Annotated in this window: 53 protein-coding genes (2 of these 53 running past the window's edge); 22 read left to right on the forward strand and 31 right to left on the reverse strand. The window is 68.2% G+C overall.

The window, feature by feature from the left end; genetic code table 11:
* A protein-coding gene (gene pbpC / locus ABNK63_RS00980) for a penicillin-binding protein 1C (RefSeq protein ID WP_350016426.1) crosses the window boundary here: on the forward strand, positions 1 to 1297 show its 3' portion. 1121 nt of this gene lie to the left of the window's left edge; only the last 1297 of its 2418 coding nucleotides appear in the window; the start codon falls outside the window, past its left edge; it ends in the stop codon at positions 1295 to 1297.
* Positions 1298 to 1326: 29 nt separating this feature from the next.
* Here the strand turns inward: pbpC and ABNK63_RS00985 are convergent, their stop codons facing one another.
* From ABNK63_RS00985 to ABNK63_RS00995, 3 genes are all read right to left on the reverse strand, one after another.
* Positions 1327 to 2193: a hypothetical protein gene (locus ABNK63_RS00985; protein WP_350016427.1), complete on the reverse strand. Its 867-nt coding sequence runs from the start codon at positions 2191 to 2193 to the stop codon at positions 1327 to 1329.
* A gap of 3 nt (positions 2194 to 2196) precedes the next feature.
* Positions 2197 to 3435, reverse strand: coding sequence for a hypothetical protein (locus tag ABNK63_RS00990; RefSeq protein WP_350016428.1), 1239 nt, complete (start codon positions 3433 to 3435; stop codon positions 2197 to 2199).
* Between the two features lie 255 nt (positions 3436 to 3690).
* Complete coding sequence (locus ABNK63_RS00995) at positions 3691 to 4533, reverse strand: autotransporter outer membrane beta-barrel domain-containing protein (protein WP_007808587.1); 843 nt, start codon at positions 4531 to 4533, stop codon at positions 3691 to 3693.
* Between the two features lie 511 nt (positions 4534 to 5044).
* Here ABNK63_RS00995 and ABNK63_RS01000 point away from each other — a divergent pair.
* From ABNK63_RS01000 to mnhG, 6 genes are read left to right on the forward strand one after another with little or no spacing between them, the layout of a single operon-like run.
* Positions 5045 to 7942, forward strand: a complete 2898-nt coding sequence (locus tag ABNK63_RS01000) for a monovalent cation/H+ antiporter subunit A (RefSeq protein WP_350016429.1) — start codon at positions 5045 to 5047, stop codon at positions 7940 to 7942.
* Positions 7942 to 8277 carry a Na+/H+ antiporter subunit C gene (locus ABNK63_RS01005; RefSeq protein WP_007808590.1) on the forward strand — a complete coding sequence of 112 codons (336 nt, stop codon included), beginning with the start codon at positions 7942 to 7944 and terminating at the stop codon, positions 8275 to 8277. Before ABNK63_RS01000 ends, ABNK63_RS01005 begins: the two co-directional genes overlap by 1 nt.
* A complete protein-coding gene (locus tag ABNK63_RS01010; protein ID WP_350016430.1) occupies positions 8274 to 9872 on the forward strand; it encodes a monovalent cation/H+ antiporter subunit D in 1599 nt (532 codons plus the stop codon). The genes ABNK63_RS01005 and ABNK63_RS01010 overlap by 4 nt, the downstream gene beginning before the upstream one ends.
* On the forward strand, positions 9869 to 10357 hold the full coding sequence (locus tag ABNK63_RS01015; protein ID WP_007808594.1) for a Na+/H+ antiporter subunit E: 489 nt from the start codon (positions 9869 to 9871) through the stop codon (positions 10355 to 10357). Before ABNK63_RS01010 ends, ABNK63_RS01015 begins: the two co-directional genes overlap by 4 nt.
* Positions 10354 to 10635, forward strand: coding sequence for a K+/H+ antiporter subunit F (locus ABNK63_RS01020; RefSeq protein ID WP_350016431.1), 282 nt, complete (start codon positions 10354 to 10356; stop codon positions 10633 to 10635). The genes ABNK63_RS01015 and ABNK63_RS01020 overlap by 4 nt, the downstream gene beginning before the upstream one ends.
* Positions 10632 to 10985 (forward strand): monovalent cation/H(+) antiporter subunit G, encoded by a 354-nt coding sequence (gene mnhG, locus ABNK63_RS01025; protein WP_350016432.1) that lies wholly within the window; start codon positions 10632 to 10634, stop codon positions 10983 to 10985. Before ABNK63_RS01020 ends, mnhG begins: the two co-directional genes overlap by 4 nt.
* Before the next feature lie 52 nt (positions 10986 to 11037).
* Here the strand turns inward: mnhG and ABNK63_RS01030 are convergent, their stop codons facing one another.
* A complete protein-coding gene (locus ABNK63_RS01030) occupies positions 11038 to 11235 on the reverse strand; it encodes a CsbD family protein (RefSeq protein ID WP_350016433.1) in 198 nt (65 codons plus the stop codon).
* Positions 11236 to 11490: 255 nt separating this feature from the next.
* Entirely contained in the window at positions 11491 to 12255 is a 765-nt protein-coding gene (locus tag ABNK63_RS01035; protein ID WP_350016434.1) for a DUF899 domain-containing protein, read from the reverse strand.
* 129 nt (positions 12256 to 12384) lie between these two features.
* Here ABNK63_RS01035 and ABNK63_RS01040 point away from each other — a divergent pair, with 129 nt between their 5' ends.
* Together ABNK63_RS01040 and ABNK63_RS01045 are read left to right on the forward strand one after the other, a co-directional pair.
* Positions 12385 to 13605: a helix-turn-helix domain-containing protein gene (locus ABNK63_RS01040; RefSeq protein ID WP_350016435.1), complete on the forward strand. Its 1221-nt coding sequence runs from the start codon at positions 12385 to 12387 to the stop codon at positions 13603 to 13605.
* A gap of 210 nt (positions 13606 to 13815) precedes the next feature.
* Entirely contained in the window at positions 13816 to 14448 is a 633-nt protein-coding gene (locus ABNK63_RS01045) for a glutamine cyclotransferase (RefSeq protein ID WP_350016436.1), read from the forward strand.
* 11 nt (positions 14449 to 14459) lie between these two features.
* Here ABNK63_RS01045 and ABNK63_RS01050 read toward each other — a convergent pair whose 3' ends face one another.
* The 11 genes from ABNK63_RS01050 to ABNK63_RS01100 form a co-directional block, all read right to left on the reverse strand.
* Positions 14460 to 15089: a cytochrome b gene (locus tag ABNK63_RS01050; protein WP_350016437.1), complete on the reverse strand. Its 630-nt coding sequence runs from the start codon at positions 15087 to 15089 to the stop codon at positions 14460 to 14462.
* The gene (locus ABNK63_RS01055) at positions 15086 to 16195 is read right to left on the reverse strand and encodes a catalase family peroxidase (protein ID WP_350016438.1); all 1110 of its coding nucleotides are present in this window, start codon (positions 16193 to 16195) and stop codon (positions 15086 to 15088) included. The genes ABNK63_RS01050 and ABNK63_RS01055 overlap by 4 nt, the downstream gene beginning before the upstream one ends.
* A 150-nt stretch (positions 16196 to 16345) precedes the next feature.
* A complete protein-coding gene (locus tag ABNK63_RS01060) occupies positions 16346 to 16897 on the reverse strand; it encodes a lipocalin family protein (protein WP_350016439.1) in 552 nt (183 codons plus the stop codon).
* Positions 16894 to 18009 (reverse strand): cyclopropane-fatty-acyl-phospholipid synthase family protein, encoded by a 1116-nt coding sequence (locus ABNK63_RS01065; protein WP_350016440.1) that lies wholly within the window; start codon positions 18007 to 18009, stop codon positions 16894 to 16896. The genes ABNK63_RS01060 and ABNK63_RS01065 overlap by 4 nt, the downstream gene beginning before the upstream one ends.
* Positions 18006 to 18788, reverse strand: coding sequence for a DUF1295 domain-containing protein (locus tag ABNK63_RS01070; protein WP_350016441.1), 783 nt, complete (start codon positions 18786 to 18788; stop codon positions 18006 to 18008). The genes ABNK63_RS01065 and ABNK63_RS01070 overlap by 4 nt, the downstream gene beginning before the upstream one ends.
* Positions 18785 to 19336 (reverse strand): DUF2878 domain-containing protein, encoded by a 552-nt coding sequence (locus tag ABNK63_RS01075; RefSeq protein ID WP_350016442.1) that lies wholly within the window; start codon positions 19334 to 19336, stop codon positions 18785 to 18787. Before ABNK63_RS01075 ends, ABNK63_RS01070 begins: the two co-directional genes overlap by 4 nt.
* Positions 19333 to 20610, reverse strand: a complete 1278-nt coding sequence (locus ABNK63_RS01080) for a cyclopropane-fatty-acyl-phospholipid synthase family protein (protein WP_350016443.1) — start codon at positions 20608 to 20610, stop codon at positions 19333 to 19335. Before ABNK63_RS01080 ends, ABNK63_RS01075 begins: the two co-directional genes overlap by 4 nt.
* 22 nt (positions 20611 to 20632) lie before the next feature.
* Positions 20633 to 21433 (reverse strand): DUF1365 domain-containing protein, encoded by an 801-nt coding sequence (locus tag ABNK63_RS01085; RefSeq protein ID WP_350016444.1) that lies wholly within the window; start codon positions 21431 to 21433, stop codon positions 20633 to 20635.
* Positions 21430 to 22728, reverse strand: a complete 1299-nt coding sequence (locus ABNK63_RS01090) for an FAD-dependent oxidoreductase (RefSeq protein ID WP_350016445.1) — start codon at positions 22726 to 22728, stop codon at positions 21430 to 21432. The genes ABNK63_RS01085 and ABNK63_RS01090 overlap by 4 nt, the downstream gene beginning before the upstream one ends.
* A 3-nt stretch (positions 22729 to 22731) precedes the next feature.
* Entirely contained in the window at positions 22732 to 23670 is a 939-nt protein-coding gene (locus ABNK63_RS01095) for an acyl-CoA desaturase (RefSeq protein ID WP_350017172.1), read from the reverse strand.
* 239 nt (positions 23671 to 23909) lie between these two features.
* The gene (locus tag ABNK63_RS01100; protein ID WP_350016446.1) at positions 23910 to 24638 is read right to left on the reverse strand and encodes a M90 family metallopeptidase; all 729 of its coding nucleotides are present in this window, start codon (positions 24636 to 24638) and stop codon (positions 23910 to 23912) included.
* Positions 24639 to 24904: 266 nt separating this feature from the next.
* Here ABNK63_RS01100 and ABNK63_RS01105 point away from each other — a divergent pair, with 266 nt between their 5' ends.
* Positions 24905 to 25393, forward strand: coding sequence for a TspO/MBR family protein (locus ABNK63_RS01105; RefSeq protein ID WP_350016447.1), 489 nt, complete (start codon positions 24905 to 24907; stop codon positions 25391 to 25393).
* Between the two features lie 20 nt (positions 25394 to 25413).
* Here ABNK63_RS01105 and ABNK63_RS01110 read toward each other — a convergent pair whose 3' ends face one another.
* Genes ABNK63_RS01110 through ABNK63_RS01120 form a run of 3 tightly spaced genes read right to left on the reverse strand, consistent with a single transcriptional unit; the run spans position 25414 to position 27996 of the window.
* Positions 25414 to 26823: a deoxyribodipyrimidine photo-lyase gene (locus ABNK63_RS01110; protein ID WP_350016448.1), complete on the reverse strand. Its 1410-nt coding sequence runs from the start codon at positions 26821 to 26823 to the stop codon at positions 25414 to 25416.
* 28 nt (positions 26824 to 26851) lie between these two features.
* Entirely contained in the window at positions 26852 to 27514 is a 663-nt protein-coding gene (locus ABNK63_RS01115; RefSeq protein WP_350016449.1) for a ChrR family anti-sigma-E factor, read from the reverse strand.
* On the reverse strand, positions 27511 to 27996 hold the full coding sequence (locus ABNK63_RS01120; RefSeq protein WP_350016450.1) for a sigma-70 family RNA polymerase sigma factor: 486 nt from the start codon (positions 27994 to 27996) through the stop codon (positions 27511 to 27513). Before ABNK63_RS01120 ends, ABNK63_RS01115 begins: the two co-directional genes overlap by 4 nt.
* A 677-nt stretch (positions 27997 to 28673) precedes the next feature.
* Between ABNK63_RS01120 and ABNK63_RS01125 the strand changes: the two genes are divergently transcribed.
* Positions 28674 to 29093: a hypothetical protein gene (locus ABNK63_RS01125; RefSeq protein ID WP_157582207.1), complete on the forward strand. Its 420-nt coding sequence runs from the start codon at positions 28674 to 28676 to the stop codon at positions 29091 to 29093.
* Positions 29094 to 29120: 27 nt separating this feature from the next.
* On the opposite strand, the gene rpoD is transcribed toward ABNK63_RS01125, so the two are convergent.
* The gene (gene rpoD, locus ABNK63_RS01130) at positions 29121 to 31001 is read right to left on the reverse strand and encodes an RNA polymerase sigma factor RpoD (RefSeq protein ID WP_007808635.1); all 1881 of its coding nucleotides are present in this window, start codon (positions 30999 to 31001) and stop codon (positions 29121 to 29123) included.
* Between the two features lie 321 nt (positions 31002 to 31322).
* Positions 31323 to 31763 carry a D-aminoacyl-tRNA deacylase gene (gene dtd / locus ABNK63_RS01135; protein WP_350016451.1) on the reverse strand — a complete coding sequence of 147 codons (441 nt, stop codon included), beginning with the start codon at positions 31761 to 31763 and terminating at the stop codon, positions 31323 to 31325.
* Between the two features lie 85 nt (positions 31764 to 31848).
* On the opposite strand from dtd, the gene ABNK63_RS01140 reads away from it, so the two are divergent.
* On the forward strand, positions 31849 to 32742 hold the full coding sequence (locus tag ABNK63_RS01140) for a lipid A biosynthesis acyltransferase (protein WP_350016452.1): 894 nt from the start codon (positions 31849 to 31851) through the stop codon (positions 32740 to 32742).
* Positions 32743 to 32774: 32 nt separating this feature from the next.
* Here the strand turns inward: ABNK63_RS01140 and ABNK63_RS01145 are convergent, their stop codons facing one another.
* The 4 genes from ABNK63_RS01145 to ABNK63_RS01160 all read right to left on the reverse strand — a co-directional run bounded on the left by ABNK63_RS01145 (position 32775) and on the right by ABNK63_RS01160 (position 36884).
* On the reverse strand, positions 32775 to 33089 hold the full coding sequence (locus tag ABNK63_RS01145; RefSeq protein WP_007808640.1) for a tetratricopeptide repeat protein: 315 nt from the start codon (positions 33087 to 33089) through the stop codon (positions 32775 to 32777).
* On the reverse strand, positions 33086 to 34828 hold the full coding sequence (locus ABNK63_RS01150) for a glycosyltransferase family 39 protein (protein WP_350016453.1): 1743 nt from the start codon (positions 34826 to 34828) through the stop codon (positions 33086 to 33088). The genes ABNK63_RS01145 and ABNK63_RS01150 overlap by 4 nt, the downstream gene beginning before the upstream one ends.
* A gap of 77 nt (positions 34829 to 34905) precedes the next feature.
* Positions 34906 to 35937, reverse strand: coding sequence for a CDP-glycerol glycerophosphotransferase family protein (locus tag ABNK63_RS01155; protein WP_350016454.1), 1032 nt, complete (start codon positions 35935 to 35937; stop codon positions 34906 to 34908).
* A gap of 131 nt (positions 35938 to 36068) precedes the next feature.
* Positions 36069 to 36884, reverse strand: a complete 816-nt coding sequence (locus ABNK63_RS01160; RefSeq protein ID WP_350016455.1) for a glycosyltransferase family 2 protein — start codon at positions 36882 to 36884, stop codon at positions 36069 to 36071.
* A gap of 177 nt (positions 36885 to 37061) precedes the next feature.
* On the opposite strand from ABNK63_RS01160, the gene ABNK63_RS01165 reads away from it, so the two are divergent.
* The 3 genes from ABNK63_RS01165 to ABNK63_RS01175 are packed head-to-tail and all read left to right on the forward strand — an operon-like array spanning position 37062 to position 39783.
* A complete protein-coding gene (locus ABNK63_RS01165; protein ID WP_007808649.1) occupies positions 37062 to 38012 on the forward strand; it encodes a UDP-glucuronic acid decarboxylase family protein in 951 nt (316 codons plus the stop codon).
* Complete coding sequence (locus tag ABNK63_RS01170; RefSeq protein WP_007808650.1) at positions 38009 to 38947, forward strand: glycosyltransferase family 2 protein; 939 nt, start codon at positions 38009 to 38011, stop codon at positions 38945 to 38947. The genes ABNK63_RS01165 and ABNK63_RS01170 overlap by 4 nt, the downstream gene beginning before the upstream one ends.
* An 11-nt stretch (positions 38948 to 38958) precedes the next feature.
* Entirely contained in the window at positions 38959 to 39783 is an 825-nt protein-coding gene (locus tag ABNK63_RS01175; protein ID WP_050981454.1) for a glycosyltransferase family 2 protein, read from the forward strand.
* Positions 39784 to 39809: 26 nt separating this feature from the next.
* Here ABNK63_RS01175 and ABNK63_RS01180 read toward each other — a convergent pair whose 3' ends face one another.
* The 6 genes from ABNK63_RS01180 to def form a co-directional block, all read right to left on the reverse strand.
* Positions 39810 to 40811 (reverse strand): glycosyltransferase, encoded by a 1002-nt coding sequence (locus tag ABNK63_RS01180; protein WP_007808652.1) that lies wholly within the window; start codon positions 40809 to 40811, stop codon positions 39810 to 39812.
* An 11-nt stretch (positions 40812 to 40822) separates the two neighbouring features.
* Positions 40823 to 41971 (reverse strand): O-antigen ligase family protein, encoded by a 1149-nt coding sequence (locus tag ABNK63_RS01185; RefSeq protein WP_007808653.1) that lies wholly within the window; start codon positions 41969 to 41971, stop codon positions 40823 to 40825.
* Positions 41972 to 42224: 253 nt separating this feature from the next.
* Complete coding sequence (locus ABNK63_RS01190; protein ID WP_350016456.1) at positions 42225 to 43946, reverse strand: glycosyltransferase family 39 protein; 1722 nt, start codon at positions 43944 to 43946, stop codon at positions 42225 to 42227.
* An 80-nt stretch (positions 43947 to 44026) separates the two neighbouring features.
* Entirely contained in the window at positions 44027 to 45328 is a 1302-nt protein-coding gene (gene rsmB / locus ABNK63_RS01195) for a 16S rRNA (cytosine(967)-C(5))-methyltransferase RsmB (protein WP_350016457.1), read from the reverse strand.
* A complete protein-coding gene (gene fmt, locus ABNK63_RS01200) occupies positions 45325 to 46251 on the reverse strand; it encodes a methionyl-tRNA formyltransferase (protein WP_157582224.1) in 927 nt (308 codons plus the stop codon). The genes rsmB and fmt overlap by 4 nt, the downstream gene beginning before the upstream one ends.
* Positions 46252 to 46277: 26 nt before the next feature.
* Entirely contained in the window at positions 46278 to 46787 is a 510-nt protein-coding gene (def, locus tag ABNK63_RS01205; protein WP_350016458.1) for a peptide deformylase, read from the reverse strand.
* Between the two features lie 189 nt (positions 46788 to 46976).
* Between def and ABNK63_RS01210 the strand changes: the two genes are divergently transcribed.
* The 7 genes from ABNK63_RS01210 to ABNK63_RS01240 all read left to right on the forward strand — a co-directional run.
* Positions 46977 to 48098, forward strand: coding sequence for a LysM domain-containing protein (locus ABNK63_RS01210; RefSeq protein WP_007808658.1), 1122 nt, complete (start codon positions 46977 to 46979; stop codon positions 48096 to 48098).
* 79 nt (positions 48099 to 48177) lie between these two features.
* Positions 48178 to 49344, forward strand: a complete 1167-nt coding sequence (gene dprA, locus ABNK63_RS01215) for a DNA-processing protein DprA (protein WP_350016459.1) — start codon at positions 48178 to 48180, stop codon at positions 49342 to 49344.
* A gap of 121 nt (positions 49345 to 49465) precedes the next feature.
* Complete coding sequence (locus ABNK63_RS01220; protein WP_350016460.1) at positions 49466 to 51979, forward strand: DNA topoisomerase I; 2514 nt, start codon at positions 49466 to 49468, stop codon at positions 51977 to 51979.
* Positions 51980 to 52552: a Sua5/YciO/YrdC/YwlC family protein gene (locus ABNK63_RS01225; protein WP_007808661.1), complete on the forward strand. Its 573-nt coding sequence runs from the start codon at positions 51980 to 51982 to the stop codon at positions 52550 to 52552. It abuts the gene before it with no gap.
* A 133-nt stretch (positions 52553 to 52685) separates the two neighbouring features.
* On the forward strand, positions 52686 to 54059 hold the full coding sequence (locus ABNK63_RS01230) for an AMP-binding protein (protein WP_350016461.1): 1374 nt from the start codon (positions 52686 to 52688) through the stop codon (positions 54057 to 54059).
* An 80-nt stretch (positions 54060 to 54139) separates the two neighbouring features.
* The gene (gene purD / locus ABNK63_RS01235; protein ID WP_007808663.1) at positions 54140 to 55423 is read left to right on the forward strand and encodes a phosphoribosylamine--glycine ligase; all 1284 of its coding nucleotides are present in this window, start codon (positions 54140 to 54142) and stop codon (positions 55421 to 55423) included.
* Positions 55424 to 55584: 161 nt separating this feature from the next.
* Positions 55585 to 55892, forward strand: partial view of a YbaY family lipoprotein gene (locus ABNK63_RS01240; protein ID WP_350016462.1) — the beginning only. It continues 574 nt past the right edge of the window; 308 of the gene's 882 nt are visible here — the first part of the coding sequence; the start codon lies at positions 55585 to 55587; its stop codon lies beyond the right edge, outside the window.

The raw sequence follows: 55892 nt of genomic DNA on the forward strand, positions 1-55892 counted from the left end.
CCTGATCCATTCCGAAAGCCTGCTGGTCGACGCGCCGCAGGATTTCGGTGGCTACAAGCCGGGCAATTTCGACGAGGCATTCTCCGGCCCGGTCAGCGCGGCCGAGGCCTTGCAGCGCTCGCTCAACGTGCCGGCGGTGGATGTGCTGGATCGGGTCGGGTCGAGCCGTTTCGTGGCCCGACTGGCCGCGGGCGGCGTCGACCTCGGACTGCCGGCGGGCGCGCAGCCAAACCTGTCGATCATCCTCGGCGGCGCGTCCACGCGGCTGGAAAACCTGGTGGGCGCCTATACCGCGTTCGCCAACGGCGGCATCGCCGGCACGCCGCGTTACACCGCCGACCAGCCCGCCCGCCCGCGACGGCTGCTGTCGCCGGGCGCGGCGTGGATCATCCGCGACATCCTTGCGCACAACCCCGCCGACGTCGAAGGCGCGCCGCTGGCCGGCGCGATCAACCGCCACGCCAGCGTGGCGTGGAAGACCGGCACCAGCTACGGCTATCGCGATGCGTGGTCGATCGGCGTCACCGACCGCTGGACCATCGGCGTATGGATCGGCCGTCCGGACGGTACGCCCTCGCCCGGCCAGTACGGCGCGGTGACTGCGCTGCCGCTGCTGTTCCAGATCGCCGACATGCTGCCGTCGCGGGGTGGTCATGTCGCGGCCCGACCGGCCAGCGTCAGCCAGCGCGAGATCTGCTGGCCACTGGGCGGCGCGCTGGAGTCCACCGCTCCGGCGCTGTGCCGTCAGCACCGCACCGCCTGGCTGCTGGACGATGCGTTGCCGCCCACCTTCGCCGAACGCGGCCTCGGCGCGTGGTCGGCGGGCCTGATCACGCTGCGTGTCGACGGCCGCGGACATCGGCTCAGCGGCGCCTGCCATGCGCCGCACGAGCAGGCCATCCAGCTGGCACGCTGGCCGGCGCTGGCCACGCCGTGGCTCAGTCGCGACGACCGGGAGAGTGCGGCATTGCCGCCACTGGCGCCGGGCTGCGCCGCCGACTCACTGGACAGCGCCAACCCGCTCCGCATCAGCGGACTCGGCGATGGCGTCACCCTGCGCCAGGCGCCGAACAGCGACCAGCCGCTGCGCATCAACCTGCGCGCGCTGGGCGCGCAAGGCCCGGTGCAATGGCTGCTCAACGGACGACTGCAAGGCCGCAGCGAAGCCGGCACCACGATATCGATCGACCTGCCGCAAGGTGGCGAGCAACGCGTCACGGCGCTGGCCGGCGACGGCGCCTTCGCCACGATCCGCTTCCAGGTGCTGGGAGCAGTCGGCGAATCGACGCGCCGCTGAGTCGTGAATCTCCCAACCTCTCAAGCCGGTCATTCCGACGCGGCCACACCGGCGTGCGGCAGCTCCTTGCGTTGACAGGTGATGGTCTTCACCAGGATCTCACAGTCCTCCATGAACAGGTCCCACCAGTCTTCCCAGGGTTCGGAGTTCATGCGCGTGATGTGGAAACACACCGTCAACAGCACGTCGGGTAGCAGAACCGTGGTGTAGTTGAGGGTATTCGGCATGCCTTGCATTGGATCCCAAAGGTAACGTAGCCAATGCATGTCATTGCTGATCAGTGGCTCATAGCTTGAAGGGGGGCTTTTCAAGTGGGCCGCAAGAATGTCGTCGATCTGGTATTGCGGCAACGGGGCGCCGCTGATCGTCTTGCCCTTGTACGTCTCATCGCGCAGCTTCCAGTTGGGACCGCCCTCGGATTCCAGGTAGGCGACGTAGTCATGGCGCAGGTAGTCCTCGAGCATCGCCATGTCATCGGGCTTGAGCTGGATGTCGTGTTTGACCCGTTCGAGTTGCCAATGAGTGGTGATGATGGCGTAGGGAGGATGCGGTACAGGAAAGATCCGCGAACTGTGCCAGCGCGGCAAGTGATAGATCCAGTTGCTGATCCCCAGCCAGATCGCTTGATGGTTGGCCCGCGCGTTGGGGGCTTCGGTCGGGGTAAAGGCGCCCGCATCCAGGTTCACTTCGTCGGGGTCGGGCGTGCCCATGCCCTCACCGAACGCGGCCGCGGGTTCGAGGAAGCTCAGGGTGAAGGGTCCGCAATCGATCCGCCTGGGTACGACGGGTGCAGCCGGCACACCACCGCGTGGAGCGTTGAAGGCCGCGGTAGCCCGTTTGTACCAAGGTAGTGGACGGCGCTTGAAGGGCGTACTCGGTGGCGGCGAGGTGTTCATGATTCAGGCCATCTCGGAAGGGTGAAACTGCTGCGCATAGCGTGCCAGTTCATGGTGGCCGGTGAACCTCAGTTGCTCCACATAGGTTTCCAGACCCAGATACGGCAAGGTGTGCGGACTGGCCAGCGGACCACCCTCCTTCACCAGACCGCGGAATTTCAAGGACCGTTCCAGCCCGCCGAGGCTCCAGTCGTTGGGGCCGCAGATATTGGGCACCAGGTCGAACGGGTTGTTGCGCACGCGCTCGATCGTGATGCCTGCGCGGGTGCAGACGAGCTCGGCCCGCCTGACGTAGCAACCGGTGCCGTGCAGGCAAACGCTGTGGTGATCGAGACGGATCCCGTCGTGCTTCAACGCAAATTCGACGGCGGTGATGAAGATGATGGCACCTTGGCTGTGCGCCACCCAGCGCGTGCGGTGTCCGCGCCGTTGCGCCTCCACCAGCACTGCCGCCAGATGCTGGCTGTTGTGACTGCACTCCATCAGGTTCTGCTTGTCGAAGCCACATTCGAAGAAGTCCCGACCCTCTCCCTCGGTGGGGTTGAAGAACAAGGTGTAATTATCGATGGGCACAGAGTTTTCCCCGTAGGCGGTTTCGAGGTGCGTGCCCATCAGCCAAGCCGCCTTGGCCAGGTTGTTCTGCATGCCGTTGACGGCGGCGTGGAGGGTGTCGATGCGATGTGTAGGCAAGGGACTGTCAGTCCCCCAACTGCCAGTCAGCGCTTTGATGACATCCCCTGGTTCCTTACCCAGTTGTTTGAACTCGGGCGTAAAGCGCGCCGTCCCCACCTTGCTTACTTGGTACAACGCGTTTCGTTGCACGGAATCCGGAAGTTTCGACCGCAGCAGGTCTTGGTCAAGAAAGATATCGACAATCACCACCGGTTTGCCCGGCACGATCGCATAGCGGATCTTGTAGTGGTAGCCCTTGAACGGGTAGCGACTGGGGAGCAGACGCTGAAACCAGTCCCCGCGGCCGGTGTCGGCGTCCAGTCGGTTTGGGTGGAGGGCGATATCCAGCAGTTCTTCCGCCACCTTGCGGCGATCGAAGTCGTTGAGTGCGCGCAATATGCAGAAGGCCTCGTCGCCGAGGACGAGCTTCTTGTCCAGCGTGCGGAACGTGGGGCTTCGGGGTTCGAACAGGGCCGCGATCTGTGGCGCCCCGGCTGCTGCTTCTTGCCACGTATGGCGCCGTGCGGCGCGCTGCTGCAACTGTTCGCGACTCAACGACTGTCGGCTCATCGGGGCACATCTCCTTGTGCGCGCGGCCAGCTGGAGTGGCCACGCAATCCTGGTGGCCATGGTATCTCCAAGGTATCCCCGCACTGCTGCGGCGATTCTGCCCTGTCGCTTGTAGGCAGTTCCGATCGGCCGGAGGGCAGCCGATCCGCGACGCAGCTTCGGGAGAGCTGCGCCGCGGGAATGCGTCGGCCGATGCAGACGTGGCGTGGTCACCAGGCGACCACGCCACGTCGAATCACTACGCGGCGAAAGTGCTCAGAAGCGAAAGCGCACGAACAGCGAGGGGCCGTCGAGCTTCATGTCGAGGTTGGCGTTGTAGTCGTGCTTGCGCTGATGCAGCACGACGCGGCTGTAGCCGTATTCGGCGCCGAAGCCCACGTTCTTCCACGGGAAATACTCCACGCCCAGCGCGGCGTTGACGATGTGTCCGTTGAGGTTGCCACCGTTCTTCTTGACGCCGGCGGCGTCGATGTACATGCGCCACTGGTCGTTGAACGCATGTCGCCAGCCCAGCTGCAGCATCGGCGCCCAGGCGCTGTCGGTGGTGCTGGACGAGGCCTGGCCCACGGGGTCGCCGTTGACGCTGGCCTCGCCGCTGATGCTGGCGTGCACGCGGTAGTAGGCGCCGCCCAAGCCGAGGCCGAACACGTCATTGCCGTGGCCGAACCACCAGCGCCAGGACGCGCTGCCGAAGTCGAAGTTGAGCTTGCCCTTCACCGTGGCCGCCGCGCTGTAGTCGTTGCCGGCGTAGCTGATGTCGCGCGCCAGCGACTTGCTGCGGGTGCGATTGACGCTGTAGTAGTCCAGCGAGAATCCCTGGCTGTCGCCGACCAGGAAGTCGAGCCGGGCACGAGGCACCGTCTTGCGGTCGGGAAAGCCCAGGTCCTTTTCCAGATTGAAGTCGCCGTGGTACTGGCCACTCTTGTCGCTGGCGCCGATGGTGGTATCGGCGTTGGCGTTGTAAGCGCCCAGCCAGACGCTGACGCGATCCAGCGCGGGTGACTGCTGCGCGCTGGCGACGTGGCAGGTGAGCAGCAGCGGGACGAAGGCGAGCATCCCGCCGGCACGGCGAAGCCGACGTGGCTGTCGATGATTCATGTTGTTTTCTCCGGGGTCGCGGAACGGATGGGAAGGCTTGGCCGGTCAGGCCATCCTGGGGATTCCCGCCTGCATGGTACGAAGCCCGGGCGTGCAGGCTGCGTGCACGCCGCATGGCAGTCTGCCCAGTCGTGCTTGCCTGCGGGACCGCGCACGAGAGGCATGATTCCATCCGGCCGTGTGCATCGGCGTATCGATCCGTGCAGCGTCGGCATGCTGCATCGGCGCGTCGCCGCGACCGCCCGCATTGCCGGCCATTCACGCCGGACGATAGACTGCGGGGGCAGCGGGCGGGACGCGCGCTGCGGCGAGTCCCGAACGATCCCGTCATGCCCGTTCGAGGGGCTGCGCCTGTCGAGCGCAGTGCCATGGCGGGGCCGAAACGTTGTCCGCGGCCAGCGCCGTCGCCGAGGTTTCAGCGAACGAAGTGCGCGGATGCTCTTGAAGTGCCAGGTTTCGCCGCCTGGGTTTCTTGCCGGAGACACCGACAAACCCCGGGAGCCCGTGACCGATGCCGCACCAATTGCCCAGCCTGATCCTCTGCTTGCCCTTCGTGGCCAGCGTGGTGGCGTGGCTGATGCGCGGCCGCGGCCACAACCGGGCGGCGTGGCTGATGACCGCCACCGCGCTGCTCGGCCTGCTGCTTTGCCTGTGGCTGGCCCCGCTGATCCTCGCCGGCGACGTGCTGCGCCAGGTGATTCCATGGGCACCGGGGCTGGGCCTGGACCTGGTGCTGCGGATCGACGGCTTCAGCTGGCTGATGATGCTGCTGATCTGCGGCATCGGCGCGCTGGTTGGCGTGTACGCGCGCTACTACATGTCGCCCGACGATCCGCTGGCGCGCTTCTTCGCCCTGCTGCTGGCCTTCATGGGCTCGATGCTGGGCATCGTGATGTCCGGCAACGTGATCCAGCTGGTGTTCTTCTGGGAGATGACCAGCCTGTTCTCGTTCCTGCTGATCGGCTACTGGCACCGCGGGCCTTCGGCGCGCGACGGCGCGCGAATGGCGCTGATCGTCACCTCCGGCGGCGGCCTGTGCCTGTTCGGCGGCATGCTGCTGCTGGGCCACATCGCGGGCAGTTACGAGCTGGACGCGATCCTCGCCGCGGGCGACACGGTGCGCGCGCATCCCTGGTACACGCCCACGCTGCTGCTGATCCTGCTGGGCGCGTTCACCAAGAGCGCGCAGTTCCCGTTCCACTTCTGGCTGCCGCAGGCGATGTCGGCGCCCACGCCGGCCTCGGCCTACCTGCATTCGGCGACGATGGTGAAGGCCGGCGTATTCCTGCTGGTGCGCTTCTGGCCGGTGCTGGGCGGCACCGCGGAGTGGTCGTGGATCGTCGGCGGCGTGGGCTTGGTCACGCTGATCCTGGGCGCGTACGCGGCGATGTTCGAGCAGGACCTGAAAGGCGTGCTGGCCTATTCGACGATCAGCCACCTGGGCCTGATCACCATGCTGGTGGGGCTGGGCAGCGCGCTGGGCGTGGTGGCGGCGATCTTCCACATCGTCAACCACGCCACCTTCAAGGCCTCGCTGTTCATGGCCGCCGGCGCGGTCGACCACGAGGCCGGCACGCGCGACCTGCGCAAGCTGGGCGGCCTGCGCCGCTTCATGCCGGTCACCGCCACGCTGGCGCTGGTCGCCGGCGCGGCGATGGCGGGTGTGCCGTTGTTGAACGGCTTCCTGTCCAAGGAAATGTTTTTCGCCGAGACGCTGGCCGCGCGGCAGGGGCCGCTGCTGGACGCGATCTCGGTGGTGATCGCGGTCGCCGCCAGTGCGTTCGGCGTGACCTATTCGATCCGCTTCGTGCGCGGCGTGTTCTTCGGCCGCACGCCGGCCGAGCTGCCGCGCCAGCCGCACGAGCCGCCGTTGTGGATGCGCTTCCCGATCGGCTTCCTGGCGCTGACCTGCCTGCTGGTGGGCGTGCTGCCCGCGCGGGTGATCGGGCCGACCCTGCAGGCGGCGGCCGCCTCGGTGCTGGGCAGCGACCTGCCGGTCTACAGCCTGGCGGTGTGGCACGGCGTGACCACGCCGCTGCTGATGAGCGTGTTTGCCTTTGTGGCCGGCTGCCTGCTGTTCGCGGGCTTGCGTCGGCGTTTCGCCGAGCGCGAGGGGGCGCCGTTGATCGGCCGGCTCGGCGGCAAGCGGATCTTCGAGCGGGTGATGGCGGTGCTGGCCGCCGACCTGCCGCAGCGGATCGAGCGGCGCTATCCGGGCCGGCGGCTGCAATCGCAACTGCTGCTGATCGTGCTGCTGGCCTTGCTGGCCGGCACCCTGGCCGCGGCGGGCGCATCGCTGGACATGGAGCTGCGCTGGTCCAGCGTCGACCCGGCGTTCGCGTTGCTGTGGCTGCTGGGCGCGGCCTGCGCGATCGGCGCGGCCAGCCAGGCGAAGTTCCATCGCCTCGCCGCGCTGGTCCTCACCGGTGGCGCAGGCCTGGTCTCGTGCGTGAGCTTCGTGTGGCTGTCGGCGCCGGACCTGGCGGCGACCCAGTTGCTGGTCGAGGTGGTCACCACGATCCTGATCCTGCTGGGCATGCGCTGGCTGCCCAAGCGGATCGAGGGGCTGTCGGTGGAAAGCCGCCGGCAGCGCTTCCGCCGCCGGCGCGACGTGGTGATCGCGATCGTGGCCGGCCTGGGCGTGGCCAGCCTGGCCTATGCCGCGATGACCCATCCGGTGGCCGATTCGATCTCGCGCTTCTTCCTCGAACGCGCGTACACCGAGGGCGGCGGCCACAATGTGGTCAACGTGATCCTGGTCGACTTCCGCAGCTTCGACACGCTGGGCGAGATCAGCGTGCTGGCGATCGTGGCCCTGACCGTGTTCGCCCTGCTGCGACGCTTCCGCCCCGCGGCCGAAAGCATCGGCACGCCGCTGCAGCAACGCCAGCAGACGGCACGGGACGCGGCCGCGCCCGATCGCGCTGCCGATCACTCGCTGACCGACTACCTGATGATCCCCGGCCTGATCATCCAGCTGATGTCGCCGGTGATCCTGCTGTTCGGCCTGCACCTGTTCCTGCGTGGCCACGACCTGCCCGGCGGCGGCTTCGTGGCCGGCATCACCGTGGCGGTGGCGCTGATCCTGCTGTACATGGCCCGCGGCGCGCGCTGGGTGGAGACGCGCCTGCGCGTGCTGCCGGTGCGCTGGCTCGGCGCGGGCCTGCTGCTGGCGGTGCTGACCGGACTGGGCTCGCTGGCGTTTGGACGTCCATTCATGACCACGTACTTCCAGTACCTCGACCTGCCGCTGCTGGGCCGCGTGCCGCTGGCCACCGCGCTGCTGTTCGACCTGGGCGTGTTCGCAGTGGTGGTGGGCACCACCATCCTGATGCTGGTCGCGCTGGCGCACCAGTCGCTGCGCCGGCCGCGCCAGGCGCCCGCGCCCGCCGCGGAAGGAGAGCGCTGATGGAACTGGTCCTGGCCGCCGCGATCGGCATTCTTGCCGCCTCCGGTGTGTGGCTGCTGCTGCGACCGCGCACCTTCCAGGTGATCATCGGGCTGACCCTGATCTCCTACGCGGTGAATCTTTTCATCTTCTCCATCGGCGGTCTGCGCACCGGCGCCGACCCGGTGCTGCATGGCGGCGATATCGCCCAGTACACCGACCCGCTGCCGCAGGCGCTGGTGCTCACCGCGATCGTGATCGGTTTTGCCACCACCGCGCTGTTCCTGGTGGTGCTGCTGACCTCGCGCGGGCTGACCGGCAACGACCACGTCGACGGCGAGGACGGTACGCCGTGAGCAACCACCTGATCATCGCGCCGATCCTGCTGCCGCTGCTGGTCGCCGCGCTGCAGTTGCTGGTCGGCGAGAAGCGGCGACGTACGGTGCTGGCGCTGAGCATCGTCTCGTGCCTGGCGCTGGTCGCCGGCGCCGCCGCGCTGACGTTCGCGGTGTCCGCCGACGGTGCGCTGGCGGCGGTCTACCGCATCGGCGACTGGCCGGCGCGCTTCGGCATCGTGCTGGTGGCCGACCGGCTGTCCGCCCTGATGGTGCTGCTCACCTGCGTGCTGGCGCTGGCCGTGCTGCCGTACGCGCTGGGCCGCTGGCAGCATCGCGGCGGCCACTTCCAGCCGCTGTTGCAGTTCCTGCTGATGGGCCTGAACGGGGCCTTCCTCACCGGTGACCTGTTCAACCTGTTCGTGTTCTTCGAGGTGCTGCTGGCCGCGTCGTACGGCCTGGCGCTGCACGGTTCGGGCGCGCGGCGGGTCAGCGCGGGGCTGCACTACATCGCGGTCAACCTGACCGCCTCGATGCTGTTCCTGCTCGGCGTCAGCCTGATCTTCGGCGTCACCGGCACCTTGAACATGGCCGCGCTGGCCGAGCTGATCCCGCACGTGCCCGAGCGCACCCGCGCCCTGCTGCACGCGGGCGCGGCGATCCTCGGCGTGGCGTTCCTGATCAAGACCGCGATGTTTCCGCTGGGCTTCTGGCTGCCGCGCACGTATGCCGCCGCCTCGCCGGCGGTGGCGGCGATGTTCGCGCTGATGACCAAGGTCGGCATCTACGTGCTGCTGCGCCTGGGCCTGCTGCTGTTCGGCGATGACGCGGGCCCGGTCTCCGCCCATTTCGGCAGCGACTGGATGCTGTGGGGCGGCGTCGCCACGGTGGTGGCCGGCATCGTCGGCATGCTGGGCGCGCGCGACCTGGCCAAGCTGGCCGGCTACAACGTGGTGATTTCCTCCGGCACCCTGCTCGGTGCGATCGGCCTGCAGCAACCGGCCGTGACCACCGGCGCGCTGGCCTACCTGGTGATCTCCAGCCTGGCGATCGCCGCGTTCTACCTGGTCGCCGGACTGCTCGCCTCCGACGGCGACGACGACACCGACGACACGCTGAGCCTGGAGCCGTACGAACAGGCGGGCGAGAGTGTGCCCAACGAAAGCCTGTACGCGCAGGAGGACGAGAGCCGGGTGGTGATCAGCGCCCCGATGGCGATGCTCGGGCTGAGCTTCTCCGCCTGCGCGGTGCTGCTGGCGGGCCTGCCGCCGCTGTCCGGCTTCCTGGCCAAGTTCGCGCTGCTGGCGCCGATGCTCGAACACGGCGCGCGCCCCGGCGCGGTCGCGCTGTTCGCGTTGATCATCGTGGCCGGCTTGTGCACGGTGATCGCGTTGTGCCGCGCCGGCATCCAGATCTTCTGGGTCGAGCCGGAGCGGATCTTCCCCGGGGTGCGCCTCACGGAAGCGACTTCCATCGCGATCCTGCTGGGGCTGTGCCTGCTGCTCACCGTGCTGGTCGAGTCGCCGCTGCGCTACCTGCGCGACACCGCCGTCCAGCTGCACGCGCCGGCCAGCTACATCCATGCGGTGTTGCCGCCGGCGGAGGCCGCGCCATGATCCGTCGCTGGTTGCCATACCCGATCCTGTCGGCGCTGCTGCTGGTGATCTGGCTGTTGCTCAACCAGAGCGTGGCGCCGGCCGCGATCCTGCTGGGCACGCTGCTCGGCATCGCGCTGGCAAAGGTCTTCGGCCGGTTGCGCCCGCCAAAGGCGCGCGTGCGCAACCCGCACCTGCTCGGCCTGCTGTTCGCGCGCGTGATGCTGGACATCTTCCGCTCCAACCTCGCCGTGGCGCGGATCGTCCTGCGCCGCGAACGGGGCATGCACTCCGGTTTCGTGGCGATCCCGCTGGCGCTGACCGATCGCCACGGCCTCGCCGTGCTCGCCTGCATCATCACTTCGACACCCGGCACGATCTGGGTGAACTACGACTCCACTGCCAACGTCCTGCTGATCCACGTGCTCGACCTGGTCGACGAGCAGGGCTGGATCGACACCATCAAGCAACGCTACGAACGCCCGCTGCTGGAGGTCTTCCAATGAGCCACGGCCTGCTCCACATCGCCATCATCGCGGCGCAATGGCTGTTCCTGCTGGCGATGAGCTTCTCGATCATCCGCATGGTCCGCGGCCCGCGCGCGCAGGACCGCGTGGTGGCGCTGGACGCGCTGTACGTCAACGCGATGCTCCTGCTGCTGACCATCGGCATCCGCAGCGGCAGCATGCTGTACGTCGAAGCCGGCCTGGTCATCGCCCTGCTCGGTTTCGCCGGCACCGTGGCGCTGTCGAAATTCCTGATGCGCGGGCAGGTGATCGAATGAGCCACCTCGACGCCCTGCCGCCGTGGGCGGCCATCACCGTCGCCGTGCTGGTGCTGCTCGGTGCGCTGTTCGCGTTCATCGGCTCGCTCGGCCTGCTGCGCCTGAAGAACTTCTACCAGCGCGTGCACGCGCCCACCTTGGGCACCACGCTGGGCACGTTCTTCATGCTGGCCGCCTCGATCACCTGCTTCTCGGTGCTGCACGGTCGCCCGATCTTCAACGAGATCCTGATCGGTGTCTTCCTCACCCTGACCACGCCGATCACCCTGATGCTGCTGGTACGCGCCGCGTTGTACCGCGATCGCGAGGAAGGCTCGCAGGACGTGCCGCAGGTGACGACGCCGGAATGAACGCGGCCGGGCCGGCAGAAGGCTGCCGGCCCGGCACCGGACGCGCTGGCGTTCACAGCGTACTTTCGAAGTCCCTGACCTGTCGGGCCGCCTCGTCCTTGGCGATGCCGTAACGCTCCTGGATCTTGCCCACCAGGTATTCGGTGTTGCCCTCGGCCTGGGTCAGGTCATCGTCGGTCAGGTCGCCCCACTGGGCCTTGATCTTCCCGGTGAGCTGTTTCCAGTTGCCCTGGATGCGGTCGTTGTTCATGAGTGTGACTCCATGGTTGGGAAGGTACGCGGCAGGCGCCGGTGGCGACCTGCGCGTGCCGACCACTCTCCGGAATCGGCGTGAGCGGCAGGTCGTCAAGACGTTCATGGAGGAAGTCTTCGTTCACGTTCGGCGCGACGGCGAAGCTCGACATGGCGGAGGATTCGCGTCGTCCAGCGGCACTCGCGACCAGGGACGCCCGGCGCGCGGGGAGGGCTGGCAATCCAAGCTGTGCGCTGCACTCCCGAGCAAGACTCACTCGCCAGCGTATTCGTCATGGCGACGCCACCACACGCCGGTTTCGTTGCGCCCCAGCGGCGCGCGATCGAGCCACTGATACATGCCCCACAGGCCGTCCAGGCCGCGCGCGTAGGTGGAGTAGGTGTGGTAGATCACGCCGTCCTCGCGCACGAAGGCGCTGAGGCCCGGACGGTCGCGCGTGTAGGTGGGCGCGTCGGTGCCGCAGCTGGCGGCCATCTGGATGACCGGCGCGGGGGCCGAGCTCGCGTCCATCGCGTGGCCATCGCGCCGGTAGTTGTATTCGATGTTTCCGGCGCGCTGCTGCGCTTCGGTGAACGAGACGTTGAAGTCGAAGTTGAAGTCGCCGTCGGACGAGGACGCCCAGGGGAAACGCCAGCCCATGCGCTGCCGGTACGCCTGCAGCTTCGCCAGTGGCGCCCGCGATACCGCCGACAGCGTCACGTCGTGATTCGCCAGGTGTACGGCGAAGCCGTCGAAGCCGTCGGCGATCGACGAACACGAGGGACATCCCGCGCGGTAATCGGCGCCGAACATGAAATGATAGACCAGCAGCTGTGAGCGACCCCGGAAGAGGTCGGCCAGGGTGGCACTGCCCTCGTCGGTATCGAAGCGATACGCCTTGTCGACCCTGACCCACGGCAACGCCTGGCGTAGCCGGGCCACTTCGTCGCTGCGCCGGGTCAGCTCCTTTTCCGCGTCGAGCAGGCCGAGTCGGGCGGCCAGCCATTCGTCGCGTGTTCCGGTCGTGTGCATGGTCATTGCGTTCTCCCGCTGGGTTCCGGCCTTCGTTCGGGGATCGATGCGACTTGCCGGTGGATCGTGGGCTAGATTAGAAACCGGACATCGGACGGTGGGAGTGACAAGCGTGGCGCGATGGGTTCCGCTCCGATGGACTTGCTGATCACGGCGGCGGCGCGTGCGCTGGCGGCGGGTGATCCGCTGGGCGCGCTGAACCGGATCGCCTTGCGCGACGATGCGCCCGCGCTGGCGCTGCGCGGCATCGCGATGGCGCAGCTCGGCGATTTCGTGCGGGCGAAAGCGCTGCTGCAGCGCGCGGCGCGGGCGTTCGGTGCCAGCGAGGCGGTGGCCCGCGCGAAGTGCGTCATCGCCGAAGCCGAGATCGCGCTCGCCTCGCGCGAGTTGGGCTGGCCGGTGAAGGCGCTGGATGCTGCGCGGGCGACCCTGGAGGCGCACGGCGATCCGGTGAACGCGGCGCATGCGCGCTATCTCGCGGCGCGGCGCCTGCTTCTGCTCGGTCGCCTCGACGAGGCCGAGCGGGCGCTGGCCGGATTCGATGCCGCGCCGCTGCCACTCGCCTCGCGCGCGGCCCGCGAGCTGGTCAACGCCGGCATCGCCCTGCGCCGCCTGCGCACGAAACCGGCGCGTGCGGCGCTGGCCCGGGCCAGCTACGCCGCGCGCCACGCCGGCATCCCGGCGCTGCTGGCGGAAATCGACGATGCTGCCCGCGTGCTCGACGCGCCCGCGGCGCGGCTGATCACGCATGGCGGTGAACGGCTGATCAGGCTGGAGGACGTCGAGGCGTTGCTGGCATCGAACGCCTTCGTCATCGACGCCTGTCGTCACGTCGTCTGCCAGTCCGGCACGCGGGCGGCGCTGGCGAAGCGGCCCGTGCTGTTCGCGATCGCCCGTCTGCTGGCCGGGGCATGGCCGGGCGACGTGTCGCGGGACACGCTCATCGCCGAAGTCTTCCGCACCGGGTACGCCGACGAATCGCATCGGGTGCGCCTGCGCGTCGAAATCGGCCGGCTGCGCACCGAACTGCAGGCACTGGCCGGCGTGGGCGCGACGAAGCGCGGTTTTGCGCTGGCGCCGCATCGGGCCGATCAGGTCGTCGTGCTGGCGCCGCCGTTCGATGAGCGCCACGCGGACGTGCTTGCCTTGCTGGCCGACGGCGAGTCGTGGTCGAGCTCGGCCCTGGCGCTGGCGCTGGGCACCAGTCAGCGCAGCGTGCAACGCGCGCTCGATGCGCTGGCGGCGACCGGCAAGGTGCAGTCGTTTGGCCGCGGGCGGGCGCGTCGCTGGCTGAGCCCGCCGGTGCCCGGATTCCCGACGAGCTTGTTACTCCCCGCGCCGGTGCAGGGCGGCTAGGCTGTCTGCATCGAGACACATCAGATGGACCGGCGCGCCGACCGCGAATCCCGAAACTCCCCCATGACGTCATTCCCGCGCAAGCGGGAATCCACCTTGATCTCCCACAACACGCCCTGGATGACCCGCTTCGCCCTTGATGCAGCACCTCCGGACTTTGCAGGGGTGACGGCGCGGAAGCAGGTTCCCGGGGCCCGATCAGGAAGCAGCATGAAACGATCAGCCGCCCGAATCGTCCGCGAACAAGGTCCGTTTGCAGGTGTCGACGGCGTGCATGGCGTCACCTACGACGGCCGGCACGTGTGGTTTGCCTCAGGCGACAAGTTGAACGCGATCGACCCGGCGAGCGGCAGGACGCTGCGTTCGATCGATGTGGTAGCGCATGCGGGAACGGCGTTCGACGGCCGGCACCTGTTCCAGCTTGCCGAGAACCGCATCCAGAAGATCGATCCGCACACCGGCCAGGTGCTCGCCACGATCCCCGCACCCGGTGGCGGCGCCGACTCGGGGCTGGCCTGGGCCGAAGGATCGTTGTGGGTGGGGCAGTACCGCGCGCGACAGATCCACCAAATCGATCCCGCCACCGGGGCGATCCTGCGCACCATCGAATCGAACCGCTTCGTCACCGGCGTCTGCTGGGCCGATGGCGAACTCTGGCACGGCACCTGGGAGAACGACGAAAGCGAACTGCGCCGCATCGATCCGGGCAGTGGCGAGGTGCTGGAAATTCTCGAGATGCCGGCGGGCACCGGCGTGTCGGGACTGGAGTCGGACGGCGGCGACCAGTTCTTCTGTGGTGGCGGCAACAGCGGCAAGCTGCGAACCGTGCAGCGTGCCGGTTGAGTTCGAGGCCGTCAGGAGTCCGCGTCGTTGTCGCCTGAGTCCCGTGGCGACACGCCGGCCGGCTCCGGCGCAGCTGACGCCGGCATCGGCGATGCGCCCCGCGCCATGCTGGGGAACACCTCGTCGCGACGCACCCAGGCATGGAACAGCGCGGCGGCCAGGTGCAGCAGCACGGTGGCGAACAGCAGCAGGGCCAGCCAGGTGTGGGCGCCGCGCAGCGCGGCGTAGACGGTGGCGTCGTGGGGCACGATCGGCGGCAGGTTGAAGCCCTTGAACATGGTTACCGGGTAACCGCCGGCGGACAGCATCGACCAGCCGATCAGCGGCATCGCGAACATCAGCGCGTAGAGCAGCCAGTGCGAGGCCTTTGCCGCCAGCACCTGCACCCGGGGCAGGTCGGCCGGCAACGGTGGCGGGCGATGGCGCAGCCGGTTCACCAGCCGCACGATCGCCAGCAGCAGGATCGCGATGCCCAGCGGCCGGTGCAGGCTGACCAGGGTCGGGCGCAGGCTCAGGGAGGCGACCATGCCGATGCCGACGAACAGCATGGCCAGGATCGCCAGCGCCATGCTCCAGTGCAGCACGCGCGCGGTGAGGTTGAAGTGCCGCGGAGCGAGCCTGGCGGGATGAAGATCGTTCATGGCCTGGCCTCCGGCGCGGCGGTCTTGCCGATGGCGGTGTCCGCCTTGCCACTGGCGATGTCGTGTTCGCGGCGGTTGAACGACACCGAATAGACGGCCGAACGCGCGGCCAGGATCGGATCATCCGAGCCCTGCACGCCGGTCGGCAGCACCAGCGGGTCGTAGTTGATGTCGCGGCAGGCACCGGTGGCCTGCGGCGTGCTGCTTTCGATCACCACGGTGCCGACGGTGACGTGCTGGCGATCCTCGGGCCAGGGTTGCGCCGGGTCGGCCGTGGGATCTCCGGGCTGCGCCAGGGTCACCACCATGTCCCAGCGCAGCGGCGCGCGGGCCAGTCGCGCCTGCAGGTCCTCGCCGAGGAAATTGCCGTCGGCGGCGGCGCGCTGCTCCGCCGTCATCGCCGCGAAGGCCGCCTGCGGCTGCATCGACCAGCGTACGTTGCGCACCTCGCCACGGGCGTTGATGAAGCGGAAGGCGTTGACGCCGTTGAAGGTGGTGTTGGCCCAGCTGGTCGACCACGGCGCGCTCTTCGCCCAGCTGGCGAAGCGGGCGAATTCCGGATGGGCGCGGAGGAAGGCAGCCTGCTTCGCCGGATCGGGCTTGCCGGTGGCGGGGTCGGGGGTATTGGCGCGGGTCTGCTCGTAAAACGCCGACACCGTGGACACGCCGAAGAACGGGAAGCTGTTCATCGCCATGCGCCACTGCTGGCCGTCGTCGCTGTTCAACTCCAGCGCCATGCTGCGCACGCGCGCCTTGCCGTCCAGCCCGTAGGGCGAGCCTCCGGCGATCGACAGGCGGCCCGTGAACGGCGTGCGCACCGGTGCAAACAGCCGCGCGCTGGACAGCGCCACGCCTTGCCCGTTGCCTTCGAAATAGCCCGCCACGCAGACGCCCTTGGCATGCGCGCGACGGTAGCCCCGGTAGATCTGCCCGTTGCCGCTCTCGATCGCGTTGGTGAAACGTTGCGGGGTCAGCCGGCCAGGCGTCAGCCAGCCGGCGATCCAGCCGAAGGCAAGCGCGACGCCACCCACGATCAGGGCGATCGCCAGCAGGGCTGGCCAGCGATGGCGGGTCATTGGAGCGTCGGCGGGATCGTTGACGGGCATGGCGGCTGCTTGTCCTGGCGAGTGTGTCAGTCTCTCCATTCGCTGCCGCGGGCGCACCGGTTACATCGCCCGCACGGACCCCCTCCGGGTCCGCTTGCCGCGCCGCCGTCAGAGCCGCCGTGCCGCATGGTCGGCGCGGGTCCGGCGCGGCTAACGGCCGGATCTGGCTGCCGGTTCCTGCTGCGGCACCTTGCGCACCTTGTCCATCGGGTAGCCCAGCGCCCGCACCCGCGCCAGCAGGGCGTCGTAGTCGGCCTGGGCGATGGTCGGCGTGCGCGCCATCACCCACATGTAGTCGCGCGCATCGCGGGCCACGATCACCTGGCTGTAGTCGTCCTTCAGCCAGGCCACGATGTACTGGGCCTTCAGCGGCCAGAACACCTGCACGCCCCACACCGCGTTGCCGCTGCCGGGCTTGACGAAGCCGGTGGAGTGGATGTCCTTGCGCTCGCCGTCGAAGCTGCCGTCGCGGAAGTGGAACGAGGTGGCGACGTGGCCATCGGGCTTCAGCGTGTACACCTCGACTGCGTCGTAAGCATGCTTCTCGAAGCGCGTGGGAATGGTGGCGATCACGTACCAGTCACCCATGAAGCGGGGCAGGTCGACATGGGCCACCGGCGTGATCGGCGGCAGTTCGCGGGCGCCGACGTTGAGGTTGAACAGCATGGCGCAGGCTACCAGCAGGGTCGACGGGAGTTTCATGGTGTCTCCGGGGTGAAGGATGGTCGGGCTTCGGCGGCGGGTCGCACGAAGCGGTAGTGCGCGACCAGCCACTCCTGGCCGTCGGCGTAACCGAACAGCTCGGCGCAGGACATCCAGAACATGCGCCAGCGCTGGAACCACAGCGGTGCGGCCTTGCTGCCGTAGGCCTGCGCCAGCACCTCCATCGCCTGCTCGCGGTGCGCGTCCTGGTTGGCCAGCCAGTGGTTGGCCGTGCGCTGGTAGTGCGTGCCGTCGACATGCCAGCGCTGCTCGATGTGCAGCGCGGACTGGAACCACAGCAAGGTGTCCGACGCCGGCATCAGCCCGCCGGTGAAGAAGTGCCGGCCCATCCAGTTGTCGTCGCCCTCGGTCTCGAACGGATACATCGCGGTGCGGTGCGCGAAGATGTGCACGAACAGCTTGCCGCCGGGTTTCAGCCAGCCGGCGATGCGGCCCAGCAGGATCTCGTAGTTGCGCATGTGTTCGAACATCTCGATCGACACGCAGCGGTCGAACTGCGCCGGATCGAGTTGCAGCGCGTTGACGTCGCAGGTGATCACCTGCACGTTGAACAGGCCGCGCCGGCGGCACTGCGCCTCGATGTGCTGGCGTTGCGGCGCGGAGTTGGAGACGGCGGTGATCCGCGCATCCGGAAAGCGCTCGGCCATCCACAGGGTCAGCGAGCCCCAGCCGCAGCCCAGTTCCAGTATCGACTGGCCATCGGCGAGCTGGGCGCGCTCGCCGTACAGCTTGAGCATCGCCTCCTCGGCTTCGTCCAGCGACTCGTCGCCGCGCGGGTAGTAGCAGGACGAATACTTCAGGCGCTTGCCCAGGCAGAGCTCGAAGAACGCCGGCGGCAATTCGTAGTGCTGCGCGTTGGCCGCGTCAGTGTGGATCGCCACCGGGCTGTGGCGCAGCATCTCGATGCGCTGCGCATACCGCGCGGCCTGCGCGTCCAGGCCGCCGGCCTGCTCCTCGCGCAGGCGCTGGGCGCACAGCCGGCGGATGCCCTGGCGCAGCAGCGCATCGGGAAGATGGCCGCGCTCGGCCATGCCGAGCAGGCCGGGGGCCGGACGCTCGCTGGCCAGTGTGGTGGAAGCGGGGGTAGTCATCGCGGGGTTCTCCTGGGGAACCATGGAATCAACATGGGCGTGGTGCGCTGGTAGTCGCGGTAGTCCTCGCCACGCGTGCGCAGCGCCTGTGCCTCGGTGTAGGGCACGCCGCTGATCCAGCGCAGGAACACGTACATGACCACGGGCCCTGACCACGCCAGCCAGCCGATCGGCGAGCCGACCGCCAGGCAGACGTAGGCGAACCAGTGCAGCCATTCGAAGAAATAGTTCGGGTGGCGCGAATACCGCCACAGGCCGTCGCGGCAGGTCGTGCCGCGGTGGGCCGGATCGGCGCGGAAGCGCGCCAGCTGCGCATCGGCGATCGATTCGCCGAGCACGCCCAGCAGCCAGAGGGCAGCGGCCGCCGCCAGCCACGGCGCGGACACCTGCGGGTTGCGCGCCACCGCCGCGAACGGCAGCGCGAACAGCACGATCAGGAAGGCCTGGAACTGGAAGAAGGCGAAGAATTTCCACTGCACGCCCTGCCAGTGCGCCCGCAGGTTGCGATAGCGGCCGTCCTCGGCTTCGCCACGCACGCGGCGCCAGAGGTGCGCCGACAGACGCAGGCCCCACGCGCCGCCGAGCAAGGCCAGCATCGCGCGCGTCCACGCGGCGCCGCTGCCGGTGATCGCCAGCAGGACGGCGCTGCCGCCCACGCCCGCCGCCCACAGCACGTCGACGATGCCGGCGTTGCTGCGCCTGCGCTGCCATTGCCAGCCCAGCGTCATCATCAGCGCGGCCAGCAGCCACACCAGCAGAAGTTGCCACCACGGAGTCATGCGCGGGCTCCTCGCGTTGCCGACCGCGGCGGCGTCGAGGCGCTGCCGCGCCGCGCCAGCCACGCCAGCGCCGGGGTCGCCAGCGCCCAGCCCAGCGCCAGGACCAGCAGGGCGCGCCAGGTCGGTTCGGCTAACGTCACCACCTGCCAGCCGCGCGCCGCACCCAGGTACGCCAGCGGACCGCTGACCAGTCCCAGCAACGCCGCCAGCCACAGCCGTGTCTGCAGGTAGCGCAAGGACTGGCTGAAGGTCAGCGCGAAGGTGACCCACAGGGCGAGAATCCAGCCCGGTGCCAGCGCCGGGTTCGGCCAGCCGGCCGCGTAATCAGCCAGCCCGCTGCGACTCAGCGCGCCATCCAGCAGGAAGCCCATCACCAGCCCGGCGGCGATCAGGGCGAGATCGGTGCGAACGTGGCGAGCGCACGTCAGCTGCACCAGCGCGTAGACCAGCATGCCGAGCACGCCCGGCCACGCCAGCCCGTGGCCCGCGCCGATCACCGCGACAAACCACACGGCCTGGTAGCCGATCAGGCTGAGCCAGAAGCTCATGCCATCCGGCCTGGTGACGATGCGGCGGGGCGGTGGCCCGGCTTGGCCATCAGCAGGTGCGCCACGCCGATCGAGCGCTCGCGGAAGCCGCCTTCGCAATACGCCAGGTAGAACTCCCACAGGCGCACGAAACGCTCGTCGAAGCCCTGCGCGCGCACCTGCGGCAAGTGGGCCATGAAGCGCTCGCGCCATGCTTCCAGGGTCTGCGCGTACGAACCGCCGAAGTCCTCCAGCCGGATCAGGCCAAGGTCGCTGGCGCGGGTCTTGGCCGCGAGCAGCGCGCTGATCGACGGGATGAAGCTGCCGGGGAACACGTGGCGCTTGATGAAGTCGACCGACTTCAGCGCCTGCGCGTAGCGGTGGTCCTCGATGGTGATCGCCTGCACCAGCGCCAGCCCGTCCGGCTTCAGCAGGCTGCCGAGCTTGCCGAAATAGACGTCCAGATACGGCGCGCCGATCGCCTCGACCATCTCGATCGAGACCAGCTTGTCGTATTGCCCTTCGAGGTCGCGGTAGTCCTCCAGCAGCAAGGTGACATGTCCCTTCATGCCGGCTTCGGCGACACGCCGGCTGGCCAGCGCATGCTGCTCGCGCGAGATCGTGGTGGTGGTGACGTGGCAGCCGTAATGCTGCGCCGCGTACAGCGCGAAGCCGCCCCAGCCGGTGCCGATCTCGATCACCCGGTCGGTGGGCTGGAGATCGAGCTGGCGGCAGATGCGCTCCAGCTTGCGTGCGGAGGCGGTTTCCAGCGTGTCGGCCGGGTCGCTCCAGATCGCCGAGGAATACATCAGGTCCGCCGAGAGGAACAGGCTGAAGAAGTCGTTGCCCAGGTCATAGTGCGCGGCGATGTTGCGGCGGCTGCCGTCGCGGGTGTTCCGGCGCAGCGCGTGCCACAGCCGCATCGCCACGCCGCCGACTCGGGCCAGTCCGCTTTCCATGCCGTCGAGCAGGTCGCGGTTGCGCACCAGCAACTGGATCAGGCCGACCAGGTTGTCGCAGCGCCACTGGCCGTCCATGTACGACTCGCCGGCGCCCACGCTGCCGTTGCGGGCCACGGCGCGGTAGAAATCCGCATCCAGCACCTGCAGGTGGATCTGCAGGTCGGCCTGCGTGCCGGCGGGCTCGCCCAGCTCGACGCGGCCGCAGGCGTCCTCCAGCACCAGCCGGCCATGGCGCAGGCCGCGCATCCGCTCCAGCAGCTGCCGGCGCAGGAAGCGGTCGAGTCCGCCCAGTGGTCCAGCGTTGCGTCGGCTGGCGGTGCCGATGTCGTTCATGGCAAACCTCGGAGAGTGTGTTTCAGTCGGCATGGCGGGAGGCCCCGGCGGGGTGATCGTGTACGGGATTGCGCTTCAGCCACAGCCGCAGCGCGTGCCAGTGGATCGCGCCGACCACCTGGGCGGTCATCAGCGGATAGCGCCACAGCACGCGCGCCAGCGAGGCGCCGGTGAGCGGCAGGCGCTGCAGGTTCAGCGTGGCGTCGAACGTGCGCCGGCCTTCGCGCATCACGTTCATGTGCACGCGCAGATCCTCGCCGGGCACGGTGAAGCGCCAGTCGTAGGTGCAGTCCATCGGCATGAAGGGCGACACGTGGAAGCGCTTGGCAAAGTTCCAGTGCAGCGCGCGGCCATGCACCTGTGCGTCCTCGACCGGCAGCACATAGGCGTGGCGCTGCTTCCACGGCGTGTTGGTGATGTCGGCCAGCACCGCCAGCAGGGTCTCGCCATCCTCGGCGTAGCAGTAGTAGAAGCTGACCGGGTTGAACACCATGCCGGCGTAGCGCAGGTGGGTGAGCAGGCGGATCGGGCCGGTCGGCCGCGCACCGGTGGCCTGCTCCACGCGCTGGCGCACCGCATCGGACAGCGACAGGGTGGCCGGGCCCAGGTAGTCGCTGCGGCGGAACTGCGCCAGGTTGCGATGGGTGGTCGACCACAGCCAGCGCTCGGCGAAGATCCGTTCGACCTCGTCCAGGTCCAGGTACAACTGGGCCATGCGATAGCTGAACGCATGCGCCTGCGGCTCATGCCGGCGATGGCGCACCACGCCTTCATACACGGCGCTGGCCAATCGCAGCCTCGAGCTGGCCGGTTTCGTCGTCACGCGATCAGCTCCGCCTGGTGCGCAGGGGGCGTCGCCACCGGCGCGTGGTCCGGCGGCCAGTGCACGCCCAGCGCCGCAGCCACCTCGACCGCGCTGCGCATGCCGTCCTCATGGAAACCCCAGCCCCAGTACGCGCCGGCAAACCAGGTGCGACGCCAGCCCTGGATTTCGGCCTTGCGCGCCTGCGCCTGCACCGAGGCACGGCTGTAGACCGGATGGTGGTAGCGCATGCGCGCCAGGATTCTGGACGGGTCGATCGCCTCGCTGCGATTCAGGGTCACCACGAACGGCTCGGGCGAGGCGATGCCCTGCAGCAGGTTCATGCAGTAGCTGACCGTGCACGGCGCGGCGGGATCGCGCGGCAGCCACGCATTCCAGGCCGCCCACGCCTTGCGCCGGCGCGGCAGCACGCTGGCGTCGGTGTGCAGCACGGTGTCGTTGGCCTGGTAGGTCATCGCGCCCAGGATCGAATGCTCGCGCTCGTTCGCGTCGCCCAGCAGGCGCAGCGCCTGGTCGCTGTGGCAGGCCAGCACCAGCTGGTCGAAATGCTCCACGCCCGCCGCGCTGCACACCTCGACGCCGCCGGCGTGGCGCAGGATCGAATGCACCGGGCAGTTCAGCCGCTCGCGCACCGGCCAGTGCGCGCGCAGCGCCGCCACGTAGGTCGACGAGCCGCCCTTCACCACCCGCCACTGCGGCCGGTCGCTGAGCTGCAGCATCTGGTGGTTGGCCATGAACTGCACCAGGTAGCGCGCGGGAAACTGCAGGATCTGCGTGGGCGGCGACGACCACAGCGCGGAGGCCATCGGGATCAGGTGCTCGTCGCGGAACGCGGCGCCGTAACCGTGCTGCAGCAGGTAATCGCCGAGGCTGGTGGTGTCCTCGCGCGTCAGCAACAGCGCGGGCGCCTCGCGATAAAAGCGGGTGAGGTCGCGCACCATGCCGAGGAAGCGCGGCGACAGCAGGTTGCGGCGCTGGCAGAACAGCGTGTCCAGCGTGCTGGCGTTGTACTCCAGCCCGCTGGCCTCGCTGTGCACCGAAAAGCTCATCGTGGTCGGCTGCGAGGCCACGCCCAGCTGCGCAAACATCCGCGTCAGCAGCGGATAGTGCGCCGGGTTGTGCACGATGAAGCCGCTGTCGATGCGGTAACTCGTTCCGGCCTGCTCCACCTCGTGCGTATGGGTGTGCCCGCCGAAATAGTCGCTGGCCTCGAACAGCGTCACCTCATGCTTGCGCGACAGCAGCCACGCCGACGCCAGCCCCGCGATGCCCGACCCGACCACGGCAATGCGCATCGCTCAGCTCCCCGCCCTGGCCAGCACCCACGCCGGCACCGGTTTCAGTCCGCGCACCAGGCCCAGCATCGCCATCAGCTTCAGTCCGTACCAGGTCATGTCCACTTCCCACCAGCGGAAGCCCTGGCGACTGGAGCCGGGAAAGAAGTGATGGTTGTTGTGCCAGCCCTCGCCGAACGTCAGCAGCGCCAGCCACAGGTTGTTGCGGCTGTCGTCCTTCGTGGCGTAACGGCGGCGACCGAAGCGATGTGCCAGCGAATTGATCGTCACCGTGGCGTGGAACAGCACGATGGTGGAGACGAAGAAGCCCCACACCAGCATCTGTCCGCCGCTGGTGCCCAGCTGCGGCGCCACCTGTTGCAGCAGGGCGCCCAGTCCGTACATCGCCACGGCCAGCAGCAGCGGCACCGCGATGTCGAAGCGGTCCAGCCAGCGCAGCTCCGGATACTTCGCCAGGTCCGGCACGCGTGTCAGGTCGGTGCGGAAATTGCGCGGGGTCAGGAACCAGCCCACATGGCTCCACAGGAAACCGTGCACGCGCGGCGAATGCGGATCGGCCGGCGTATCGGCGACCCGGTGATGCTGCCGGTGATGCGCCGCCCACCACAGCGGCCCGCGCTGCACGCAGGACGCGCCGATCAGCGCGAACACGAACTGCACCGCCCGCGAGGTCTGGAACGTGCGGTGCGAGAAGTAGCGGTGGTAGAAGCCGGTCAGGGCGAACATGCGCAGCGCGTAGAGCGCGCCCGCCACGCCCAGCGCCACCGGCGACACGCCAACCCCGATCACCGCGAGACACGCCAGGTGCATCGCCACGAACGGTGCGGCGCGCAGCCAGTCGATCCGGTCCTCGCGACCCTCGTCCACCTGCACGGTGGCGCTGGTATCAAACCAGCGACGCAGGGTGCGGCCCGGCCAGGAGCGGCCATGGCCGGCCGGCATGCCGGCCGGGCTGGCGGGTGCGCTGGAAGGGGCGGGTGAACGGGGCATGCGGCGTACCTGTGGGCGAGCCGCAAGTAGGGCTCGATGACAGATACGGGGGAAACGGCGGAGTGGATGCGTGGGCTGGCTCGCAACGTGGCTCTTGCCGGGCACGGCCGTTGCGGGGACCGCTCAGCCCGGTTGCGACGGGTTCGCGGCCGTTCGACGTGCGGCGCGCGGATGGCGACGGGAACCTTCGCTCACAGCGGATGCTGGCGATAGAACTGCTCAAGTTGCCGATAGACGTCGGGCAGGTGTTCGCGCAAGGCGGCGGGCGCTTCGAAGAACTGCTCGCTGAGGACGGCGAAGAATTCGGCATGGCTTTCCAGGCCGTACGGATCGATCGGCAGCTCGATGCCATGATGCCGGGCTTCGGTCAGCTGCGCCCAGGCTCTGGTGAAAGCCTGCGCCCAGGCGCGGCGATCCATGCGCCGGTGCAGCGGCGGGAAGCCGTCGGCGTCGCCGTTCAACATGTCGAGCTTGTGCGCCATTTCGTGGACGACCACGTTGTGCCCGGGCCGCCGACCGATCGCCTGCACGTCATCCCACGACAGGATCACCGGCCCCCGGCTCCAGGCTTCGCCGGCCAGGATGTCGCGGCTGCGGTGCACCACGCCCGCGTCGTCCACCCGCTCGCGCTGCGGGCTGAAGGCGCGGGGGTAGACGATGATGCTGTGCCAGCCGTCGTACCAGTCCAGGCCGAGTTTCAGGATCGGCAGGCAGGCCTGGGTCGCCAGCAGGACGCGGTCGGCGTCGTCCAGATGCAGGCCCTCGACCGGCTCCAGCGACTTGCGTTCCAGGAACAGGGTGACCAGCACGCGCAAGCTGGCCTGGTCCGAAGCGCCCAGCCGGCGTGCGGCGCCGCAGCGCCGCAGCGCGTCGCGCCAGAGCCCTTCGGCGATCGGTCGTCGCGCGACGAGGCGTCGCATGCGCCAGTTTCTGATCTTGTCGAACATGACCCATCCCGAAGAGCCGCACGAACGCGAATCACCGGGTCAGCGGCGAGTCCTGATCCGGCGCCTGGCGGCGCGGGACGAGCGCATGCGGACGAAGCGTTGCTGCGGCCGTTGGCCATGAACCCAGGAGATGGGGCGGGCGCGGGCCCTTCACAATGTGCGTGCGGGACTTCCCGCACAGTGGGCAGATAAGCTCCGCTACGGGAGCCACTTTCAGACATGCACATCCGGAGTCAGGCATGACGTACGCGAAACAGATCCTGGGTCTGGTCGGCTGGCTGCTGCTGAGCTTCGTGGCCGCCGCCATCGGCGCAGTGGCGTCGGTGCAGGCGGCCGACTTCTATCAGCAGCTGGCCCAGCCCTCGTGGGCGCCGCCGTCCTCGGTGTTCGGTCCGGTATGGTCGGTGCTGTATGCGCTGATGGGAATTGCTGCGTGGCTGGCCTGGCGCGAAGGCGGCTGGCGTCGGCAGCGCGGCGTGCTCGCGCTGTTCGTGATCCAGCTGATGTTGAACGCGTTGTGGAGCTGGCTGTTTTTCGGCTGGCATCGCGGGGCGCTGGCCTTTGCCGACATCGTGGTGCTGTGGCTGCTGATCGTGGCCACCGTGCTCGGCTTCTGGCGCGTGCGCGCGCTGGCTGGCGCCCTGTTGCTGCCCTACTTGGGCTGGGTGAGCTTCGCCTCGGTGCTGAACTTCGCCGTGTGGCACCTGAATCCGCAGATCCTGGGCTGATGCTGCGGCGGGTTTCGATCTCAGCGGGACAATGCCGCGTAGGCACCGAGCGCCTGCTGGCGTGACTGGCCGAGGTCGACCATCGGCGCCGGATAGCCGCTGCGCCTGAGCAGGGCCGCGTCCTTCCACGGTTCGTGCAGCAGTGCCACGGGTGCGTCGCCCAGTTCCGGCAGCCAGTGGCGCAGGTAGGCGCCGTCGGGATCGAACTTCTTCGCCTGGGTGAGTGGATTGAACACCCGGAAATACGGCGCGGCGTCCGCGCCGCAGCCGGCCACCCATTGCCAGCCGAGCGTGTTGTTGGCCAGGTCGGCGTCGACCAGCGTGTCGTGGAACCAGCGCGCACCGTGCAGCCAGTGCTGGCGCAGGTTCTTGGTCAGGAAGCTGGCCACGATCATGCGCACGCGGTTGTGCATCCAGCCGGTATGCCACAGCTCGCGCATGCCGGCGTCGACCAGCGGAATGCCGGTGCGGCCGCGTTGCCAGCGTTCGATCGCGACTTCGTCGTCGTCGGCCCAGGCGAACTCGTTGAAGCGAGGGTTGAAGTTCTCCGTGGGCGTGTACGGAAAATGGAACAGCAGGTGATGGGCGAACTCGCGCCAGCCCAGTTCGCGCAGGAATGGTTCGAGGTCGGGTCGGCGTCTGGTGTCGATCGCGCCGGCGCGTCGGTCCAGCTCGAAATGGATCTGCCGCGGCGAGATCTCGCCGAAATGCAGGTGCGGCGACAGCCGCGAGGTGCCGTGCCGCGCGGGCAGGTCGCGCGCGCGGGCGTAGTCGTTGATGGCGTCGTCGGCGAAGATTTCCAGCAGCTCGCGCGCTCCGGCTTGGCCCGGCTGCCAGTGTGCGCGCAGACCGCCGGCCCAATCGATGCGCGGCAGCAGTTCCAGTGCCTCGAGTGGAAGGCCGTCGGGCAGTTCGCGCCAGCCCGGAACACGCGGCGCGGGCAACGGGGCGACCGCTTGCAGTTCCGGTCGCAGCTTGCGCCAGTACGGCGTGAACACCTTGTACGGCTGGCCTTGCCCGGTGGCGATCCGCCACGGCTCGCACCACAAGGCGGCGTTGTGGCTGTGTACCGCGATGCCATCCTGCCGCAAGGCACTCTTGAGCTGCGTGTCGCGGCTGATCGCGGCCGGTTCGTACAGGCGGTTCCAGTACACCGCGACGGCGCCGCTGCGGCGGATCAGCTCGCGCACGACGTCCAGCAGCTCGCCACGACGCAGGTGCAGGGCGGCGCCGGCATCGCGCAGATCCCGGTCCAGCGCGCGCAGCGCATGATGCAGCCACCAGCGGCTGGCGGAACCGGCCGGGCAGGCTTCGTCATCGGCATGGATGAACACCGGCAGCACGTAGGCGTGCTCGGCGCAGGCCGCGCTCCACGCGGGGTTGTCCGCCAGGCGCAGGTCGCGCCGGAACAGCACCAGCGCCGTGCTCATCGAGGCAGGCTCCGCGGCGGCACCGCGCTCAGAACCCGAACAGTGGCTGCAGCGTGCGCGCCATCCAGCTGGAAAACACCAGCGGGGCATCGGTGGCTGCCACGCAGATGCACGGCACGCCGGGTGAGGTCACCGGCTGGTGCAGGGTCTCGCCGTCCAGGTCGGCCACGTCGCCGGGGCCGAAGTGGCCGAGCAGGTCGTCGTAGGCGCCATCCAGGATCATCGTCAGTTCGCTGCCGCCGTGGCTGTGCAGCGGCAGCTTGCTGCCCGGCGCGATGCGCAGCAGCATCAGGTCGCCGCCGGCGATGCCGCTGGCGCGGATGCGCTGCACGCCCGGCGCCACGCGGCGCCAGCGCAACGCCCGCATGGACGGGCCGAACCACGGGTGCAGCGCGCTGGGCAGCCGGTCCGGGTTCCGCTCCTCGATGACCTCGGCGGGCGCCGTCGGCAGCGCCTCGGCCGGTTCGGCGTCGAGCAGGGCCAGCATCGCGGCGCGCGCATCGTCGGCCGGTACGTCGACGCGTTGCTGCTGCACCAGCACGCCACCGATCCGGTCGGCGTCGAGCAGTCGCTCGCGACAGGTGGTGCAGCGCTCCAGGTGGGCGGAGGCGACCACCGCCAGCGCGGCCGGCAAGGCGCCGGCGGAATAGCTGAGCAGGGTGGCGTCGTCGAGGTGGCGATTCGGTTTCATCGCGGGGCCCTCATGCTGCCCTGCAGTTTGGCAAACGAGCGCCGCAGAGAGGACTTGACCGAGCCCAGCGGCATGTCCAGCTCGCGGGCGATCTCGCTGTGACTTTTGCTTTCGAGGTAACACATGCGAACAAGCTTGGCCTGCACGGGTGGAAGGTGATCGATGGCCTGCTTCAGCAGATCCTGGTCGAAGGAGGATTCGGGTTGCGAGTCGAGCCGACCGGATTCGAGATGGTCGAGCCGGTCCAGGCCTTCCTGGATCGGCAGCCAGTGCGGTTCCCTGCGCACGTGGTCGATGTAGAGGTTGCGCGCCACGCGATACAGCCAGGTGGCGAGGCTGGCGCGCGCCGGATCGAACATCGCCGCCTTGCGCCACAGCGTCAGCAGCGCCTCCTGCACCAGCTCGTCGGCGATCGACTCGGCCACGCCCAGGTTGCGCAGGTAGCGCTGCAGGCGCGGCGCGAAGTGATCGTAGATGCGCATGAAACTCGCACGGTCGCGCTGTACCGACACGGCCGCCATCTGTGCCGACCAGTACGATGCATCAGGCGCGCTGTGGTTCATGGGAGCGGACACGGATCGTTTGGCCCCGGCGGGCGTCATCCCGGTGACAGAGTGGTTCCGAACCATCATACGCAACTTCCCGCCCACGGCTGCGGCGCACCCCGACCCGGGGTGTGCTCCATGCCGGTGCATACGGAGAAGCTGCGGATTCGGATGCATCGCAACCGGGGCGATGGCCGGAGATGCCGCTTCGTGAATGGTGGGCCCACGAGGACTCGAACCTCGAACCAAGGGATTCGCGTGTTCCGGAGGTTTCCCTTCGGCGCGGACTATCTCTTCACCCTTCGCACGTTGCATGGCTTCGTGCGGTTGGGGTGCGGGACGCTCTAGCCTGTAATGAAGGGCGCTGAAGCCCTCAGGTAGTCTCTGCACCTTCCGCCGGTGTACCGGCGGCTTGGCTCAGGGTTGCCACCGGCCGCGTCTGCGCCGCTGAGGTTTCCCTGAATTCATCCCGTTCCCGTCCATGCATTCCTGCACGGCGGCACCTTTCGATGAGTCCCCTGCTCTAACCATTGAGCTATAGGCCCGTATGCCTATGGTAGCAACGCCCGCAGACAAAGCCACGCCTTGCGCGCGCTTTGGATTATGCTGATAAAATGAAATCCGAACTTGCCTGCATGGTGTGCGGTGCCATCCTGACAGGCAGGCAGCGCCGATTCTGTTCCCGGGTCTGCAAGAACCGGGATACCAATCATCGACACCAAAGCTACTCCAGCCAGCAGTCACGCGGCCTGTTACGCAAACGGCAACTGGTTGAGTCAGCGGGCGGATGCTGCGTGCGGTGTGGTTATCGCGCGAATCTTGCAGCGTTGACCTGGCACCATGGCAAACACGCACGCAAATCATTCAACCTCGACCTGCGCGCGCTCTCGAATCGAAGCATGGCCGAAGTCGAGGGTGAGCTGACCAAATGCATCTTGTTGTGCGCCAATTGCCATGCAGAAGAGCATCACCCCGAAATGGCCACGACAAATCGTGCTTCCAGAAAAGACAACGGCCGCATGCGCGGCCGTTGAAAAGAAGCATCGCGGAGCGAGCAGCGGTTACTCGACGTCGAGGAACGAACGCAGCTGTTCGGAGCGGCTGGGATGACGCAGCTTGCGCAGCGCCTTCGCTTCGATCTGGCGGATGCGCTCGCGGGTGACGTCGAACTGCTTGCCGACCTCTTCCAGCGTGTGGTCGGTGTTCATGTCGATGCCGAAGCGCATGCGCAGCACCTTCGCTTCTCGCGGGGTGAGCCCGGCGAGCACGTCACGCACGGTTTCCATCAGGCCGGTTTCCGTCGCCGAGTCGATCGGCGAGCTGGCGTTGCCGTCCTCGATGAAGTCGCCCAGGTGGGAATCCTCGTCGTCGCCGATCGGGGTTTCCATCGAGATCGGCTCCTTGGCGATCTTCAGCACCTTGCGGATCTTGTCCTCGGGCATCTCCATTTCCTTGGCCAGTTCTTCCGGCGTGGCCTCGCGGCCGAACTGCTGCAGCATCTGGCGGGAAATGCGGTTCAACTTGTTGATCGTCTCGATCATGTGCACCGGGATGCGGATGGTGCGTGCCTGGTCGGCGATCGAGCGGGTGATCGCCTGGCGGATCCACCAGGTGGCGTAGGTCGAGAACTTGTAGCCGCGGCGGTATTCGAACTTGTCGACCGCCTTCATCAGGCCGATGTTGCCTTCCTGGATCAGGTCGAGGAACTGCAGGCCGCGGTTGGTGTACTTCTTGGCGATCGAGATCACCAGGCGCAGGTTGGCCTCGACCATTTCCTTCTTGGCGCGACGGGCCTTCGCCTCGCCACTGGCCATGGCGCGGTTGATGTCCTTGATGTCGATCAGCGGCAGGAACAGCTTGCGCTCGATCGCGGCGAGCTTCTCCTGCTCGGCGTCGATCGCCTCGCGATGGGTCTTGATGTTCGGCGACCATTTCTGGCGCTTGCGGCCCAGTTCGGCTGCCCACTCGAGGTTGCCCTCGTTGCTGGGGAAGGTCTTGATGAACTCGGCCTTGGGCATCTTCACCTGCTTGACGAAGATGTCCAGCAGCACGCGCTCGTGATGGCGGATGTCGCCCACCACTTCGCGCAGCTTGCGCACGAAGCCGTCGATCAGCGCGGACGGCAGCTTGAGCTTGAGGAATTCCTCGGCCATCTGGTCGCGCAGCTTGACGATCTTCTTGTCGGTGATGCTGGCGGCTTTCGGCGCGGCCTTCTGGAACTTGCCGTAGTAGTCGCGCAGCAGCTCCATGCGGCGCTTGACCTCTTCCGGGTCGGGGCCGCTGGGACCGGCTTCTTCCTCGTCCTCGGAAGACTCGTCCTCGTCCTCGTCGCCTTCCTCGCCTTCCTCGACTTCGGGCGCGAGCAGGGCGGCGGCTTCCTTTTCCTTGCGGGCGAGGTCGGCGGCTTCTTCCAGGTCGAGGAAGCCGGCCAGGATTTCACTGAGGCGGCGCTTGCCGTCCAGGTGCTGGTCGTATTCCTCCAGCAGCAGTTCGATGGTCAGCGGGAAGCTGGCCAGCGCAGTCTGCACCTGGCCCAGGCCTTCCTCGATGCGCTTGGCGATGGCGATCTCGCCTTCGCGGGTCAGCAGCTCGACCGTGCCCATCTCGCGCATGTACATGCGCACCGGGTCGGTGGTGCGGCCCACTTCGGCGTCCACGGCGGAGAGCAGGGCCACCGCTTCTTCGGCGGCCGAGTCGTCGTCGCCGGTGCCGCCGCCGGGGGCGGCGCCATCGGAGATGGTGTCGGTGTCCGGCGCGGCGTCGTGCACTTCGATGCCGACGCCCTTGAGCACCGCCATGATGTCTTCGATCTGCTCCGGATCGACGATGTCGTCGGGCAGGTGGTCGTTGATCTCGGCGTAGGTCAGGTAGCCCTGCTCCAGACCCTTGGAGATGAGCGCCTTGATTTCAGACTGTTGCTCGTGGGGAGCTTTGCTATTCATTCACCGACCGCCGCAAGGTTCAAGAACCGGACATTATAGCGATGTGCTGCTTTTTTGACCAGTTTTCAAGTGGGAAAGGGTTGCGATCAGGCACGCAAAAATCGCGCCAAATCACGGAATTGCCGTGCATCGGCTGGCATCGGGCCGGGCCTCGCACGCGTCGATCCGTTCAGGGCTTGTGAAGAAAACCATGTCCTGTGGTTTTCTTCTATCGCGCGTCCGGTACATGCCCGGACGCGCTCACGTGGATCAGTCACTTGCGTGACCGATCCACGTTCGGCCATCCATGGCCGGGCTTCGAGGTTGGAAAGTCACCACCTCTCAGCCGGTGTCGAGCCAGAAAGTCACCGGGCCGTCGTTCACCAGCTGCACCACCATATGGGCACCGAAGCGGCCGGTTTCCACCCCCGGGTGCGCCGCCCGCGCCGCGGCCAGCAGGTGCTCGAACCAGCACCGCCCATGCTCGGGTGGCGCGGCGCGGGTGAAGCTGGGGCGCATGCCCGAGCGGGTGTCGGCGGCCAGGGTGAACTGGCTGACCAGCAGCAGGCCGCCACCGGTGTCGCCGAGCGAGCGGTTCATCTTGCCGTTGTGGTCGGCGAACACGCGGTAGCCGAGCAGGCGTTCCAGCATGCGCCGGGACTGCGCCTCGCCGTCGTCCGGCTGCACCGCCACCAGCGCCAGCAGGCCGGGGCCGATGGCGCCGACCGTTTCGTCGTCCACGCTGACGCTGGCTGAAAGGACTCGCTGGATCAGGGCAATCATGGCGGTGCGCTGGCGACGGAGTGCCCAGCTTACGGTGCCGACCGTTGCGGTGAAAGATCGGCGGAGCGTCGCTTACACTGCGCGGATGCGTATCGACATGTTTCTGGTCTATCTCCTGCTGCGCCTGCTCGCGTTGCTGCCACTGCGTGCGCTGCATGGCGTCGGCGCCGGCTTCGGCCGCCTGCGGCTGCGGCTCGGCGGCCGCACGGTGCGCAACACCGCGGTCAACCTGCGCATCGCGCGACCGCAGCTGGACGGGGCGGCACAATCGCGCCTGCTGCGTCAGGTGATGACGGAGAACGGCAAGTCGGGCAGCGAGATCGTCAAGGTCTGGGGCGCCGGTGCCGGGCGTGCTCTCGCGCTGGTGCGCGAGGTGCGCGGCGAGGCACTGCTGGATGCCGCGCTGGCGGCGGGCAAGGGCGTGATCATCGCCGCGCCGCACCTGGGTTGCTGGGAACTGCTGAATTACTGGCTGTGCCGCAAGACGCCGATGGCGATCCTGTACCGGCCGCCGCGCTTCGCCGCGATCGAGGGGCTGCTGCGCAAGGTGCGCGGGGCGCTGGCGCCGGAGCAGGTGCGGGCCGATGGCGCCGGCGTGCGCACCTTGTACAAGCGACTGGCGGCAGGGGGCACGGTCGGCATCCTGCCGGACCAGAAGCCGCGCGCCGGCGAGGGCGAGTTCGCGCCGTTCTTCGGTCGCGATGCGCTGACCATGGTGCTGCTGCCGCGGCTGGCCGCCCGCACCGGCGCCAGCGTGCTCTACGCGTTTGCCGAACGGCTGCCGCGCGGGGCGGGTTTCCGCATCCATCTGCTGCCGGCGCCCGCGGGCCTCACCGATGCGGACCCGGCGATCGCCTGTCGCGCGCTCAACCAGGGCGTGCAGGATTGCGTGGAGCTGGCGTTTGCGCAGTACCAGTGGCAATACCGGCGCTATTCCGCGGTGGGGCTGGTCAATCCCTACGACGGCAAGAACGACTAGGAAGCCGCCACGCGCGCCGGTGTTCCCGGCGCTCAGCCGAGGCGGCGCAGGAACACGGTCATTTCCTTTTCGGCCTGCTTGTCACCGCGCGCGGTGGCCGCGGCGATGCCGCTGCGCCATGCCGCGCCGGCCGCCCCGTCGTCGCCGCTGGCCAGGCAGGCCTTGCCCAGCAGCTTCCATGCGGCCGAGTAGCCCGGGTCGAAATCCGTGGCGCGACGCAATTCCTCGATCGCCGCCGCGTGGTCGCCCCCGGCGAGCAGGGCGCTGCCCAGCGAGAAGCGCAGCAGCGCGCCGTCACGGGGACCGCCGCATTGCCGGCGCAGGTTGGCGATCTGTTCGGCACTCATGGCCGTGGCGAGTAGCGGCGATCGTCCGACGGGTAGACGCGGGTGGGTTGCGCCGGTTCGGGTGGCGTTTGCCCTGCGCGCAGGTCGGCGAGTGCAACGGCTGGCCAGACTTCCAGCCATGACGAGCGGAATGGCTGCACCAGCAGGGCATAGCGCAGTGCCGTGGCATCCGGCTGGTCCACGCGGCGTACCACCACGCCATCCGGGTGGGCGCGGGAGAAGTCCTGGATCGCCTGGTCCTGCACTGCCTGATTGCCGAACAGTTCCCGGATCGGCCGGGTCAGCCGGCCTTCGAAATGGAACTGGCCCTCGTAGTTGCCGAGGAAGGCGATCGGCCGCCCGGTCTGCTCGGCGGCGCCCAGCATCTGCGAGATCGGCCGCAGGTCGAAACGGTTCCACAGGGTCAGGGTGAACAAGGTGTTCAGGGCCAGCACGCCGATCAGCCCGGCCACCGCCAGGCGACGCAGTTCGCCACGGCCGCGCAGCAAAACCAGGGCGCCCAGCAGCAGGAATACCACGCTGAAGTAACGACTGTAGGGCGCCGCGGCATCCAGCCATTCGCCACGCAGGTGGTTGCCGGCGACCAGCAGCGGCAACGCGAACAGGAGCAGGGCGAACACGATGCTGCCCAGCGCCAGTGGCCACGTGCCCAGCCAGCCGCTGGCCGCCAGGATGGGGCGACGCTCGCGCAGCACGGCGATCGCACCGGCCATCAGCAAGGCCATGCCGCCCAGTTCCGGCAGCGGGTAGTAGACCTGCTTGCCACTGATCAGCGAGAACACCACGAAGCTCGGCCCCAGCCAGCACAGCGCGAAGCGCAGGCCCGACTCCAGCGGTCGACGCAGGCTGGCCACGGCCACCCACATGCGCGGCCAGCCGCTGAACGGGAACAGCATCACCGGCAGCCACAGCAGGTAGAACCAGAACGGTTCGGCGTGGTTCTGCAGGTCCTTGCCCTGGGCCAGCTTGTCGACCACGCGACCGGCGGTCTGGGTGAAGAACAGTCGTTGCCGGTACGCCTCGCCGCCGGAGAATCCGGCCGGCAATGCCCAGGCCAGCAGCATCGTGCCGCCGAGCAGGAAGGACAGCAGGCCGCGACCGTACCAGCGCGCGCGATGCTCGCTGGCCCAGTCGTTCCACAGCGGGCCGAGCAGCCACGGGAACACCACGTGGAGCAGCATCACCGGCCCCTTGGTCAGCAGGCCGAAGCCCAGGCACAGGCCGAACAGCAGCCAGCGCGGCTCGGCGCGTTGCGACTTCGGGGTCAGGCACAGCAGCGCCGCCAGCGTCCATGTCGCCAGCAGCACGTCGTACATGATCTGCAGGCCGAACAGGAAGGCGTAGCCGAAGGCCAGCAGCATCCACGGCGTCGCCCTGGCCATCCACGGTCGGTGCGGGAACAGCCGGCGCGCCAGCAGCGAGACCAGCACCAGCTGGGCGCCGCCGACCAGCACCTCGAGGATCCGCGGCCACACGTCGCTGACGCCGAACACGAACCAGCCGCCCTGGATCAGCCAGAACAGCAGCGGCGCCTTCTCGCTGTAAGGCTGGCCGTTGATGTGCGGGACCAGCCAATGGCCCTGGTTCCACATTTCCCACGCCACCGCCAGGGTGCGGGTGGAGTACAGCGGCATCGGGCCGTGCGAGAAGATCGCCGCCAGCGCCACCGCGGTCCACAGCGGCAGCCACGGCCAGACGGCGCGAAGTTGTTCGGAACGGCTATACGGGCTCAGTGACACGGGCGGGCTCTTGGCGGGCAGGGGATGATTCTAGCCTGCGCCGTGCGGCCGCAAGCGGCGCAGGCGCACGGTAACGATCAGGCCGGGCCCCAGTAATCGATGCGCCGGCGGATCTTCAGTTTGCGCCACAGGTTCAGCGGCTTGCGCCGGCGATTCTTCGCGCCGCGGGCGATGAAGGTGTCGATCGCGTCGAGCACGCGTTCGCTGGAACGGCCGTCGCGGTAGGGATGGATCGCGTCGGCGTAGTCGCGGATCGCCCGCATCAACTCCGGCGGCCGCGCCAGCGCCCGCTCGATCGCGCTCTCGAACTGCGCCGGGTCGTCGATGTCGATCAGCTGCGGACCGGGCCGGCGGTTCCTGAATGTCACCACCGGCTTGCCGGTGAGCAGGAATTCGTTGAGCGCGGAGGAGGTGTCCGAGCACATCATGTCGACTTGGGGGAACAGCTCCAGGATGTTGTCGTTCTCGGCGAACGTGAGGTACTCGTTCTGCAGCGCCTTGAACTTCGCCGTGGTCTCCGGGTTCATCTTCGGGTGGAAGGTGACGATCCAGCGCCAGCGGCCATCGCGCGACAGCCGCCGCACTTCCTCGTACAGCGTCTCGGCCGCGCTCCACGAGGGCGAGAAGGTGGAGTGGTAGAGGATCACCGGGGGCTGGCGCACCGGCGGCAGCGGGCCGTCGATCTGCTTCATGAACGGATCGATCTTGGGGAAACCGGTCTCGATCACGCTGAAGTGGCCGACCTTGTCGGCGATCGCCTGGAACTGGGCGGTGTCACGGGGGCCGGTGGTGCAGTACAGGTCGAAGAAACCGCGCACGTAGATGTGCCGGGGCTTGCCGGCGTCGAAACCGTGGAAGGTCTCCACCTTCACGCCGGGAAAGAAGTGCGGTACCGCGTTGGACGAGGTGATCACCGCGAGTGGACGCCAGGCGCGCACCTCGGCCACGCTCAGCAGGCGCTCGCCTTCGACCAGGTCCTCCGCGCCGGGGCCGTCGAAGAACCAGGCGGTCTCGTCGCCGCGGGCGCGGATGGCTTCCTGCAACGGGCGCAGGATCGCCAGCGCGTAACGCTCGGAGCCGTACAGGAGGTAGTGCTTCTTGGGGGTCATGGGCGAGTCGGGGGTGAGTTAGTTGGAGTTTGTGGCGAGCCCTGAACCCTCACCTCAATCCTCTCCCGGAGGGAGAGGAGGCAAAGGTGCCGTGCGGGTTCGCTACCTCGTGCATGGCTGCAAATCTGTGTTCAGCGATCTATGTGATGTTTGTTCAATAAGTCGGTCGCATCCGCAACCGACTCCGGATGGTTGACCATCTCGTAATAGCGCATGCGCTTGTACAGCGCGTAGCTGGCCGCGGTCTGGGCGATCAGGAAGCCGCGCCAGCCGTCCATGAAGGCCAGCCGGAACAGGTAGTCCTTGAGGAAGGCCAGCAGGTAGACCAACGGCGCCTGCCACATCCGCACCGGCTTGCGCCGGTCCAGCCAGTCGCGGCATTTCAGCTCGGCGTAGCGCAGCACCTTCAGCTGCTTGTGCGGCAGGCTGGGGTTGTTGGCGTGGTCGAAGGCGGCGTGCAAGGTCGGCGCGGCGCCGTCGAAGCGCAGCGATTCGTGCACCCGCGCATCACTCCAGCGCGCACGGCCGCGATGGTATAGCCGCGCCAGCTTCTCGCCCACGTTCGGCCGGTACCAGCGCATCGGCCGGCCCATGTAGATCGTGCGACGGCGCAGGTACGCCGCCGGGGTGTTGCCGGCCATCAGCTCCGGCAGCCGCTGCTGCAGTTCCACCGCGAGTTCCGGGCTGAGCCATTCGTCGGCGTCCAGCACCAGGATCCAGTCGTGGCTGCACTGGCTGCTGGCGAAATTGCGCTGCGCACCGAAGCCGAGCCAGTCCTGTTGCACCACGCGGGCGCCATGCGCCCGGGCAATCGCCACGGTGTCGTCGTCGCTGCCCGAGTCCACCACCAGCTTTTCGGCGGCGAACGGCACGCTGTCCAGGCAACGGGCGATGCTTCCGGCCTCGTTGTGGGTGATGACGGCGAGGGTCAGCGGCAGGGTCGGCATGGGCGGGATTCTAGCCCATGGCCCGATTGAGCCGGGTGGAGGCGGCGTTTCGGGGCAATTCGTCCGTTCGGCCGGCCAGGTCGCAACTTCGTGGCGCCATCCGTGACAAAATTCACCGGCGTCGATTGACCGTGCACACCTCGGCACGCCCCCGCCATCGCTAATTAACGGCTTTTCATGAAACGAATCCTTGTCACCGGCGGCGCCGGCTTCCTTGGCTCGCACCTGTGTGATCGACTGCTCCGCGACGGCCACGACGTATTGTGCGTGGACAACTTCTTCACCGGCAGCAAGCGCAACGTGGCGCATCTGCTCACGCATCCGTATTTCGAACTGATGCGGCATGACGTGACCTTCCCCCTCTATGTGGAGGTCGAGCGCATCTTCAACCTGGCCTGTCCGGCCTCGCCGGTGCACTACCAGCACGACCCGGTGCAGACCACCAAGACCAGCGTGCATGGCGCGATCAACATGCTGGGCCTGGCCAAGCGGGTAAAGGCGCGCATCCTGCAGGCTTCCACCAGCGAGGTCTACGGCGACCCGGAAGTGCATCCGCAGGTGGAGGGCTACTGGGGCAAGGTCAATCCGATCGGCATCCGCAGCTGCTATGACGAAGGCAAGCGCTGCGCCGAAACGCTGTTCTTCGACTACCACCGCCAGCATGACCTGGACATCAAGGTGGTGCGCATCTTCAACACCTATGGCCCGCGGATGCACCCGGACGACGGACGGGTGGTGAGCAACTTCATCATGCAGGCGCTGCGCGGCGAGGACATCACCATCTACGGCGACGGCAGCCAGACGCGCAGCTTCTGCTACGTCGACGACCTGATCGAGGTGATCGTGCGGATGATGGATTCCGGGCGCGGCTTCACCGGCCCGGTGAACATCGGCAACCCGGTCGAGTACACCATGCTCGAACTGGCCGAGAAGGTGATCGCCCTGGTCGGCGGACGCTCGAAACTGGTGAACAAGCCGTTGCCGTCGGATGACCCCCGCCAGCGCCAGCCGGACATCTCCGTGGCGCGCGACAAGCTCGGCTGGCAGCCCAGCGTGACGCTCGAGGACGGCCTCAGGGAGACCATTGCCTATTTCCGTCGGCTGCGCGAGGAGGGTGCGGCGGCATGACCAGCTTCGCGGTCGTCATCACCAGCTACAACTATCGGGATTTCGTCGGTACGGCGGTCGACAGCGCGCTGGCGCAGACCCGCGCGGCGGCGCAGGTCATCGTGGTCGATGACGGCTCCCGCGACGGTTCGGCGGAGCTCCTGCGCGAACGCTACGGCAACGATCCGCGGGTCACCCTGGTCTGTGGCGAGAACGGAGGCCAGCTGGTGGCCTTCCAGCGTGGCGTGGCACGCGCCACGGCCGACGTGATCTGCTTTCTCGATGCGGACGACCGCTGGGAAGCAGACTATCTGTCACGCCTCGGCGAGCTTTACGACGACCGCCGCGACGTCGATTTCGTGTTTTCGGACATGCAGCTGTTCGGCGACGAAAATCGCTGGATGGGCTATTCGGAACGCACGCAGGATCTGGGTCACACCGCCATCTGCACCTACATGCTGATGCACTGGTACGGTGCGCCGACTTCGGCGCTGTCGATGCGCGCGCTGTGGGCGCGGCGCACGCTGGAACTGCCGGAAGAATTGAGCCATACGTGGCGGCTGTCCGCCGACAACTGCCTGGTGTTCGGCGCCAGCGTGCTGGGCGCACGCAAGTATTACCTGCGCACCGGCGCCGTGCATTACCGCATCCACGGCAACAATGGCTGGTGGGGAAAGCAGACGGCGACCAGCATCTATCTCAACCGCTTCCGCTCGCGTTGCCTGATCGAGATCTATGCCAGGAACATCGGCCTGGACACGCGCTCCGTCGACAACGCGAAGCACGAGTTCCGCACCAAGCCCGAGCCCTCCTGGCGCGAGGCCAGGCGCTACGCCAGGCTGGTGCGCATGCGCCGCGGCAGCTGGCTGGGCAATCTGAACCGCGCACTGGCCATCCTTGGCCCGGTCTGGTGGCGCGGCATCCGCGGCGGTCATCGCCTGACCGAAGACGAATGAGCGGGGCTGCCGTGCGCATCAGTGTCGCCGTGATCACCTACAACTGGCCGAGCGCGCTGGCGCTGGTGCTGCAGTCACTGGCGGCACAGAGCGAGCTGCCGTACGAAGTGATCGTCACCGACGACGGTTCGCAGCCGGCCACCCGCGCATTGCTCGAAGGCATCGCGCCCGGCTATCCGGTGCGGCTGGTGCACCTGTGGCAACCCGACGACGGTGCGCGCATGAGCCGCGCGCGCAACCGGGCGATCGCCGCTGCCCGCGGCGACTACGTGATCCTGCTCGATGGTGACATGGTGGCCGAGCGGCACTTCATCGCCGACCACCACGCGTTCGCCCGCCGCGGCTGCTTCGCGCAGGGTTCGCGGGTGCTGACCGATGCCGGGCTGACCCGGCGGATGCTGGAAGAGTCCGCGCCGATGCCCGGGTTCTTCAGCCGGGGCATCGAGCGCCGGCGACACACGCTGCGGCTGCCCGCGCTGGCGCGTTGGTATGCGCGGCCGGGCACCAAGCAGCGCGGCATCAAGAGTTGCAACATGGCGTTCTGGCGCGATGACCTGCTGCGTCTGAATGGCTTCAACGAGGCGATGACCGGCTGGGGGCGCGAAGACACCGAACTGGCGATACGCGCCTTCCACGCCGGGCTGCTGCGGCGTGAGCTGCGCTTCAGCGCGCTGGCGACCCACCTCTACCATCCCACCCGCAAGCATGTGGTGGGCAATCCGAACGACCTCATCGTCGACGATACCCGGGCACGCGGGCTGGTCCGCTGCGAGCTGGGGTTGGATGGCCATCTGGCCGAATTCGCGCAGCCACCGGCTGATCTGCGCCCCGGCTGAGGGACAGCGGGAGCGGGACGGCCGGTTCAGGCCAGCTCGGCCAGCGCGGCTTGCACCCGCTGCGCGAACGTCGCCTCGTTCTTCTCGAACCATTCCCGCGCCTGCCGGCCCAGGCTGGCAAGCTCGGAGAACGGCAGGCTGGTGAGGCGTCCGATCGCCTCTTCCAGCGCCGATTCGTCGAATTGATGGAGGGATGCGAGGTTGAACGAGCCTTTCCCGATGGCCTTCACCAGGACACCGCGGTCCGGTTGCACCAGCTCGTTCATCGGGGCGGCGTCGGAGGTGATCACCACGGCGCCGCAACTCATCGCCTCGGCGATGTAATGGCCCCAGCCTTCGGTTTCCGACAGGCACAGGTGGAACAGGTGGGCGTTCTGCAGCTGGCGTATCTCGCCCACGTCACGCACATGGCCCAGTCGGTGCTCGATATTGGCCGGCGTCGGCCCGGCTGCTCGCGCGGCCGTTCGCGGTGATTGCAGCACCAGCAGCTTCGGCCATTCCGGGTGGCGTCGCCACAAGGCCAGCAGGCGCTGCGTGCCCTTCATCCGGCTGGCGCCAGCCAGGTGCAGGAAGCTGGCCTTGCGCGGCACGGCGGCATCCAGGCAGTCGGTGCTGTCGAAGCCGATGTACAGCGCGCGGCAACCCAGTGAATTGAACAGGTCGACGCCGTAGCGCGTCTTGCACAGGATCGCGTCGTAGCGCGGCAGGTATTGCCGGCTGCGCGGCGACAGCCATTCCGGATTCGGCACCAGCAGATTCCGCCGGGCCAGCGCGCACCAGTCCGGCCGGACGTGCTCCAGCGCGATGTTGATGTCGTACGGCGTCGTGTGCCAGTCGCCGTGGCGCAGGCGTTGCCACCACATCCGCGCATGCAGCCTGAGGGCCTGCCAGCGACCGTCATGTCGGCGCGGGCCGAGCCGGGTCACCTGCACCTCATGGCCCAGTCCGGTGAGCGTGCGGCACAACAGGCGGATGTCGTGGGTGAGTCCGCGCTGGTTGTCCCAGGCAAGCAGGTTGATTCGGGCCATGTGGATCGACTTCAGGAATGGGCGGGATGGCGCAGCTGTCGACCGATGTCGACCGTCAATCCCAGCACGAGGAACAGGAAAAGTGATTGCGGCATCGCCCGATAGAACACATTGTCGGTGAATGCACAGAGACTGTAGAGGCCGATCACCATCAACCCGGCGACCGCCGCACAGGCAACCGGCTCCCTGGGGTGGTTCAGGTGACGGGCGAAGAAGGCCGCCGGCACGATCAGCAACAGCAACAGCACCAGCAGCGCCGGCACGCCCCCGGCGACCATCGATTCGAGGTATTCACTGTGCGGGTGGACGTAACTGGCAATCGTGGGGCTGGCCTTGCCCGCGGCCACCTGCGCACGTGCGTACACGCCGAACTGATCCAGCCCGATGCCCGCCAGCGGGTGTTCGGTGAATGCCTGCCATGCGGTGCGCCACATCTCCAGACGCTCGCCAATGGCGCCGCTGCTGCCGGCGGCGTTGTCGCCGTACTCGCTGATCTGGGCGGGTACATCAGCCAGCCGGTCGACCATCTCCCGGTGCAGGGTGGCGGTTACCGCCAGCATGCCGAGCAGGGTGGCCGCCAGCGGAATGAATACGCGTTTCCAGTGCCTCGTGCGTATCGCCTGCCACGACATCAGGCCCAGGAAGACCGGTGCGAACGACAGCAGCGGCCCACGGCTCTGGGTAAGCACCGCGCCATAAAGACCCACCACCACCGCCACGCCGTGCAGCCAGCGGTCCGCACGACGCGTGTCCGGCCGTATCGCCTGCAGCATCGACAACAGCGCCATGACCAGCAGGTACATCGCGAATTCGACCGACGCCCAGTCGCCACCATTCAGGCCGTAGGGACGGTCGGCACCCATGCCGTAGCGTTGAACCATGCTGGCTGCGCCCAGCAGCAGCGTGGTCATGCTGAAGCCGATCGCGATCACGCGCTGCTGCAGCGGCAGGGTGAAGACGGCGGCAATCGCCAGGAACAGCAGTGTCTGGCCCGGCAGGTCGAGCGTGTTGCCGTCGAGCCCGTGGCCGAGGAAGTTGCCAAGGTCGTAGAGCAGGCGCAGCAGGCACACGGCGACCACCGGCCACACCCGCCGAAAGATATCCCGGGTTTCCGCGCGGGAAGCGAGCAGGACCAGCCCGGCCAGGAACAGCAGCCCCATCGGCACCGCCTTCAGGCGTCCGGATACTGCAAAACACAGTGGCAAGACTGCGAGCAGCACCGACGCCGTCCGGATCTTCCATGAAACTTGTTCTTCGTGCACGGGCCAACCTTTTTTGCACCTGAAACTCCCCCCGCGCGCCCATGCTAACCGTGGCCCGCCGCTATGCGCGTGTCGGCCGGCCACGGTGTAACGCTCGGGTTCATCTGCGATGTGCGGGGGTGGGTGCTGCCCGGATGGGACCCTGCGCCCCTCAAGGCGGCTCGTCGCCACCCTGATCGCCCTTGTCCGTCGGCGCGCAGCCAGGTTTCACCGCGTCAGCCCGGAACATCCACCATTCACGGCGGTTGGCGTGGCCGACATGGATCGCGTGCTGGCGATCCACGCAGTCGCCCATTGCCTGGTCGAGGCTGAAGATCCAGCGCCTCGACGCATCCTGCCGCAGCCAGGCCACGGCATCGACGTATTGCTGCGGCCAGGGCTTCAAAAAGCCGAACTCGGCCACCGGCCCCTCGGCCATCAGCAGGTTCTGCTCCTTCCAGGCGAGCAGGCCGATCTCGGCCTGCGGTCCGGCGATGGAACGTGCCTGCAGCATCACGTCGCGGGCGGAGCGGTCGCCGTTGAGCATCGGATATCCCCACAGGCCGTAGATCCCCCACAGGACGCCGGCGAACAGCAGCCAGCCCAGCGGCGCGTGGCGTACGCGGGTGAGCGCCACGATGACCAGGCCGGCCACGCCGATCGCCAGCAGCAGCCACCAGATCCGCGCGTCCAGGCTTTGCTCGATCTTCACCGCCCAGGCCGGGTGGTGATGGATCGCCAGCGCGGCCGCCGCCGCGAGCGTCGCGGACAACAGCAGGGTCAGTGCGAACACGGCGAGCCGCACGCCGCGTCGCCGCAGCACGCCGGGCAGCAGCGGCGCCAGTGCCAGCGCCATCATCGGCAGGGCCGGCAGGATGTAGACGTCTCGCTTGCCCGGGCTGAACGAGAAGAACAGCACGATCAGCACGATCCACCCCAGCGGCAACAGCAAGCGCGCATCGCGCCGCTTCAGTCGCCGCCACCAGGCCGGCAGCGCCCATGGCAACAGCAGCGACAGGGGCAACCAGTCGAACGCGATGATGCCGAGGAAATAGAACGGCGAATGGATGTGTCCGGTGGGCGTGGCATAGCGATGCACGGTCTGCCCGAACAGGATGTTCTGCACGTACTCGGCGTGCTGCGGATCGCCGTCGGCACGGGCCACCAGCAGCATCGGCAGCAGCCAGCCCAGGATCGGCACCAGGAACAGCGCCAGTCCGCCGGCCCAGCGCCAGCCGCCCGCGGGCAGGGCCAGTGCGCGCCAATGGCCGCGCCGGGCGATCAGGTAGGGAACCAGCATCAGCAGGGCCAGCACGCCGACGCCCTTGGTCGCCACGCCCAGGCCGGCAAAGAAGCAGCCGATTGCAAACCAGCGCCACGACGGCCCCAGCAGGAGGTGGCGCAACAGGCCGTAGTTGGCCAGCGTCATCCAGCCCAGCAGCAGCGGGTCGATCTGCGCGTTGCGCATCTGGTAGGTGAAGTGGATCGTGACCAGCAGCGTGGCCGTGGCCAACAGGGCGCTGCGGTGGTTCCACAACCGTCGGGCCAGGTCGTAGACCAGCGCCAGTGCACCCAGCGCCGCCAGCAGGGACGGCAACAGGAAGGCCACGCGCCAGCTGCGGGTAAGGAAGTAGGCGAGCGCCTGCAGCCACATGAACACCGGCGGCTTGTCCGGATAGAGCTCGTGACCGCGGTGCGGGAACAGCCACTGGCCGTGCTCGACCATCCAGCGGGCGACCAGGGCGAAACGCGGCTCGTCCGACGGCCACGGATCGCGCAGGCCCAGCCCCAGGCCGAGCAACAGCAGGGCGAATACGCCGAACAGCAGCATTTCGATGCGCGCATCGCGCAGCCACAGCGGGCGCGCGCTCGACAGGGGCACGGGGGGCTTCATGACGTCGGGGTATCCGTCAGCAGTGCGAGGGGCGCGGCAAGCATAACGCGCCGATGTCGGCGGCGGCGTGAGTCACGATCTCAGTGCCGTTTCTGCAGCACGGCGTAATACATGCCATCGAGGTCGCCGTCACCGGGCAGGATCTGCCAGCCGGTCGCGGCCGGCTGGCCGGCGGGCAGGCTGAAGGGCACGACCTCGGCGTCAGCCCGGGTCGCCAGCAGCTCGCCCACGATCGCCTCGTTCTCGGCACGCAACACCGAGCAGGTGATGTAGACCAGCCGCCCGCCCGGCGCCAGCAACGGCCACAGCGCGGACAGGATGCGGCGTTGCTGCGCGTGCATCGCGGCGATGTCGCTTTCGCGCCGGTGCAGGCGCACGTCGGGGCGACGGCGCAGCACGCCGGTGGCCGAGCAGGGCGCGTCGATCAGGATGCGGTCGAACGGCTGGCCTTTCCACCATGCTTTGGGTGCGCCCGCGTCGCCGATCACCAGCTTCGCATCGAGGCGCAGCCGCATCAGGTTCTGGCGGATGCGCTCGGCCCGCGGGGCGTCGAATTCCAGCGCGGTGAGGTCGATGTCGGCGCGTTCGAGCAGATGGCAGGCCTTGCCGCCGGGCGCGGCGCAGGCATCGAGCACGCGCAGGCCGTCGCGCAGGTCGGCGAGGTCGGCGGCCACCTGGGCGGCGCCGTCCTGCACGGCGAAATGGCCGTCCTCGAAGCCGGGCATGCGGGTGACGTCGCCGCTGTGCGGCAGCACCAGTGCGTCGGTGAGCCAGGGATGCGCTGCCGCTTCGTAGCCGGCCGCGCGCAACTGGCCGATCAGCGCGTCGCGTTCGCTGCGCTGGCGGTTGACCCGCAGCATCAACGGCGGTTCGCCGTTGTCCGCGGCCATCACGGCTTCGGCCTGTGCGGGCCAGTCACGCTGCAATGCGTCGGCCAGCCACTGCGGATGGGCGTGGCGGGTCTGCGCCTTCGCGTCGAGCCTGGCCAGCAGGCTGCTGCGTTCGCGCTGCCAGCGGCGCAGCACGGCGTTGGCCAGGCCGGCCAGTTGCGGCCGCTTCAGCGCCCGCACGGCTTCGACCGTGGCGGCCACCGCGGCGTAGTCCTGCAGTTCCAGGATTTCCAGCTGGACCAGGCCGAGCACCAGCAGCGCATGCACGGCCGGATCCTTGTGCCGCAGCGATTTTTCCAGCAGGCCGTCGACGGCAGCGTCGAAACGCAGCCACCAGCGCGCGCCCTCGCTGAGCAGCGCCATCAGCAGGGCGCGATCGCGTGGATCGGCCAGCTTCGGCGCGTCGCGTTGCATGACCTCGCGCAGCGAGGCGCCACGCAGGGCGATTTCAGCCAGTCCCCTGGCGGCCAGTGCGCGGGTGTCGACCTTCATGGCAGGCGCCGCAGTTCGGGCCGGGCATTCAGATAATCGACCGCCCCGATGCGCTTGCCGCCGGCGCGTTGCACGGCGGTGATGCGCAGCGCGCCGGTGCCGCAGGCCAGGTCGATGCCCAGCCGCCCCGCGCCAAGCACCTCGCCGGGTGGCGCCTGATGATCCTGGGCGATCGCCTGCGCGGCCCATACCCGCAGCGTCTCGCCGGCGATCTCGCCTTCCGCCACCGGCCACGGGTCGAACGCCCGCACCTGTTGTTCCAGGGCGATCGCGGGCCGGCTGAAGTCGAGCTTCGCCTCGGCCTTGTCCAGCTTGTGCGCGTAGGTCACGCCCGCTTCGGGCTGCGGCGTGGCCGGCAGGATCTCGCCGGCCAGGGTGCGGCGCAGGCCTTCGGCCAGCGCGTCGGCACCGAGCTGCGACAGCCGGTCATGCAGCGAGCCGCCGGTGTCGTCGCGACTGATCGGCGTGCGCCGTTGCAACATCACCGGGCCGGTATCCAGGCCCGCTTCCATCCGCATCAGGTCGACGCCGCTCTCGGCGTCGCCGGCCAGGATCGCGCGCTGGATCGGCGCCGCGCCACGCCAGCGCGGCAGCAGGCTGGCGTGCACGTTCCAGCAACCGAGCCGCGGGATCGCCAGCACCTTGCGCGGCAGGATCAGGCCGTAGGCGACCACCACCAGCAGGTCCGGCCGCCAGGCCGCCAGCGCCTGCTGCACCTCGGCGGACTTCAGCGACTCGGGCTGTTCGACCGGGATGCCGGCGGCCAGCGCGGCCTGCTTGACCGGACTGGGGGTCAGCTTGCGGCCCCGTCCCGCGGGACGGTCGGGTTGCGTATAGACGGCCACTACCTCGGCGCCGCTGTCGCGGCAGGCTTCAAGGCAGGGCACGGAAAAGTCGGGTGTTCCGGCGAAGACGATGCGCAGACCCCGACGATCAGGCTCGGCGCCGCTCAAGCACCGACCGCCTGCTTGCGGTGCTTCTCCAGCCGCTTCAGCAGCAGGCTGCGTTTCAGCGGTGACAGGTAGTCGACGAACACCTTGCCTTCCAGGTGATCCAGCTCGTGCTGGATGCACACGGCCAGCGGGCCTTCGGCCTCGATGACGATGTCCTTGCCGTCCACGTCCTGGGCCTGCACCCTGACTGCCAGCGCGCGGGTCACGTCGGCGTACAGGCCGGGGAAGGACAGGCAGCCTTCCTGATAGACCTGCGAGCCGTCCTTCTCGACGATGCGGGCGTTGATCAGCACCAGCGGCTGGTTGCGTTCGTCGCTCATGTCGGCCACCAGCACGCGCTGATGCACGTTGACCTGGGTGGCGGCAAGACCGACGCCGTTGGCGGCGTACATGGTTTCGAGCATGTCGGCGACGAACTGCTTCAGTTTCGCGTCGAACACGGTCACCGGTTCGGCGCGGGTGCGCAGGCGCGGGTCGGGGAATTCAAGAATGGACAAGACGGACATGATTTTTACCTCGGCGCCGAAAATGCGGGCGATTTGGTAAAAAGCCACCCTCGGAGCCATCTAGAATGTGTCTCATTGTACGTCGGCAAGCATCCGAGTGCAGACGATTTTTGCCAACTCGCACCTGTTGCGCGGGTTAACCATTCGGTTACACTCGACCGAGCATCTGGGGAAGGGGGATTCCCACCAATGATCAAGAAAATTATCGTGTTGCTGACGGGCATGCTGGTCACCGTGGCGGTCTATGCCGCGGGAGCGCAACTTCGCGCCGACCACCCCGACAGCTACACCGTTCGCCGCGGCGACACCTTGTGGGCAATCTCCGCCAAATTCCTCGCCAAGCCGTGGCTGTGGCCGGAGATCTGGCAGGCCAACCCCCAGGTGCGCAACCCGCATCTGATCTATCCCGGCGACGTGCTGAACCTGTCCTTCATCAATGGACCCCGCGTGGGCCTGCAGCCCAGCGTCCATCGCGAAGGCGACGCAATTCCCGCCATTCCCCTGTCCGAACTGAAAATGTTCCTCAAGGAAATGCGCGTGATGGATTCGAATGCGGTCAGTTCCGCGCCTTACGTGGTGGGCCTCGAAGAGTCCCGTTTGCGTGGTGCCGTCGGCCAGAACCTGTACGTGCGCGGCCTGCAGGGCGAGCCCGGCCAGCGCTGGGCCATCGTGCGGCCGAGCCACGTGTTCCGCGGCTTCAACCAGGATGACGCCTCCAGCGCCGACCTGGTCGCCCACGACATGGACAGCAACGCGGCGATGGTCAAGGCGCCGTGGAGCGAGGATTCGCGCAACGACGGCCATTACGGCAAGGGTGACGACCTCGGTGTCGAAGTCAGCGTGATCGGCACCGCCGAGACGCTGCGCACCGGCGATCCGGCCACCCTGCTACTGCTCAACGCGACCCAGGAAGTGCGCAGCGGCGATCGCATCATGCCGATCGACGACAAGCCGTACGACGCCTACTACTACCCGCATGCGCCCAAGTCGGTGCCCGCCGATGCCAAGGTGATCGGCTTTGCCGATGCGATGGCCGCCGCCGGCCCCCGCCAGGTCATCATGCTGTCGGTGGGTGCCCGCGACGGAATCGACAACGGCAGCACGTTCACGATCTTCCAGCCGGGCGAGACGATCCACGACGATGTGGCCAGCAACAGCATGAACCGCGGTTTCGGCGAGACCGTCAAGCTGCCCGACGAGTACGTCGGCCACGTGATGGTGTTCCGCACCTTCGACCGGGTCAGCTACGGTCTGGTGATGGATGGCCTGCGTCCGGTGAGCATCGGCAGCCGGTTGACCGCGCCGCAATAAGCGCAGCGGCATCTTCCTACACGACGGCGCGGTTACCACCGCGCCGTTTTCTTTGCCGGGTGCTCCGTAAACTCGACGCATGACCAGGGACGATCTGCAGGAACAACGCGCGTGGCTGATCGCCCTGCGCACGCCGGGGCTTGGGCCGGGCGGGCTGCGGGCCCGGCTGGATGCGGCCGGCGGAGACATGCATGCCGCGCTGGCGCAGTTGCAGCGCCAGGCCACCTCACTGGGTGAGCCTGCGCAAGCCTGGCTGGCCCGGCCCGATGCCGCGCTGCTGGATGCGGACATGGCCTGGCTGGCCGGGCCGGCCCATCGCCTGTTGCGCTGCACGGACGCAGACTTTCCGCCCCTGCTGGACGACATCCCGCAGCCGCCGGCCGCGCTTTTTGTGGTGGGCGACAGCGACCTGTTGCTGTATCCGCAGGTGGCGATCGTGGGAGCCCGCAGCGCCAGCGCCAAGGGGCTGGCTCATGCCCGGGCGTTTGCCACGGCGCTGGCCGACGCCGGCTTCGCGATCACCAGCGGCATGGCCGACGGTGTCGACGGCGCCGCCCATGCTGCGGCCCTCGATGCCGGCGCCAGGACGGTGGCGGTGATCGGCACCGGGCCTGATCGCGTCTATCCCCGCAAGCACCATGCGCTGGCCCGGCGGATCGCGGCCCAGGGCGCGATCGTCAGCGAGTTTCCGCCCGGCACGGCGGCGCGCCCCGATCACTTCCCCCGCCGCAACCGGATCATTTCCGCGCTGGCGCTGGGTACCCTGGTGGTCGAGGCGGGGTTGAAGTCCGGTTCGCTGATCACCGCCCGCCTGGCGGCCGAGCAGGGTCGCGAGGTGTTCGCGCTGCCCGGTTCCATCCATGATCCGCTGGCCCGCGGATGCCACCAGTTGATCCGCGACGGCGCCCGGCTGGTCGAGACGGCGACGGAAATTGTCGAGACATTGGCGCCTGCAGCGCGCATGCTTGGCGGCCAGCTGGCTGCCCGGCTGGACTCGGCGGGGTCGGATGATGCTGATCCGCGAGCCGTCGGAACCTCGGGAATCGATCGTTCCGGCACTTGTGGCGATCCGGATTATCGGCGGCTTTTGACGGAACTTGGTCATGCACCGGCGACGTTGGACGAACTTGTGCAGCGTACCGGGCAGTCTGCCGGCGCGCTTTCGTCGATGCTGCTGATGCTGGAACTGGAGCGACGCGTCGAGAGCCTGGCAGGCAACCGCTACCAGCGCCTGCCCGACGGCTGAGCCTCGCCGGCGTGGCTCGGCCCCGCGCGGCGGGCTTGACAGCCGCCGGCGGCGCGTGGTTTCAACTATATATATGTCCGGCACGGAAGCGCCGGTGGTTCACTTTCGGATATCCCGCTTCATGGCAAAAAACCTGCTCATCGTCGAATCACCGGCCAAGGCCAAGACGATCAACAAATACCTCGGCAAGGATTTCCAGGTCCTCGCCTCCTACGGTCATGTGCGCGACCTCAAGCCGAAGGAAGGCGCGGTCGACACCGAGCACGGCTTCGCGATGACGTACGAGGTGATCGAGCGCAACCAGAAGCACGTCGACGCGATCGCCAAGGCCGCCAAGCTGGCCGACGACATCTACCTCGCGACCGACTTGGATCGCGAAGGCGAGGCGATCAGCTGGCACATCAGCGAGATTCTCGGCGAGCGCGGCCTGACCAAGGGCAAGCAGTTGCACCGGGTGGTGTTCTCCGAGATCACGCCGAAGGCGATCAAGGCGGCGGTGGCCGCGCCGCGCCAGCTGTCGCACGACCTGGTCGACGCCCAGCAGGCGCGTCGCGCGCTGGACTACCTGGTCGGTTTCAACCTGTCACCGGTGCTGTGGCGCAAGGTGCAGCGCGGGCTGTCCGCCGGCCGCGTGCAGTCGCCGGCGCTGCGCATGATCGTCGAGCGCGAGGAGGAGATCGAGGCGTTCAAGGCGCGCGAATACTGGACCGTCGAGGCCCAGCTGAAGCATGTCGACGGCGACTTCAGCGCGCGGCTGTCGCGCCTCAACGGCAAGAAGTTCGAGCAGTTCGACCTGACCAGCGAAACCGCTGCGCATGCGGCCCGCGAGGCGCTGAAGGCGGCCGCCCGTGGTCGCCTCGTCGTCAGCGAGGTCAGCTCGAAGGAGCGCAAGCGTCGCCCGGCGGCTCCGTTCACCACGTCCACCCTGCAGCAGGAAGCCGCGCGCAAGCTCGGCTTCACCACCAGCCGCACGATGAAGGTGGCGCAGGGCCTGTACGAGGGCGTGGCGCTGGGCAGCGAGGGCAACGTCGGCCTGATCACCTACATGCGTACCGACTCGACCATGCTCGGTGACGACGCGATGGCCGAACTGCGCCAGCTGATCGCCCGCGACTTCGGCGGCCACGCATTGCCGGATGCGCCGCAGGTCTACAAGACCAAGTCGAAGAACGCGCAGGAAGCCCATGAGGCGATCCGCCCGACCTCGGCGATGCACACGCCGAAGTCGGTGGCTGCGTTCCTCAACGACGACCAGCGCAAGCTGTACGAGCTGATCTGGAAGCGCACCGTCGCCTGCCAGATGATCCACGCCACCCTGAACACCGTGTCGGTGGAGTTCGCCCTGCCGGACGTCGCCGGCGGCGATGCCTCGTTCCGTTCGACCGGCACCACGGTGGTCGATCCCGGCTTCCTCGCGGTCTACGAGGAAGGCCGCGACCAGAAGAACGCCGATGACGACGACGAAGGCCGTCGCCTGCCCCGGCTGGAGAAAGGCGAGGCCGTGCCGTTGCACGAGATCGTCGCCGACCAGCACTTCACCGAGCCGCCGCCGCGCTACTCCGAGGCGAGCCTGGTCAAGGCCCTGGAAGAACACGGCATCGGCCGTCCGTCGACCTACGCCAGCATCATCCAGGTGTTGCAGAACCGCGAGTACGTGTACCTGGACAGCCGCCGCTTCAAGCCCAGCGACGTGGGTCGCGCGGTCAGCAAGTTCCTCACCCAGCATTTCACCCAGTACGTCGACTACGACTTCACCGCCAAGCTCGAGGACGAGCTCGATGCGGTCAGTCGTGGCGAGGAAGCCTGGGTGCCGCTGATGGAGCGCTTCTGGAAGCCGTTCAAGCAGCAGGTCGACGAGAAGGCCGAGTCGGTCGACCGCAGCGAGGCCACCGGCGCGCGCGAACTGGGCACCGATCCGAAGACCGGCAAGCCGGTGTTCGTGCGACTGGGCCGGTTCGGGCCGTATGCCGCCATTGGCGACAAGGACAGCGAGGAGAAATTGCAGTTCGCCTCGCTGCGTCCCGGCCAGAGCATGCACACCATCGAGCTGGCCGAGGCGCTGGAGCTGTTCAAGTTGCCGCGCAAGCTGGGCCAGGCGGAAAACGGCGACGAGGTCAGCGTGGCGATCGGCCGCTTCGGGCCGTTCGTGAAGCAGGGCAGCACCTATGCCTCGCTGAAGCCCGAGGACGACCCGTACACCATCGAGCTGCCCCGCGCGCTGCAGATCGTCCAGGAAAAGCTGGAAATGCTGGCGAACCGGCTGATCCTCGATTTCGGCAACGGCGTGCAGGTGCTGAACGGCCGCTACGGCGCCTACATCACCGACGGCGAGAAGAACGCGCGCATTCCCAAGGAGCAGGAGCCGAAGGAACTGACCGAAGCCCAGTGCCTTGAGCTGCTGGCCGCGGCGCCGGTGCGCAAGGGCCGCTTCGGCAAGAAGACCGCGAGCAAGAAGGCGGCCGCGAAAAAGGCGGCTCCGGCCAAGAAAACGGCGGTGAAGAAAACGGCGGCGAAGAAGGCGGCGGTGAAGAAGACTGCGAGCAGGAAAGCCGCGACCACGAAGACCGCGACGAAGAAAACCGCCACGAAAAAGACGGTCGCGAAGAAGACCGCCGGCGATGGCGCCGAGGCCTGAGTGCTGCAGCGTTTCACGCTCGCCGACCTGGATGCCGCCGCCGCGCTGCTGCACGGCGGCGGCGTGCTGGCATATCCGACCGAGGCGGTCTTCGGCCTCGGCTGCGATCCGCATGACCGGGTCGCGTTCGAGCGATTGTTTGCGCTGAAGCAGCGCCCGCCGACCCAGGGCGTGCTGCTGATTGCGGCGGACTTCGGCCAGGTGGAGCGCTACATCGACCGGGCCTCCGTGCCGCAGGCGATGTTGCAGCAAGTGCTGGCCAGCTGGCCGGGGCCGTACACCTGGATCTTCCCGCGTTCGGCCGAAGTCCCCGACTGGGTGGCTGGCAACCATGCCGGCATCGCGCTGCGGGTGACCGCGCACGAACCGGCAGCGGCGCTGTGCCGCGCCTACGGCGGTGCGCTGGTGTCGACCAGCGCCAATCCCCACGGCCAGCCGCCGGCGCGGGGGGCCGCGCAGGTGGCGGGCTATTTTGGCGACGCGCTGGACGGCGTGCTGGAAGCCCCGCTGGGCGGCCAGCTCAGCCCAACGGTGATTCGCGACGTGCTGTCGGGCGCTATCATCCGCGGCTGAGCGTGCGGGGGAGCGCATGCCAGGCAGGTCGGGTCGAACCGTCGCGGATCTGCGCGACCGCGTTCACGTCGCTGTTCACATGGCCGCGCGATGCTCGCGGGCGCAACGTATCGAAGATCAGGGAGACAGCAGTTTGGTTATCGTCCACGACCCGCGCCAGCGCGAGCTTTCGCCGTTGCTTCCCCTGCTGGTGGCCGCCGATCCGGCCCGGGTGGTGGCCTGGCGGCATGGCCAGGCGATCAGCGCGGCGCATTTCCTGGCCGATGTCCGGGCGGTGGCGGCCTTCCTGCCCGACGCGACGGCCGCGGTGAACCTGTGCGAGGACCGTTACGCCTTCCTGGTGGCGTTCTGCGCGGTGGTGTTGCGCGGCCAGACCAACCTGCTGCCTTCCTCGCGCGCGTCGCAGGCGGTGGACGAGGTGATGCGGGCCCATCCGGGATGTCATGCCCTGGGCGAGCAGCGGCTCGATCCGCCGCCGCCGAACTATCGCCAGCTGCCGTCGTTCGACGCGCTGCCGCCTGCCCAGGTCGAGGCCGGCTGGCCCGCGATTCCCGCCGATCAGGTGGTGGCGATCGGCTACACCTCCGGCTCCACCGGCGTGCCCGGGGCGAACCGGAAGACCTGGGGCAGTTTCCACGCCAGCAACGCGGGCAACCTGGCGCGGTTGCATGCCACCGTCGGCGACCGCTTCGAAGTGGTCGCCACGGTGCCGCCACAGCACATGTACGGGATGGAGATGTCGGTGTTGCTGCCCCTGCTGGGCAATGTGGGTGTGCACACCGGCCGTCCGTTCTTTCCCGGCGATGTCGCGGCGGCGCTGGCCACGGTGCCGCAACCGCGGGTGCTGGTGACCACGCCGGTGCACCTGCGTGCGCTGATCGAATCGGGCATCGGCCTGCCGCCGATCGCGGCGATGGTGTCGGCCACCGCGCCCTTGCCGATCGAGTTGGCACGGGCGGCCGAGCAGCGCTTCGACGCGCCACTGCTGGAGGTGTTCGGCTCCACCGAAACCTGCGTGTTCGCCAGCCGCCGCCCCACCGTGGACGAGGACTGGTCGCTGTATGACGACGTGATCCTGCACCCGCAGCCCGATGGCACCGCGATCGAGGCGCCCCAGCTCGGCGCGCCGGTCACCCTGGCCGACATCGTCAGCCTGTCCGGCGGCGGTCGTCGCTTCCGCCTGTGCGGTCGGCATGCGGACATGCTGGAAATCGCCGGCAAGCGTGCCTCGCTGGCCGACCTCACCCGTCGCCTGCTGGCGATCCCCGGCGTGCGCGACGGCGTGGTGTTCCAGCATGGCGACGGCGATGCGCTCGGCGTGCACCGGATCGCCGCCCTGGTGGTCGCGCCCGGACTGGACGAACAGGTCATCCTCGATGCCCTGCGCCGGGCCATCGACCCGCTGTTCCTGCCGCGCCCACTGAAGCGGGTCGACGCGCTGCCGCGCAACGAGACCGGCAAGTTGCCGCGAGCCGCCCTGCTGGATCTCCTGCAAGCCCGCGACTGAACGCCATCCATGCCTCACGGCGATCCCGCCGCAGCCGTTACAATGCGCCGCTGCGTCGTGTGGCGTGCGGGAGTGCAGGCATGAAGGTTCTGGTGATCGGCAGTGGCGGGCGCGAACACGCGCTGGCGTGGAAGCTGCGGCAGTCGGCGCAGGTCGACGAGGTGATCGTGGCCCCCGGCAATGCCGGCACGGCGCGCGAGCCGGGCGTGCGCAACGCCGATGTGGCGATGAACGACATCGACGGACTGCTGCAGCTGGCTAGGCGCGAGAAGATCGGCCTGACCGTGGTCGGCCCCGAGGTGCCGCTGGTCGCCGGTGTGGTCGACAAGTTTCGCGCCGCCGGCCTGCGCATCTTCGGCCCGCGCGCGATCGCCGCGCAGCTGGAAGGCTCCAAGGCGTTCGCCAAGGATTTCCTGCAGCGGCACAACATTCCCACCGCGCACTACGCGGTGTTCACCGAACTGGCTCCCGCGCTTGCCTACGTGCGCAAGCAGGGCGCGCCGATCGTGATCAAGGCCGACGGTCTGGCCGCAGGCAAGGGCGTGGTGGTGGCGCTGACCCTGGCCGATGCCGAACTGGCGCTGCACGACATGCTCGGCGCGCACAGCTTCGGCGACGCCTCGGCGCGGGTGGTGATCGAGGAGTTCCTGGACGGCGAGGAAGCCAGCTACATCGTGATGAGCGACGGCAGTCATGCCTTGCCGATGGCCTCCAGCCAGGACCACAAGCGCCGCGACGAAGGTGACCTCGGGCCCAACACTGGCGGCATGGGCGCGTACTCGCCCGCGCCGGTGGTCACGCCGGAAGTCGAGCAGCGCATCCTGAAGGAAGTGATCGAGCCGACCCTGCGCGGCATGGCGATCGAGGGCGCACCGTTCATCGGCTTCCTCTACGCCGGCCTGATGATCGACAAGTCCGGCGCGCCGAAGGTGATCGAGTTCAACGTGCGCTTCGGCGATCCGGAAACCCAGCCGATCATGCTGCGGCTGAAGTCCGACCTGGTCGACCTGATCGACGCGGCGCTGGATGGCCGCCTGTCCACCACCACGGCGCGCTGGGATGCACGCCCCGCGATCGGCGTGGTGATGGCCGCCGGTGGCTATCCGGGTAGGGTGCGCCTGGGTGACGCGATCAGCGGACTGGACGCGCCCGAAGGCGGCGACGTGAAAGTGTTCCATGCCGGCACGCGGCTCGATGATGCCGGGCGCGTGGTCAGCGCCGGCGGCCGCGTGCTGACCGTGTGCGCGCTGGGCAAGGACATCGGCGCGGCTCGCGAAAGCGCCTATGCCGCGGTCAGCCGGATCCGCTATGACGGCGCGTTCTGCCGCCGTGACATTGCCCATCGGGCGCTGCACCGCGAGTGATCCTGCAGCCAGTACGCCGGCGCATGGTAGGCCATTGGATGGCTTGACTTTTCCGGGTCGCGTTTTTTGGGCTATGCTTGGAACTTCCCCCGCGTAAAAGTCGTGGCGCCGAGCGCCTGAACGGACACGTGCCTGATTTCACGCTTGAAGAGGTTTCCCCGATGCGCAAGACGGTTTTGTCGCTGATGTCGGTTGCTGCACTGGCCCTGGCCGGTTGCAACAACGCTTCCAATTCGTCCACGCAGGCGGACTCCGCCGGTCCCGCTTCGGCGAACACCGCGGGCGCCGTGGCGAAGACGCCCAGCCAGGTGAGCGGAACGATTTCGCTGCGTGCCGGCTCGCCGACGCCGTCGGACAAGGCCAGCCTGGTGCTGAACCTGGTCGACGTGTCCTCCAACGCGGTGGGTTCGGCGCCGCTGGCGAGCAAGACCTCGCCGGCCGGCACGTTCCCGCAGTCGTTCACGCTCAG

Source organism: Rhodanobacter sp. IGA1.0, from assembly GCF_040208325.1.
Taxonomy (GTDB): Bacteria; Pseudomonadota; Gammaproteobacteria; order Xanthomonadales; family Rhodanobacteraceae; genus Rhodanobacter; species Rhodanobacter spathiphylli.

Coding starts and splice junctions, on each gene's coding strand:
- def (WP_350016458.1), bottom strand. CDS start 46,787: ATGTCCGTCTTGTCCATTCTTGAATTCCCCGACCCGCGCCTGCGCACC.
- ABNK63_RS00995 (WP_007808587.1), bottom strand. CDS start 4,533: ATGAATCATCGACAGCCACGTCGGCTTCGCCGTGCCGGCGGGATGCTC.
- ABNK63_RS01185 (WP_007808653.1), bottom strand. CDS start 41,971: ATGGGGCTGCTGTTCCTGGCCGGGCTGGTCCTGCTCGCTTCCCGCGCG.
- ABNK63_RS01140 (WP_350016452.1), top strand. CDS start 31,849: ATGCGTATCGACATGTTTCTGGTCTATCTCCTGCTGCGCCTGCTCGCG.
- ABNK63_RS01110 (WP_350016448.1), bottom strand. CDS start 26,823: ATGAGCACGGCGCTGGTGCTGTTCCGGCGCGACCTGCGCCTGGCGGAC.
- ABNK63_RS01120 (WP_350016450.1), bottom strand. CDS start 27,996: ATGCGCATCTACGATCACTTCGCGCCGCGCCTGCAGCGCTACCTGCGC.
- ABNK63_RS01095 (WP_350017172.1), bottom strand. CDS start 23,670: ATGCCGGCCGGCCATGGCCGCTCCTGGCCGGGCCGCACCCTGCGTCGC.
- rsmB (WP_350016457.1), bottom strand. CDS start 45,328: ATGAAGGTCGACACCCGCGCACTGGCCGCCAGGGGACTGGCTGAAATC.
- ABNK63_RS01145 (WP_007808640.1), bottom strand. CDS start 33,089: ATGAGTGCCGAACAGATCGCCAACCTGCGCCGGCAATGCGGCGGTCCC.
- ABNK63_RS01075 (WP_350016442.1), bottom strand. CDS start 19,336: ATGAGCTTCTGGCTCAGCCTGATCGGCTACCAGGCCGTGTGGTTTGTC.
- ABNK63_RS01040 (WP_350016435.1), top strand. CDS start 12,385: ATGGACTTGCTGATCACGGCGGCGGCGCGTGCGCTGGCGGCGGGTGAT.
- rpoD (WP_007808635.1), bottom strand. CDS start 31,001: ATGAATAGCAAAGCTCCCCACGAGCAACAGTCTGAAATCAAGGCGCTC.
- ABNK63_RS01020 (WP_350016431.1), top strand. CDS start 10,354: ATGAGCCACGGCCTGCTCCACATCGCCATCATCGCGGCGCAATGGCTG.
- ABNK63_RS01035 (WP_350016434.1), bottom strand. CDS start 12,255: ATGACCATGCACACGACCGGAACACGCGACGAATGGCTGGCCGCCCGA.
- ABNK63_RS01155 (WP_350016454.1), bottom strand. CDS start 35,937: ATGACCCCCAAGAAGCACTACCTCCTGTACGGCTCCGAGCGTTACGCG.
- ABNK63_RS00985 (WP_350016427.1), bottom strand. CDS start 2,193: ATGAACACCTCGCCGCCACCGAGTACGCCCTTCAAGCGCCGTCCACTA.
- dprA (WP_350016459.1), top strand. CDS start 48,178: ATGACCAGGGACGATCTGCAGGAACAACGCGCGTGGCTGATCGCCCTG.
- ABNK63_RS01160 (WP_350016455.1), bottom strand. CDS start 36,884: ATGCCGACCCTGCCGCTGACCCTCGCCGTCATCACCCACAACGAGGCC.
- ABNK63_RS01190 (WP_350016456.1), bottom strand. CDS start 43,946: ATGAAGCCCCCCGTGCCCCTGTCGAGCGCGCGCCCGCTGTGGCTGCGC.
- ABNK63_RS01115 (WP_350016449.1), bottom strand. CDS start 27,514: ATGAAACCGAATCGCCACCTCGACGACGCCACCCTGCTCAGCTATTCC.
- ABNK63_RS01180 (WP_007808652.1), bottom strand. CDS start 40,811: ATGGCCCGAATCAACCTGCTTGCCTGGGACAACCAGCGCGGACTCACC.
- dtd (WP_350016451.1), bottom strand. CDS start 31,763: ATGATTGCCCTGATCCAGCGAGTCCTTTCAGCCAGCGTCAGCGTGGAC.
- ABNK63_RS01030 (WP_350016433.1), bottom strand. CDS start 11,235: ATGAACAACGACCGCATCCAGGGCAACTGGAAACAGCTCACCGGGAAG.
- ABNK63_RS01065 (WP_350016440.1), bottom strand. CDS start 18,009: ATGACTACCCCCGCTTCCACCACACTGGCCAGCGAGCGTCCGGCCCCC.
- ABNK63_RS01090 (WP_350016445.1), bottom strand. CDS start 22,728: ATGCGCATTGCCGTGGTCGGGTCGGGCATCGCGGGGCTGGCGTCGGCG.
- ABNK63_RS01015 (WP_007808594.1), top strand. CDS start 9,869: ATGATCCGTCGCTGGTTGCCATACCCGATCCTGTCGGCGCTGCTGCTG.
- ABNK63_RS01100 (WP_350016446.1), bottom strand. CDS start 24,638: ATGCGACGCCTCGTCGCGCGACGACCGATCGCCGAAGGGCTCTGGCGC.
- ABNK63_RS01050 (WP_350016437.1), bottom strand. CDS start 15,089: ATGAACGATCTTCATCCCGCCAGGCTCGCTCCGCGGCACTTCAACCTC.
- ABNK63_RS01080 (WP_350016443.1), bottom strand. CDS start 20,610: ATGAACGACATCGGCACCGCCAGCCGACGCAACGCTGGACCACTGGGC.
- ABNK63_RS01210 (WP_007808658.1), top strand. CDS start 46,977: ATGATCAAGAAAATTATCGTGTTGCTGACGGGCATGCTGGTCACCGTG.
- purD (WP_007808663.1), top strand. CDS start 54,140: ATGAAGGTTCTGGTGATCGGCAGTGGCGGGCGCGAACACGCGCTGGCG.
- ABNK63_RS01125 (WP_157582207.1), top strand. CDS start 28,674: ATGAAATCCGAACTTGCCTGCATGGTGTGCGGTGCCATCCTGACAGGC.
- ABNK63_RS01000 (WP_350016429.1), top strand. CDS start 5,045: ATGCCGCACCAATTGCCCAGCCTGATCCTCTGCTTGCCCTTCGTGGCC.
- ABNK63_RS01045 (WP_350016436.1), top strand. CDS start 13,816: ATGAAACGATCAGCCGCCCGAATCGTCCGCGAACAAGGTCCGTTTGCA.
- ABNK63_RS01060 (WP_350016439.1), bottom strand. CDS start 16,897: ATGAAACTCCCGTCGACCCTGCTGGTAGCCTGCGCCATGCTGTTCAAC.
- ABNK63_RS01005 (WP_007808590.1), top strand. CDS start 7,942: ATGGAACTGGTCCTGGCCGCCGCGATCGGCATTCTTGCCGCCTCCGGT.
- ABNK63_RS01170 (WP_007808650.1), top strand. CDS start 38,009: ATGACCAGCTTCGCGGTCGTCATCACCAGCTACAACTATCGGGATTTC.
- ABNK63_RS01220 (WP_350016460.1), top strand. CDS start 49,466: ATGGCAAAAAACCTGCTCATCGTCGAATCACCGGCCAAGGCCAAGACG.
- ABNK63_RS00990 (WP_350016428.1), bottom strand. CDS start 3,435: ATGAGCCGACAGTCGTTGAGTCGCGAACAGTTGCAGCAGCGCGCCGCA.
- ABNK63_RS01105 (WP_350016447.1), top strand. CDS start 24,905: ATGACGTACGCGAAACAGATCCTGGGTCTGGTCGGCTGGCTGCTGCTG.
- mnhG (WP_350016432.1), top strand. CDS start 10,632: ATGAGCCACCTCGACGCCCTGCCGCCGTGGGCGGCCATCACCGTCGCC.
- ABNK63_RS01165 (WP_007808649.1), top strand. CDS start 37,062: ATGAAACGAATCCTTGTCACCGGCGGCGCCGGCTTCCTTGGCTCGCAC.
- ABNK63_RS01055 (WP_350016438.1), bottom strand. CDS start 16,195: ATGCCCGTCAACGATCCCGCCGACGCTCCAATGACCCGCCATCGCTGG.
- ABNK63_RS01070 (WP_350016441.1), bottom strand. CDS start 18,788: ATGACTCCGTGGTGGCAACTTCTGCTGGTGTGGCTGCTGGCCGCGCTG.